53 protein-coding genes (1 of these 53 only partly in view) are annotated in these 55,776 nt (G+C 69.4%); 31 read left to right on the top strand and 22 right to left on the bottom strand.

Translation table 11 applies throughout. From position 1 onward, the window contains the following. Together QLQ83_RS10365 and QLQ83_RS10360 are read right to left on the bottom strand one after the other, a co-directional pair. Positions 1–2,267 carry the 5' portion of an nSTAND1 domain-containing NTPase gene (locus QLQ83_RS10365; RefSeq protein WP_282735453.1) on the bottom strand. Its footprint begins 1,996 nt before the window's first position, so the window shows 2,267 of its 4,263 coding nt (coding positions 1–2,267); its start codon is at positions 2,265–2,267; the stop codon falls past the left edge of the window. 60 nt (positions 2,268–2,327) lie between these two features. Further along, the gene (locus tag QLQ83_RS10360; RefSeq protein ID WP_282735452.1) at positions 2,328–2,549 is read right to left on the bottom strand and encodes a hypothetical protein; all 222 of its coding nucleotides are present in this window, start codon (positions 2,547–2,549) and stop codon (positions 2,328–2,330) included. 227 nt (positions 2,550–2,776) lie between these two features. Between QLQ83_RS10360 and acsA the strand changes: the two genes are divergently transcribed. Genes acsA through QLQ83_RS10335 form a run of 5 tightly spaced genes read left to right on the top strand, consistent with a single transcriptional unit; the run spans position 2,777 to position 8,042 of the window. Continuing rightward, complete coding sequence (acsA, locus tag QLQ83_RS10355; protein WP_282735451.1) at positions 2,777–4,531, top strand: acetate--CoA ligase; 1,755 nt, start codon at positions 2,777–2,779, stop codon at positions 4,529–4,531. Continuing rightward, positions 4,528–5,559 (top strand): pyruvate dehydrogenase (acetyl-transferring) E1 component subunit alpha, encoded by a 1,032-nt coding sequence (gene pdhA, locus QLQ83_RS10350; RefSeq protein ID WP_282735450.1) that lies wholly within the window; start codon positions 4,528–4,530, stop codon positions 5,557–5,559. Before acsA ends, pdhA begins: the two co-directional genes overlap by 4 nt. Further along, the gene (locus QLQ83_RS10345; protein WP_282735449.1) at positions 5,556–6,536 is read left to right on the top strand and encodes an alpha-ketoacid dehydrogenase subunit beta; all 981 of its coding nucleotides are present in this window, start codon (positions 5,556–5,558) and stop codon (positions 6,534–6,536) included. The genes pdhA and QLQ83_RS10345 overlap by 4 nt, the downstream gene beginning before the upstream one ends. Before the next feature lie 28 nt (positions 6,537–6,564). Then, positions 6,565–7,797, top strand: coding sequence for a dihydrolipoamide acetyltransferase family protein (locus QLQ83_RS10340; protein ID WP_282735448.1), 1,233 nt, complete (start codon positions 6,565–6,567; stop codon positions 7,795–7,797). After that, positions 7,785–8,042: an acyl carrier protein gene (locus QLQ83_RS10335; protein ID WP_282735447.1), complete on the top strand. Its 258-nt coding sequence runs from the start codon at positions 7,785–7,787 to the stop codon at positions 8,040–8,042. Before QLQ83_RS10340 ends, QLQ83_RS10335 begins: the two co-directional genes overlap by 13 nt. Before the next feature lie 70 nt (positions 8,043–8,112). On the opposite strand, the gene QLQ83_RS10330 is transcribed toward QLQ83_RS10335, so the two are convergent. Next, the gene (locus tag QLQ83_RS10330) at positions 8,113–9,303 is read right to left on the bottom strand and encodes a M24 family metallopeptidase (RefSeq protein ID WP_282735446.1); all 1,191 of its coding nucleotides are present in this window, start codon (positions 9,301–9,303) and stop codon (positions 8,113–8,115) included. Positions 9,304–9,453: 150 nt separating this feature from the next. Here QLQ83_RS10330 and QLQ83_RS10325 point away from each other — a divergent pair, with 150 nt between their 5' ends. Together QLQ83_RS10325 and QLQ83_RS10320 are read left to right on the top strand one after the other, a co-directional pair. Further along, complete coding sequence (locus tag QLQ83_RS10325; RefSeq protein WP_282735445.1) at positions 9,454–10,176, top strand: YebC/PmpR family DNA-binding transcriptional regulator; 723 nt, start codon at positions 9,454–9,456, stop codon at positions 10,174–10,176. 119 nt (positions 10,177–10,295) lie between these two features. Beyond that, positions 10,296–10,979, top strand: a complete 684-nt coding sequence (locus tag QLQ83_RS10320) for a hypothetical protein (protein WP_282735444.1) — start codon at positions 10,296–10,298, stop codon at positions 10,977–10,979. Positions 10,980–11,146: 167 nt separating this feature from the next. On the opposite strand, the gene QLQ83_RS19530 is transcribed toward QLQ83_RS10320, so the two are convergent. The 7 genes from QLQ83_RS19530 to dbpA form a co-directional block, all read right to left on the bottom strand. Continuing rightward, positions 11,147–11,395, bottom strand: coding sequence for a DUF2279 domain-containing protein (locus QLQ83_RS19530; protein WP_411971127.1), 249 nt, complete (start codon positions 11,393–11,395; stop codon positions 11,147–11,149). 434 nt (positions 11,396–11,829) lie between these two features. Next, complete coding sequence (locus QLQ83_RS10315) at positions 11,830–12,381, bottom strand: hypothetical protein (protein ID WP_282735443.1); 552 nt, start codon at positions 12,379–12,381, stop codon at positions 11,830–11,832. Between the two features lie 274 nt (positions 12,382–12,655). After that, on the bottom strand, positions 12,656–13,090 hold the full coding sequence (locus tag QLQ83_RS10310) for a DUF4399 domain-containing protein (protein WP_282735442.1): 435 nt from the start codon (positions 13,088–13,090) through the stop codon (positions 12,656–12,658). Between the two features lie 80 nt (positions 13,091–13,170). After that, positions 13,171–15,132 (bottom strand): ATP-dependent zinc metalloprotease FtsH, encoded by a 1,962-nt coding sequence (gene ftsH / locus QLQ83_RS10305; RefSeq protein WP_282735441.1) that lies wholly within the window; start codon positions 15,130–15,132, stop codon positions 13,171–13,173. Positions 15,133–15,281: 149 nt separating this feature from the next. Further along, the gene (locus QLQ83_RS10300; RefSeq protein ID WP_282735440.1) at positions 15,282–17,273 is read right to left on the bottom strand and encodes a putative bifunctional diguanylate cyclase/phosphodiesterase; all 1,992 of its coding nucleotides are present in this window, start codon (positions 17,271–17,273) and stop codon (positions 15,282–15,284) included. A gap of 162 nt (positions 17,274–17,435) precedes the next feature. Next, entirely contained in the window at positions 17,436–18,338 is a 903-nt protein-coding gene (locus QLQ83_RS10295; protein ID WP_282735439.1) for a PA4780 family RIO1-like protein kinase, read from the bottom strand. A 65-nt stretch (positions 18,339–18,403) separates the two neighbouring features. Continuing rightward, positions 18,404–19,798 (bottom strand): ATP-dependent RNA helicase DbpA, encoded by a 1,395-nt coding sequence (dbpA, locus tag QLQ83_RS10290; RefSeq protein ID WP_282735438.1) that lies wholly within the window; start codon positions 19,796–19,798, stop codon positions 18,404–18,406. Between the two features lie 293 nt (positions 19,799–20,091). Between dbpA and QLQ83_RS10285 the strand changes: the two genes are divergently transcribed. The 10 genes from QLQ83_RS10285 to QLQ83_RS10240 are packed head-to-tail and all read left to right on the top strand — an operon-like array spanning position 20,092 to position 30,724. After that, positions 20,092–20,343 carry a HypC/HybG/HupF family hydrogenase formation chaperone gene (locus tag QLQ83_RS10285; RefSeq protein ID WP_282735437.1) on the top strand — a complete coding sequence of 84 codons (252 nt, stop codon included), beginning with the start codon at positions 20,092–20,094 and terminating at the stop codon, positions 20,341–20,343. Beyond that, positions 20,336–20,701, top strand: a complete 366-nt coding sequence (locus tag QLQ83_RS10280) for a hydrogenase maturation nickel metallochaperone HypA/HybF (protein WP_282735436.1) — start codon at positions 20,336–20,338, stop codon at positions 20,699–20,701. The genes QLQ83_RS10285 and QLQ83_RS10280 overlap by 8 nt, the downstream gene beginning before the upstream one ends. A 10-nt stretch (positions 20,702–20,711) precedes the next feature. Continuing rightward, positions 20,712–21,500, top strand: a complete 789-nt coding sequence (gene hypB, locus QLQ83_RS10275; RefSeq protein ID WP_282735435.1) for a hydrogenase nickel incorporation protein HypB — start codon at positions 20,712–20,714, stop codon at positions 21,498–21,500. A gap of 3 nt (positions 21,501–21,503) precedes the next feature. Continuing rightward, positions 21,504–25,001 carry a carbamoyltransferase HypF gene (hypF, locus tag QLQ83_RS10270; RefSeq protein WP_282735434.1) on the top strand — a complete coding sequence of 1,166 codons (3,498 nt, stop codon included), beginning with the start codon at positions 21,504–21,506 and terminating at the stop codon, positions 24,999–25,001. After that, positions 25,002–26,030 carry a hydrogenase expression/formation protein HypE gene (gene hypE / locus QLQ83_RS10265; RefSeq protein WP_282735433.1) on the top strand — a complete coding sequence of 343 codons (1,029 nt, stop codon included), beginning with the start codon at positions 25,002–25,004 and terminating at the stop codon, positions 26,028–26,030. Between the two features lie 49 nt (positions 26,031–26,079). Beyond that, positions 26,080–27,246: a 4Fe-4S dicluster domain-containing protein gene (locus tag QLQ83_RS10260; protein ID WP_282735432.1), complete on the top strand. Its 1,167-nt coding sequence runs from the start codon at positions 26,080–26,082 to the stop codon at positions 27,244–27,246. Further along, positions 27,243–28,076: an FAD/NAD(P)-binding protein gene (locus QLQ83_RS10255; RefSeq protein WP_282735431.1), complete on the top strand. Its 834-nt coding sequence runs from the start codon at positions 27,243–27,245 to the stop codon at positions 28,074–28,076. Before QLQ83_RS10260 ends, QLQ83_RS10255 begins: the two co-directional genes overlap by 4 nt. A gap of 2 nt (positions 28,077–28,078) precedes the next feature. Beyond that, a complete protein-coding gene (locus QLQ83_RS10250) occupies positions 28,079–28,900 on the top strand; it encodes an NADH-quinone oxidoreductase subunit B family protein (protein ID WP_282735430.1) in 822 nt (273 codons plus the stop codon). Beyond that, a complete protein-coding gene (locus QLQ83_RS10245) occupies positions 28,897–30,198 on the top strand; it encodes a Ni/Fe hydrogenase subunit alpha (RefSeq protein WP_282735429.1) in 1,302 nt (433 codons plus the stop codon). The genes QLQ83_RS10250 and QLQ83_RS10245 overlap by 4 nt, the downstream gene beginning before the upstream one ends. A 22-nt stretch (positions 30,199–30,220) precedes the next feature. Then, positions 30,221–30,724, top strand: coding sequence for a hydrogenase maturation protease (locus QLQ83_RS10240; RefSeq protein ID WP_282735428.1), 504 nt, complete (start codon positions 30,221–30,223; stop codon positions 30,722–30,724). On the opposite strand, the gene QLQ83_RS10235 is transcribed toward QLQ83_RS10240, so the two are convergent. Then, a complete protein-coding gene (locus tag QLQ83_RS10235) occupies positions 30,721–31,236 on the bottom strand; it encodes an Lrp/AsnC family transcriptional regulator (RefSeq protein ID WP_282735427.1) in 516 nt (171 codons plus the stop codon). The genes QLQ83_RS10240 and QLQ83_RS10235 overlap by 4 nt on opposite strands. A gap of 145 nt (positions 31,237–31,381) precedes the next feature. Between QLQ83_RS10235 and QLQ83_RS10230 the strand changes: the two genes are divergently transcribed. From QLQ83_RS10230 to QLQ83_RS10210, 5 genes are all read left to right on the top strand, one after another. After that, positions 31,382–31,999, top strand: coding sequence for a LysE family translocator (locus QLQ83_RS10230; protein WP_282735426.1), 618 nt, complete (start codon positions 31,382–31,384; stop codon positions 31,997–31,999). Positions 32,000–32,116: 117 nt separating this feature from the next. After that, positions 32,117–33,583, top strand: coding sequence for a dihydrolipoyl dehydrogenase (locus QLQ83_RS10225; RefSeq protein ID WP_282735425.1), 1,467 nt, complete (start codon positions 32,117–32,119; stop codon positions 33,581–33,583). A gap of 2 nt (positions 33,584–33,585) precedes the next feature. After that, on the top strand, positions 33,586–34,527 hold the full coding sequence (locus QLQ83_RS10220) for a patatin-like phospholipase family protein (protein ID WP_282735424.1): 942 nt from the start codon (positions 33,586–33,588) through the stop codon (positions 34,525–34,527). 138 nt (positions 34,528–34,665) lie between these two features. Next, positions 34,666–35,601 (top strand): aldo/keto reductase, encoded by a 936-nt coding sequence (locus QLQ83_RS10215; protein ID WP_282735423.1) that lies wholly within the window; start codon positions 34,666–34,668, stop codon positions 35,599–35,601. Between the two features lie 3 nt (positions 35,602–35,604). Further along, complete coding sequence (locus QLQ83_RS10210) at positions 35,605–36,288, top strand: DUF6064 family protein (protein WP_282735422.1); 684 nt, start codon at positions 35,605–35,607, stop codon at positions 36,286–36,288. A gap of 20 nt (positions 36,289–36,308) precedes the next feature. Here QLQ83_RS10210 and QLQ83_RS10205 read toward each other — a convergent pair whose 3' ends face one another. Next, a complete protein-coding gene (locus QLQ83_RS10205; protein WP_282735421.1) occupies positions 36,309–37,886 on the bottom strand; it encodes an NAD(P)H-dependent oxidoreductase in 1,578 nt (525 codons plus the stop codon). Positions 37,887–37,930: 44 nt separating this feature from the next. On the opposite strand from QLQ83_RS10205, the gene QLQ83_RS10200 reads away from it, so the two are divergent. Next, on the top strand, positions 37,931–38,374 hold the full coding sequence (locus QLQ83_RS10200; protein WP_282735420.1) for an SRPBCC family protein: 444 nt from the start codon (positions 37,931–37,933) through the stop codon (positions 38,372–38,374). A 132-nt stretch (positions 38,375–38,506) separates the two neighbouring features. Continuing rightward, the gene (mltF, locus tag QLQ83_RS10195) at positions 38,507–39,883 is read left to right on the top strand and encodes a membrane-bound lytic murein transglycosylase MltF (protein ID WP_282735419.1); all 1,377 of its coding nucleotides are present in this window, start codon (positions 38,507–38,509) and stop codon (positions 39,881–39,883) included. Between the two features lie 60 nt (positions 39,884–39,943). On the opposite strand, the gene QLQ83_RS10190 is transcribed toward mltF, so the two are convergent. Then, positions 39,944–40,558, bottom strand: a complete 615-nt coding sequence (locus QLQ83_RS10190; RefSeq protein WP_282735418.1) for a LysE/ArgO family amino acid transporter — start codon at positions 40,556–40,558, stop codon at positions 39,944–39,946. A 136-nt stretch (positions 40,559–40,694) separates the two neighbouring features. Between QLQ83_RS10190 and QLQ83_RS10185 the strand changes: the two genes are divergently transcribed. Together QLQ83_RS10185 and QLQ83_RS10180 are read left to right on the top strand one after the other, a co-directional pair. Further along, positions 40,695–41,564 carry a LysR family transcriptional regulator ArgP gene (locus QLQ83_RS10185; RefSeq protein ID WP_282735417.1) on the top strand — a complete coding sequence of 290 codons (870 nt, stop codon included), beginning with the start codon at positions 40,695–40,697 and terminating at the stop codon, positions 41,562–41,564. A gap of 475 nt (positions 41,565–42,039) precedes the next feature. After that, entirely contained in the window at positions 42,040–42,351 is a 312-nt protein-coding gene (locus QLQ83_RS10180) for a hypothetical protein (RefSeq protein ID WP_282735416.1), read from the top strand. Between the two features lie 70 nt (positions 42,352–42,421). On the opposite strand, the gene QLQ83_RS10175 is transcribed toward QLQ83_RS10180, so the two are convergent. Together QLQ83_RS10175 and QLQ83_RS10170 are read right to left on the bottom strand one after the other, a co-directional pair. Then, complete coding sequence (locus tag QLQ83_RS10175; protein ID WP_282735415.1) at positions 42,422–43,111, bottom strand: transglycosylase SLT domain-containing protein; 690 nt, start codon at positions 43,109–43,111, stop codon at positions 42,422–42,424. Between the two features lie 80 nt (positions 43,112–43,191). Next, on the bottom strand, positions 43,192–44,055 hold the full coding sequence (locus tag QLQ83_RS10170; RefSeq protein WP_282735414.1) for an alpha/beta hydrolase: 864 nt from the start codon (positions 44,053–44,055) through the stop codon (positions 43,192–43,194). Positions 44,056–44,236: 181 nt separating this feature from the next. On the opposite strand from QLQ83_RS10170, the gene QLQ83_RS10165 reads away from it, so the two are divergent. Beyond that, complete coding sequence (locus tag QLQ83_RS10165) at positions 44,237–44,524, top strand: hypothetical protein (protein WP_282735413.1); 288 nt, start codon at positions 44,237–44,239, stop codon at positions 44,522–44,524. A 434-nt stretch (positions 44,525–44,958) separates the two neighbouring features. Here QLQ83_RS10165 and QLQ83_RS10160 read toward each other — a convergent pair whose 3' ends face one another. After that, positions 44,959–45,798 carry a CPBP family intramembrane glutamic endopeptidase gene (locus QLQ83_RS10160; RefSeq protein WP_282735412.1) on the bottom strand — a complete coding sequence of 280 codons (840 nt, stop codon included), beginning with the start codon at positions 45,796–45,798 and terminating at the stop codon, positions 44,959–44,961. A 139-nt stretch (positions 45,799–45,937) separates the two neighbouring features. On the opposite strand from QLQ83_RS10160, the gene QLQ83_RS10155 reads away from it, so the two are divergent. Further along, positions 45,938–46,936, top strand: coding sequence for an NADP-dependent oxidoreductase (locus QLQ83_RS10155; RefSeq protein ID WP_282735411.1), 999 nt, complete (start codon positions 45,938–45,940; stop codon positions 46,934–46,936). Between the two features lie 117 nt (positions 46,937–47,053). After that, positions 47,054–47,269: a TIGR02450 family Trp-rich protein gene (locus QLQ83_RS10150; RefSeq protein WP_282735410.1), complete on the top strand. Its 216-nt coding sequence runs from the start codon at positions 47,054–47,056 to the stop codon at positions 47,267–47,269. A 4-nt stretch (positions 47,270–47,273) separates the two neighbouring features. Here QLQ83_RS10150 and QLQ83_RS10145 read toward each other — a convergent pair whose 3' ends face one another. The 5 genes from QLQ83_RS10145 to QLQ83_RS10125 form a co-directional block, all read right to left on the bottom strand. Further along, positions 47,274–47,834, bottom strand: coding sequence for a hypothetical protein (locus QLQ83_RS10145; RefSeq protein ID WP_282735409.1), 561 nt, complete (start codon positions 47,832–47,834; stop codon positions 47,274–47,276). Between the two features lie 201 nt (positions 47,835–48,035). Then, on the bottom strand, positions 48,036–49,586 hold the full coding sequence (locus QLQ83_RS10140) for a glutamate synthase-related protein (protein WP_282735408.1): 1,551 nt from the start codon (positions 49,584–49,586) through the stop codon (positions 48,036–48,038). A 172-nt stretch (positions 49,587–49,758) separates the two neighbouring features. Next, positions 49,759–50,592: a PhzF family phenazine biosynthesis protein gene (locus QLQ83_RS10135; RefSeq protein WP_282735407.1), complete on the bottom strand. Its 834-nt coding sequence runs from the start codon at positions 50,590–50,592 to the stop codon at positions 49,759–49,761. Positions 50,593–50,726: 134 nt separating this feature from the next. Further along, positions 50,727–51,197 (bottom strand): phosphate-starvation-inducible PsiE family protein, encoded by a 471-nt coding sequence (locus QLQ83_RS10130; RefSeq protein WP_282735406.1) that lies wholly within the window; start codon positions 51,195–51,197, stop codon positions 50,727–50,729. A gap of 126 nt (positions 51,198–51,323) precedes the next feature. Next, entirely contained in the window at positions 51,324–52,079 is a 756-nt protein-coding gene (locus QLQ83_RS10125; protein ID WP_282735405.1) for a TIGR01458 family HAD-type hydrolase, read from the bottom strand. Positions 52,080–52,328: 249 nt separating this feature from the next. Here QLQ83_RS10125 and QLQ83_RS10120 point away from each other — a divergent pair, with 249 nt between their 5' ends. Beyond that, a complete protein-coding gene (locus QLQ83_RS10120; RefSeq protein WP_282735404.1) occupies positions 52,329–53,945 on the top strand; it encodes a sensor domain-containing diguanylate cyclase in 1,617 nt (538 codons plus the stop codon). A 64-nt stretch (positions 53,946–54,009) separates the two neighbouring features. Here QLQ83_RS10120 and QLQ83_RS10115 read toward each other — a convergent pair whose 3' ends face one another. Further along, a complete protein-coding gene (locus QLQ83_RS10115) occupies positions 54,010–54,456 on the bottom strand; it encodes a DUF6789 family protein (protein ID WP_282735403.1) in 447 nt (148 codons plus the stop codon). A gap of 127 nt (positions 54,457–54,583) precedes the next feature. On the opposite strand from QLQ83_RS10115, the gene QLQ83_RS10110 reads away from it, so the two are divergent. Beyond that, positions 54,584–55,746, top strand: a protein-coding gene (locus QLQ83_RS10110) for an IS3 family transposase (RefSeq protein ID WP_282734270.1) whose coding sequence is annotated in 2 segments (ribosomal slippage) — positions 54,584–54,842 and positions 54,842–55,746 — 1,164 coding nt in all. Because the reading frame shifts where the segments join, the coding sequence is not laid out codon by codon here. The last annotated feature ends 30 nt before the right edge of the window (positions 55,747–55,776 follow it).

Here is a 55,776-nt window from a genome sequence, read left to right as displayed (position 1 = left end):
AGGGCACCGCTGCGCCGGTCGCGAATCTCGGCCTGACCGTTGTCGCCATGGAGGACGAACCGGTGCGCCCAGCGCTGCCCTCCCGGGGAAAAGGTCTGTATCCAACGTCGCCCCGCAGACAGGGCGGGCGTCGCGGCAGCATCGTCCCAGGACCAGACCTGGCTGGCGCCGGCGCCACTCCACAGGCGCACGGCGTCCCCGGCGACGTCGCCGGCCTCGAAGTCGGCCATCAGCAGAACTGGCCCCAGATCCGCCGCGCCCGCCAGCCGAGGCCCGCTCCCCGGCCAGGTGCCGGCCCAGTAAGCGCTCGCGCCGCGCTGCGGGTCCAGCGCCAGCTCCGCGACCTGCATGAAGTGGTGGCTCGCCTTGAGAGGGCGCGCATCACGGTCGCGGGCGCTCACCCCATTGGCCCAGTGCAGGTCGGCCAGCCCCTGCCGGGTGAACCGCTCCTGCTGGTGCAACGACCAGGCCAGCCAGGACAGACCGACGACCGCCGACAGCAGGGAGAGCCAGGCCGCGGTGATCCAGGCACGCTTCAGCCGCTCCCGCCGGCGGCACGCCTGGAGGTAGCGGACCTCGATGTCATCGAGGGTGAAGGAGGCCGCCGTGGTGAGCGCCAGGGCGCCTTCCAGGCGACTGCCCCGGTGGACCAGCAGCTCGCCGGGGCGTCCGGCCGCCTCCCACTCGCGGGCGGCGCGACGCAGTGCATCCCGCGTCCGCAGCGCCCCTCGATTGGCCTCCAGCCAGCGGTTGAGCCGACGCCAGACCCGGAACAGCGCCTCATGGGCGACCTCCAGGGTACGCACCCCGTGATCGCTGCCGGCAATCAGTAGGCGAGCCTGGACGAAACGCTCGAGCAGAGGATGGCTCGAGGCGGGCAGCGTCGCCCAGGGCACCACCTGCCGCGTGAAGCGTCCCTCCTCGTCCAGCCGAACCAGATCGAACAGGGCCGCTCGCAGGGCCCGCCGCTGCTCACGGGAGGGCGCGGCGGCGGCGAGCACCGCCTCGGCGGCCTTGGCCACCGAGCCGTGCAAGCCGCCAAGACGGTCCCGGTACTCGGCCAGGGTGAGGCGTCCGTCGGCCCCTCCCGTTTCCCAGAGTTCGCGCAGGGTGAAGGCCAGCAGCGGCAAGGCATCCTGGGTGGCGGTATCCGCCACCATCGCCCGGACCAGACCGGGCTCGAGCTCGAGCCCGGCGAGCTCCGCCGGCCCCTCGATGACCGCCGAGAACCCCTCCACCGACAGCGGCTCCACGGTCACCGGAACCAGGGAGAGGTCACGCCAGGCGGGATGCTCCTGGAGGGCGCCGAGGAAGTCCGAGCGCAGGGTGGCGATACACAGCACGGGAGCACTGGTGTCCTGCAGCACGGGGCGTACGATGCGCATGAACTGCTCGGCCTGGGCCGAGCTCGACAACAGCTCCTCGAGCTGGTCGATGACCAGCACCAGGGTCGAGTGGGCCCTGCCGGGAAATCGTCGCAGCGCGTGCTGCAGCTCGCTCAAGGCGCGGGGATCCGCCTCGGTCAGGGTCGCCAGTGCCGGCAGTGTCCCGACCTCCACCCCGGCCGCGGTCAGTCCGTGCTCGAGCTGCACCGCCAGCTCGTCCAGGGGCCGGTCGCGGGGGCGAATCGGGCCGATCACCGTCCAGGCATCGGGAACGTTTCGCAACCGAGGCATGAGGCCAGCACGTACCAGCGACGACTTGCCGCTGCCCGACGCCCCCAGAAACAGCAGCAGACGCGGCCCGCCGAAGTCGCGCAGCTGATGGAGACGGTCCATCGACTGCTGGATCTCGGCGTCACGGCCGAAGAAGATGGCGGCATCCACCTCCTGGAAGGCCATCAGGCCGGGGTAGGGAGGGCGACTGCGATCCCAGTCGAACACGCTGGTCAGTTCACGGCCCAGCCGCTGGTAGCCCAGCTCGGGCTCCCTGGTCAGGTCGATCACCTGCAGCTCGGCCAGCTGAGGACGCAGGGTGCAGGGCGCGATGCGCACCGGGAAGATCCGCTTGCCGAGGGCGCGGGCATGGCTCAGCTCGGCGAGGCACCAGCAGGAGGTCATGGCCGACTCGCTGCACAGCACGATCAGTGCCTGGCAGGCGCGCAGGTGCCGGTAAAGCTCGGCCTCCCAGTCGCGCCCGGGAGGAATGCCGAGTTCGGGATCAAAGTCCAGAAAGAAGGAGTGGTGCCCCTGCTGCTGCAGCCAGGCCGCCATCTCCCTCGCCGACGAGGCATCGTGACTGCTGTGGCTGATGAAAAGGGTACTCATCGCCTAGCCTCTAACCTCAGCGCCGGGCAATGCTCCCCGGCGCCGGGGGGACTCGGCCGTCTAGGTGTCCTCGAAGGGCAGGGCCCTGACCTCGTCGGGTCCGTGGCGATTGAGGATCTCTTCCGCCTCCGGCTGCGACGTTTCGGGGACGATCACCTTGACCTCGTTGGTCTCCTTGTCGAGGTACAGCTTCTCCCGGGGAAAGCCCTCGGAAATCAGCTCGTCGAAGGCGTTGGCGGCCTTGTCGATGCTGCCATAGGCAGCCGTAACGGTCTGTGTCATGACACCCTCCACTGCAGGGTATGGACTGACCGGCACCGGACGGCACCGGGACGCGACGAGAGGGGCATGCCCCTCCCCTGCCTTCAGTGTAGTTATAGCTGTTCCCTCGCCACCGGCCATGCGATCCGTGCGGCGCTTGTCCCGGATCAAGCCGAGGCCAGGGAAGGCGGGCGGAGCCATGCCCGGGGACTATGCTGGGGAGACATGACGCCACGAGGTCGCCGCGCATGGAGATACTCCGCAAGAGCCGCCGCGAGGCCCGGGAGGCGGTACTGGCCGATTACCCGTCGGCCTGTGCCGGCTTCTCCTGGGACGAGGCGCGGACCTGGCTCGACGGCCTGCCCGGCGAAGGCGGGTTGAACATCGCCCATGAGGCGGTGGATCGCCACGCCACCGGCGAGACCGGCGAGCGCACCGCGATCCGCTGGCTCGGCAAGGCGGGGGCCCGACGCGAGATCCGCTACCGTGAGCTGGCCGAGCTCAGCGCCCGCTTCGCCAACGTGCTCGATGCGTTGGGTGTGGCCCACGGGGCTGGCGTCTTCCTGCTCGCCGGACGTATTCCCGAGCTCTACCTGGCGGTGCTCGGGGCACTGAAGCACGGTGCCGTGGTCACCCCGCTGTTCTCCGCCTTCGGCCCCGAGCCCATCGCGACGCGGATGACGCTCGGCGAGGGGCGGGTGCTGGTGACCACCACCAGCCTCTACCGTCGCAAGGTGGCCCCGATCCGCGACCGGCTAGTGAGCCTCGAGCACGTGCTGGTGGTCCGCGACGACGACCTGGCGTTGCCCGAGGGCACCCGGGAGCTCGGCCCGTTGCTCGAGGCGGCCTCGCCCGACTATGCGATCCCGGCCACGGATCCCGAGCAGCCGGCCCTGCTGCACTTCACCAGCGGCACCACCGGCACGCCCAAGGGGGCGCTCCACGTCCACCAGGCGGTGGTCGCCCACCACGCCACCGCCCGCTTCGCCCTCGACCTGCGCGCGGGCGATGTCTTCTGGTGCACGGCCGACCCCGGCTGGGTGACCGGCACCTCCTACGGCATCATCGCCCCGCTCTCCCTCGGTGCCACCCTGGTCGTCGACGAGGCGGAGTTCGACGCCGAGCGCTGGTACCGGATCCTCGACGAGGAGGCGATCAGCGTCTGGTACACCGCCCCCACCGCGGTGCGGATGATGATGAAGGGCGGCTCGGAGCGGGCCCGTACCCGCGCCTATCCCTCGCTGCGCTTCATCGCCAGCGTCGGCGAGCCGCTCAACCCCCAGGCCGTGCACTGGGGCGTGGAGGCCTTCGGGCTGCCGATCCACGACAACTGGTGGCAGACCGAGACGGGCGGCATCATGATCGCCAACTTCGCCTGCATGGACATCCGCCCCGGCGCCATGGGCAAGCCGCTGCCCGGCATCGAGGCCGCCGTGCTGCGCCACCTGCCCGACGGCGGCGTCGAGCGGGTGACCCACCACGACGAGGAGGGCGAGCTCGCCCTGCGCGTCGGCTGGCCCTCGATGTTCCGCACCTACCTGCACGAGGAGGCGCGCTACCGGCGCTGTTTCGTCGGCGACTGGTACCTCACCGGCGATCTGGCCCGCCGCGACCCCGAGGGCTACTTCTGGTTCGTGGGCCGCGTCGACGACATGATCAAGTCCGCCGGCCACCTGATCGGCCCCTTCGAGGTGGAATCGGCGCTGATGGAGCACCCGGCGGTGGCCGAGGTCGGGGTGATCGGCAAGCCCGACCCGGTGATCGGCGAGATCGTCAAGGCCTTCGTGGCCCTGAAGCCGGGCCATGCGCCCGACGAGGCGCTGCGCCGCGAACTGCTCGGCTTCGCCCGCAAGCGCCTTGGCCCGGCGGTGGCACCCAAGGAGATCGAGATCCAGGCCTCGCTGCCCAGGACCCGCAGCGGCAAGATCATGCGTCGCCTGCTCAAGGCCCGGGAACTGGGCCTGCCGGAGGGTGACACCTCGACCCTGGAGACCTCCCGATGACCGCTTCGCCTCCCCAGGAAGGCCCCGACGCCTCACCCGCCATCGGCGCGGCCGGCCTGGATGACCCCGACCGGGCTCGGGCGCTGATGTGGCAGATGATCCGCATCCGTCGCTTCGAGGAGAAGTGCGCGGAGCTCTACAGCGCCGGCAAGATCCGCGGCTTCCTGCACCTCTACATCGGCGAGGAGGCGATCGCCGCCGGCGCCATGCCGGCGCTGGCCGAGCGGGACACGGTGCTGGCCACCTACCGAGAGCACGGCCATGCCCTGGCCCGCGGCATCCCTGCCGGGGCGATCATGGCCGAGATGTTCGGCAAGCAGGAGGGCTGCAGCCGCGGCCGCGGCGGCTCCATGCACCTGTTCGACGTCGAGTGGCGCTTCATCGGCGGCAGCGCCATCGTGGGGGGCGCCCTGCCGCTGGCGGTGGGCTATGCCCTGGCCGACCGGCTGGCCGGTCGCGACAGCGTCACCGCCTGCTTCTTTGGCGACGGCGCCGTGGCCGAGGGGGAGTTCCACGAGTCGCTCAACCTCGCCACCCTATGGCAGCTGCCGGTGCTCTTCCTGTGCGAGAACAACCGCTACGCCATGGGCACCGCGCTCGAGCGCCACCAGTCCCAGGTCGACCTCGCCGCCAAGGCCGCCGCCTACCGCCTGCCCAGCGAGTCGGTGGACGGCATGGACGTGGTGGCGGTAGCCCGGGCCACCGAGGCGGCGGTCGACCGGGTGCGCGCGGGACAGGGACCGATGTTCCTCGAGTACCGCACCTACCGCTTCCGCGCCCACTCGATGTTCGACCCCGAGCACTACCGCGACAAGGCGGAGGTTGAGCGATGGAGGCAGCGCTGCCCCGTCGAGACCTTCGCCCGGGACGCGGTGGCCTGCGGGCTGCTCGCCGCCACGGTGCGCGACGAGGTCGAGCGCGAGGTGGCCGAGGAGGTCGACGCTGCCGTGGCCTTCGCCGAGGCGGGTACCTGGGAGCCGGTGGAGCATCTCTGCCGCGACGTCTATGCCCGGGAGGTGCGGCCATGACCACGCAGACGATCGCCTACCGCGAGGCCCTGCGCCAGGGGCTGCGTGCGGCGCTGGCCGACGACGAGCGGGTCTTCCTGATGGGCGAGGACGTGGGCCGCTACGGCGGCACCTATGCGGTCAGCCACGGCCTGCTGGAGGAATTCGGCGAGGCGCGCATCCGCGACACCCCGCTCTCCGAGTCGACCTTCACCGGGGCCGGCATCGGCGCGGCGCTCAACGGCATGCGCCCCATCGTCGAGATCATGACGGTAAACTTCAGCCTGCTGGCCCTCGACCAGATTATCAACAATGCCGCCACCCTGAGGCACATGTCCGGTGGACAGCTCAACGTGCCGCTGGTGATCCGCATGACCACCGGCGGCGGCCGCCAGCTCGCCGCCCAGCACTCCCACAGCCTGGAGGGCTGGTATGCCCATATCCCGGGACTGCGCATCGTCGCCCCGGCGACCCACGAGGACGCCCGCGGCATGCTGCTCGCCGCCCTGGAGGACCCCGACCCGGTGTTGATCTTCGAGCACGCCCTGCTGCTGAACGTCGAGGGGACGGTCGAGGGCGAGCCACGCCCCATGGAACTCGACCATGCCGCGATCCGCCGCGAGGGCGGCCAGGTCAGCCTGATCACCTACGGCGGCATGCTGCACAAGACGCTGGCGGCCGCCGACCAACTGGCCGCAGAGGGCATCGACACCGAGGTGCTCGACCTGCGCACCCTGCGTCCACTGGACGACGCGGCGATCATGGCCAGCGTGGCGAAGACCCACCGGGTGGTGGTGATCGACGAGGGCTGGCGCAGCGGCAGCCTGTCGGCCGAGATCATCACCCGCATCAACGAGCAGGCCTTCTTCGAGCTGGATGCCCCGCCGGTGCGGGTCTGCACCCAGGAGGTGCCGATCCCCTACGCCAGGCACCTCGAGGATGCGGCGATCCCCCAGGTCGAGGACATCGTCGCCGCCGTCCACCGGCTGCTCGGATGATGGCAAGGCCCGCAGGAGAGACGCACCCATGAGCGAGTTCCGCATGCCCTCGCTGGGCGCCGACATGGAGAGTGGCACCCTGGTCGAGTGGAACATCCGGCCCGGCGAACGGGTCGAGCGCGGGCAGATCGTCTGCGTGGTCGAGACCCAGAAGGGGGCTATCGACGTGGAGATCTGGGAGGCCGGCACCGTGGAGCGGCTGGTGGCGGAGGAAGGCCAGAAGGTCCCGGTGGGCGAGGTGCTGGCGGTGATCCTTGGCGATGGCGAAAAAGACGAAGGCGGAAAAGCCGAGGACGACGGCCGGGAGACACCGGCCGAGCGCCCCACCCCCGAAGCGTCCCAGGCGCCTTCGCCCCGGGCACCCGACCTCTCGCCGCCGCCCACGACGGCGACGCCGGACGTGGCATCTTCCGGCGTGCGGCTGCGCATCTCCCCGGCCGCTCGCAGGCGGGCCGCCGAGCTGGGCCTCGACCCGGCAGGCGTGAACAGCAGCGGTATCGACGGCAGCATCACCCTGGAGGATATCGAACGCGCGGCACAGGCAGCCCAAGGTGGCCAGTCCACCCGGGCAGTCGCCACGACCGACGCCCACGCCGCCATGCGCCAGGCCATCGCCACCGCCATGGCACGCTCCAAGCGCGAGATCCCCCACTACTACCTGGGCAACACCCTCTGCGTGGAGCCGGCCCTGGCCTGGCTCGAGACCCATAACGCCGAGCGCCCGGTGACCGAGCGGCTAATCTTCCCGGTGCTGCAGCTGCGCGCCGTGGCGCTGGCACTCGAGGCGGTGCCGGAACTCAACGGCTGGTTCGTCGACGATGCCTTCCAGCCGGCCGAGGGGGTGCACCTGGGAGTGGCCATCGCCCTGCGCGGCGGCGGGCTGGTGGCCCCGGCACTGCACGACGCCGACCGGCTCGCGCCGGACGTCATGATGGCCGCGCTGCGCGACCTGCTGACCCGCGCCCGAAAGGACCGGCTGCGAAGCTCCGAGCTCACCGCGGCCGGCCTCACGGTCACCAACCTGGGCGACCTGGGCGTGGAGAGCGTCCAGGGCGTCATCTACCCGCCCCAGGTGGCGCTGGTCGGCTTCGGGCGCATCGCCGAACGGCCCTGGGTCCGCGACGGCCAGGTGGTGGCCGCCCGCTGCCTTCACGCCTCGCTGGCCGCCGACCACCGGGTCACCGACGGCGCCCTCGGCGCGCGCTTCCTGACCCGACTCACCGACCTGCTGACGGAGCCCGAGCGCCTATGGCCAACCTGAGCCGCGACACCCTCCGCGAGACCGTCATCGACGCCATCCTGGCGGTGGCTCCCGAGGCCGATATCGACGCCCTGCCCCCCGACCGCCCCTGGCGGGAGGCGCTGGAGATCGACTCCTTCGACTTCCTCAACATCCTGGTCGACCTCGAGAAGCGCCTCGGCGTCAGCGTGCCGGAAAGCGACTACCACGAGCTCGCCACCCTGGAGGGGCTGATCGACTACCTGGAGAGGCGGCTCGCCGGCTGAGCCAGTGCCACTCCAGTACCCCTGGCGACGAGGCCCGCGGCGGATATCCGCCGCGGGCCTCATCCCCTACTCAACCGGGACGCTCGGCCAGCTGCCAGTCGTTGTCGGTGAGCGGCTGACCACCCTCGGGCGTGACCCGCACGGTGTCGCTCAGGCCGATGCCCCACTGCCCCGGCAGGCGCAGGCAGAGCGGCAGGTGGAAGACCATGTCCTCGGCGAACTCGCGATGCTGGCCGCGGGCGATGTAGCCGGTGCCCTCGACCCAGCTGGGCGGGAACTGGGCGCCCACCGCATAGCCGAACACCCCCGAGAAGAACACGCGGTCGACGTGGGGGGCGAGCACTGCCTCCGCGGCCCGGGCGGCATCGTCGAAGCTGTTGCCGGGGCGCATCGCCGCGGTCAGTGCCTCGAACATCTCGCGGCAGACATCGCGCAGCGCCTGCATCTCGGCGCTCGCCCGGCCGGCCACGGCCGTGCGCATCATCGGCGCGGTATAGCGGTGGAAGGCCGAGCCGAACTCCAGGAACACCGGCTCGTCCGCGGCGATCACGTGGCGCTTGTGGTTGACGTGGATGACGCTGATGCGCCGGCCGGTGGTGACGATGGGCTGCAGGCTCATGAACTCGCTGCCGGCCGCCAGCAGCGCCCGGCTGCCCTCCGCCGCGACGTCGTTGTCGGTGATCCCGGGCGCGATGACCTCGATGGCCGCCCGCAGGCCGGCGGCGGTGATCCGCGCGCTCTCGCGCAGGCACTCGAGCTCCGCCGGCGTCTTGACGATGCGGATGCGGTCGAGCAGCTCGCCGCCGTCGTCGCGGAAGCGCCCGCTGCCAAGGCGTGCCTGCAGTTCGCGGATCACGCCGAAGCGCAGGCCGGCCCCGAAGAGGTCCAGGCCGATGGCATGGTAGGGGACGAGGATCTCGGCCAGCGGCGCGATCACCTCCTCGATGCCCTCCCAGCGATAGCCCAGGATCTCGTCCACCGTGGCGGTGACCACGGCCGGGCCGGTCTCGATGGAGGGCACCTGCAGAACCAGGCGGTCGGCCGTGACCACCAGGCAGGTGTACACCGAGACCTCGAAGGTGTGATAGCCGGTCAGGTAGAAGATGTCGGCGGGGTCGGTCAGCAGCAGCGCCTCGAGCCCGGCTCCCTGCATGGCCTGTCTCACGCGGCGACGACGCGCCGTGAACTCCTCGGGGGCAAAGGGCAGCTCGCTCTCGGCGAGGCAGTCGGCCAGCGCATGGCGGTAGGCGTGATGATCCATCGGGTGACGCTCCTGGGTGAACGAGACTCCCTGCCAGTGTAGCCATGACGGGCGTCGGGTCCCCCCGGAATCGCGGCAAAATATCCCTGTTCGCCTCCGCCCCGGTTTCGTAGAATCCAGCCTCGTGTTTCGACGCCACAGGACAATGCAATGGGCAGGGCCTTCCAGAACCGCAAGGAATCCATGGCCAAGACGGCCGCCGCCAAGACCAAGGTGTACAGCAAGTACGGCCGCGAGATCTACGTCTGCGCCAAGCAGGGTGGCACCGACCCCGCCGGCAACCTGGCCCTGCGCGGCCTGATCGAGCGCGCCAAGAAGGACCAGGTCCCCAGCCACGTGATCGACAAGGCCCTGGACAAGGCGTCCGGCGTGGGCGGCGAGGACTTCTCGCCGGCCCGCTACGAGGGCTTCGGGCCGGGCAACTGCATGGTCATCGTCGAGTGCCTGACCGACAACCCGAACCGCACCTTCGGCGACGTGCGCGCCTGCTTCAACAAGGCCAAGAGCAAGCTCGGCACCCCTGGCAGCGTCAGCCACATGTTCGACCACTGCGCCATCCTCGTCTTCCCCGGCGATGACGAGGAGGCCACGCTCGAGGCACTGATGGAAGCCGATGTCGACGTCACCGACATCGAGAGCGAGGGGGGCCATGTCACCGTCTTCGCCCCTCATACCGAGTACGCCAAGGCCAAGCAGGCGCTGCTCGACGCCTTCGGCGAGCTCGACTTCGAGGTCGACGAGATCCAGTTCGTGCCCCAGACCGTGACCCCGGTCGAGGGCGACGACGTGGCGATGTTCGAGAAGCTGATCGACACCCTCAACGACCTGGACGACGTGCAGAACGTCTTCCACAACGCTGAATTCCCCGAGTAGGCATAACACGCCGCCGGCGGACAGAGCCGGCACCATGCTCGCAGTCTATACTCAGGAGAATCGCCAGTACCCTCGGCGTTGCGCTCAGCTGTCATGTGCCTGAGCATGAGGAAACCCATATGCTGGTAACCCAGAGGAAGGCGAAGGCCCTGCTGGGAGATAGCTTGGTGCTGCGCATCGATCCGCGCCGGCTGACCCGTAAGGTCAACTGCCAGAAGCCCATCGCGAAGCGTATCGAGGACTGGCTCACACCGGCTCCACGTGCGATGTGCAAGTCCCTCACCCTGCCGATCCGCATTTTCCATCCCTTCGCCGTGGGCGAGCGCTGGTTCCCCGTCTCCAGTCCACTAGAGTCAATCGACAAGTACGCAAAGGTACAGGACCTGCTCGAGCATCGCGACGACTACCGGCAAAGCCGCTGGTACGGGCACCTCCGTGACGAGTTGCGGAGCTGTGGCGTCACCCGTCACAAGGGAATCGTCATGCAAAGCGAAACGGAGATCGCGGACTTCTTCGAGGAGTACCTGGGCGAACTGATTCGTAGCATGGCGAGCACCGGATATCGGGATGACCGGGGTGCGGACATCGGCACGGCGTTGATCGGTTGTGACGGAGCCCTCTATAAGGGCACCTCAGGCACCCACCGCTTCTACGCGGCGCGTCTGCTAGGTGTTTCGCCCGTGCCCCTGCGGATCATCTGTGTGCACCGTGGCTGGCTGTCGTCACTCGGCCTGCCGGCCAGTGCCGCAGGGATCGCCCGGCTAGGCGAGGCGCTGCGCCAGGTGGAACGGTGCCATCGGTGACACGACCGACCCGCCCGCCTGCCGGCTACTCAGGGCGGTAGCGGCCAGACAGTGCCCGGCACCTGCACATATTGAAAGACACGCCGCACTCCCGCCGGGGCACCCATCCGGCCCAGCAACAGCGGCACATGCAGCCCCACGCCGCCGAAGGGATGGCGCAGGCGCAGCTACTCGAGCCTCACCCCAGCCATGTTGACCACCTGATCCTCCCAGCTGAAGCCGTGGTCCGGGGATAAGCCATCGCCCAGTTCCACCGTGGTGGTCAACAGCAGGCCGCTGAACGCCCCCAGGCGGGCCCTCGTTCTCGTCGGAGCCCCAGCGCCAGTAGAGGCTCGCGGCGATCGCCGTGAAAACCGCCCGGTATAGGCATGCCCCAGCTTGTCGGCGCCCCCGAAGCGGTGTCGCGGCCGAACCACACCTCGCTTTCAGTGCGAAAGCTCTACCCGCCCCATTTCAGAGGCCGACGCCGTAGACGGTGACGCCACCGACGATGGCCCTTTGGGCCACCTCGCCTTGCGTTCTCGGCTCCCGCCATCCGCCTCGCCGTCGGTCCAGCCCACTGCCAGCAACGCCGACGCCGGCCAAGGGCTGACCCTCCGCCCACCTGCGCGCCATGCCACAATTGCCCATCTCCTCATCCCGCCGACCCTTCCAGGCCGAACTCGCCCGCTTCATCAAGATGATGACCGCACACTACGAGATGCTCAATGCCGTTCCCACCTTCATCTGGTAGGGAGATCGCTGGTGGAAATCGGCGTCGCCTTGGCCAGCGCGCCCGGGTGGTGATGGCCGTCAGCGACCGACGCGGCGGCCACTGACGGTTGGAGATAGCGCGACCGCGGCAGCTGCCTCAGTCACGCGCCCCCACGGGGATCATCAGGTGCTGGTAGTCCGTGCCTTTCCACATCACGTAGGGCCCGCCGCTGTGGGGGTCGGTCGGGTAGGCCTCCAGCAGCTCCGCCGGGGCGATAAGCATCAGGTGCGGCCCCTCCTCGACCCACTCGTTGTCATCCGTGGGCCCCTCGGCGTAGGGGTCGACGTTGCTCGCCCCCTCGTCGCCGGCCAGCATGTAGGCGATGCCCATCGACTCGGCCTCGAACGGCTCCTTGTTCTGCCAGGCCTGTCCCCACTCCTGCCAGGCCTCGTCGAGGCACAACGGCGCCGTCCCGGTCATGCTCGGCGGCGTCGGCATGCAGGTATAGCCGTTCGCGCCCTCCTTGAGCACGTTGCCTTCCCAGTCGACCACCTGGGCACCTTCCGCCATGCCCGGCCAGGCGGCCGCCAGGGCATCGTCGATCTTCGCCTGGTCGGCCACGGCCACGCCGTACCCCGCCAGACTCGCCAGCAGGACGGCAAGGCCAGACCCGGCCATCCGCTGCATACCGTCATTCAGGTTCATCATTGTCGTTGTCCTCCCAGTGCGGGAGGGAGCATCGCGGCGGTGGCCACGCGTTCAATCAGGTCACCGCCAGCAGGGCATACGCCCTCCCGGAACTCCGGAGTCCTCCCTGAGCCGCTTCACCTTCCAGTGCACCCCCAGTACAGTTCCGCGGGGCTGCGACTGCCAGCCGGAAGCGGGAAAATCAGTCGAGGGGGTCAGGCGACGTCATCACACAGGGCAGATGTCTGATGGCTGAGGGGAGACGGGCGCCGCGGGAGCGCCCGGCTCGGGTGGATCACTCCACCGTGATGGTGATGGGGTCGGAGGTGACCGGCGGGTCGAAGCTGACATGGTTGGCATCCATGAACAGCAGCTGCAGGGTATGCTCGCCGGATTCGAGTTCCAGGGTGGTCTCGGTCTGGCCGCCGCCGAAGTGGCGCATCGCGTCATTGGCCGGCAGGGGCTGGTCGAGATCCACCTCGTCCAGCGGCGTGTCGACCAGCAGGTGGTGGTGGCCGGTGCCCTCGGCCTGGGTGCCGGCAGGCGCCACGCCCATGCCCTTGAGCCCCATGCGCACGGTCAGCGGGCTCTCGACGGTGGCCCCCGCCTCCGGCGAGATGAAGTAGACTTCGGTCCCTTCCGGGGCCGAGGCGCGTTCCATCTGGGCCAGGGCCGAACCGGCCAGCAGCACGCCGCCCGCCAGGGCCAGGCCCGCTATCCACTTGTTCATTGGCGTCTCCTCGTCGATGAGCGGGGTCGCCCGCCTCGGGCGACGCTCGCCTACAGCGTAGTCGAGCCAGGCATGGAGCGTCACGGCTGGCCGGATGCGCTGCCGAGCAGGTCACGGATCGCCTCGGCCTCCAGGGTTTCCTGCTTCTCCAGGGCCGAGGCCAGGGTCTCCAGGTCGCTTCGATGGGCTTCGAGGAGCTCACGACCGCGCGCCTCGAGGTCGGTCAATAGCCGCTGTATCTCCTCATCGACCAGCCCCGCCATGGCTTCGCTGTGTTCGCGGGACTGGGCAATCTCCTTGCCCAAGAAGACATGCTCCTGACTCTGGGCGAACATGACCGGCCCGATGCGCTCGCTCATCCCCCAGCGTGCCACCATGCGACGTGCCAGCTGCGTGGCCTGCTCCAGGTCATTCTCGGCGCCGCTCGACACCTCTCCGAAGACGATGGACTCCGCCAGGCGGCCGCCGAACATCACGGTGATGCGGTCCCGGAGATAGGCTTCGCCATGGTTGTAGCGCTCCTCGTCGGGCACTTGAGCGGTCACGCCCAGGGCGCGTCCCCGTGGCAGCACCGTGACCTTTTCGAGAGGGTCGGCCTTGGGCAGCAGGTAGGCGAGCAGCGCATGGCCCGACTCGTGGTACGCCACGATGTGGCGCTCGCGCTCGGAGAGGCCGGCATCCTTGGCCTCGCCCAGCAGCAGGCGGTCGCGGGCCGCCGAGAAACAGGCCCAGTCCACCGCCTGCTGGTCATTGCGGCCCGCCTGAAGGGCGGCCTCATTGGCCAGGTTGGCCAGGTCCGCCCCCGAGAAGCCGATGGTGATCTCGGCCAGCCGCTCGAGATCGACGTCATCGGCCAACGGCATGTCGCGCGTATGAACGCGCAGGATATCCCGGCGCGCCTCGCGATGCGGATTCTCCAGGGTGACCTTGCGATCGAAGCGGCCCGGCCGCAGCAGGGCCGAATCCAGCACGTCCGGGCGGTTGGTGGCGGCCAGGACGACGACGGACTCATCGGCCTGGAAACCGTCCATCTCGGAGAGAATCTGGTTGAGGGTCTGCTCGCGTTCATCGTGACCGCCCCCCATGCCGGCGCCTCGGGAGCGACCGATGGAATCCAGCTCATCGATGAAGATGACCGCCGGCGCCTGCTCCTTGGCCTGCTTGAAGAGATCACGGACGCGCGACGACCCGACGCCCACGAACATCTCGATGAACTCCGAGCCGCTGATGCTGAAGAACGGCACGTCGGCCTCGCCGGCTACCGCCTTGGCCATAAGTGTCTTGCCCGTGCCCGGCGGGCCCATCATCAGGATGCCACGGGGGATCTTGGCCCCCAGCGCCTGGAAGCGTGCCGGCGCCTTGAGAAACTCGACCACCTCGAGCACTTCGCGTTTCGCATTCTCCGAGCCAGCCACATCGCTCAGGCGCACCTGGCTCTCTTCACTGCTCACCCGCCGGGCGCTGGACTTGCCCATATTGAAGAGCCCGCCGCCCGACATGGCACGCTGCTGCATCCGGTTCCAGAACCAGAACAGCAGGCCCAGGATCAGGATCCAGGGCAGAGCGCCGACGAGAATGCGCTGCCACCAGGGCGGATCGATGGGTTCGGCGTCGATGCGCACGCCATTCGCCTCGAGACGCTCGAGCAGGCGCTCGCCCTCGACATCCGGACGCGTGGACTCGAAGCCCTCGGCCTCGCCGAGGTCCCGTGCTTCGAGACCTGCATCGTTGAAGGAGCCTTCCACCGACTGGCCACGCAGCGTGACCGAGTCGACGTGACCCTGGTCCACGGCCGTCAGGAATTCGGAGTAGGTGAGCTCGGCCTGCGGGTGACGCTGGGCCGAATCGAGATAGTGGAACAGCAGCACGATGGCCAGTGCGATCCAGATGAAGAGCCACCACTGCCGACGGGAGGGCTGGACCTCTTCGGGGTACCAGAGGGGCGAACGCTTGGGTCTGTTGCGGTGCTGGTCGGAGGAGGAGGAGTCGTTATCGCGTCGGGTCATGGTGGGCTCGGCGATGTGGCGTGTCTTCCAGAACATGCCGATACCCAAAGGGGATTACAAGGATATTAGGCCGTCACGGTGATCGCCTCGGAGACCGCTGGCGATGGAAGCTCATGTCGCGGTAGTCCATAAAAAAGCAAAGGCTCGTGATGATGACGTGTCACCACAGCACCAAGAGATCACAGCTAGCCCCCAAGCCCGATGCCTCCGGCTGCGGTATCGTGGTAGTCCATCCGCGACCAGAGACTGCCCTCCAGAAGGTCACAGCCTTGATGACGCAGATAATCGGCCTGGGCACGGTTCGTCACACCACTGGCTACAACCGCCATGCCGAGTTCCTGGGCCAAGAGGATGGCGGAACGGATGATCGCCTGATACGAGGGATTGTCGAGGCACCTCGAGATGAACCGCTCAGGTATCTTGAGGCTGTCGAAGGGACAGCCGTTGTCGAACTGTCCGAGGACCGACTGACCGTTGCCGAACTGGTCGATGGCCAACCTGATGCCCAGGGCTTTCAACCGCTGGAGGATGTCTTCGCTGCGCAGCGGGGCGCTCATCAGGCCACTCTCGGTCAGCTCGAGCTCCAGCATCTGGCCAGGAAGACCGCTGCATGAAAGGGCCTGCGCGACCCGCTCGACGAGTCCCTCCCCCTGCAGTTCGGCATTCGATACCTGCACCACCACGTACAGCTCGACGCCCGCATCGAACCAGGCGCGAGCATGTCGACATGCGCTCGAGAGCAGCCAGCGACCGATGGCCGCGACCTCACCGGTTGCTTCGGCGGCCGCCATCCAGCGCGCCTGCCCGATATCACCGAAGCGACTCGAGTGCCAGCGGGGATGAACCGACACGGCCACGACCTGGCCGCCATACGCACTGATCAAGGGACGATAGTGCAGCTCGAGCTCCCCGCGGGGCAGGGCCTCACGCAGGGCGGAGGAGAGCAGCGCAAGGGGGGCCGGATCCGTGTCATCGAGCAGCGCCGTCGAGAAGAGCTGGTACCGGCGAAGCCCGAGGCGCTGGGCACGACGCCTGGCCAGGTTGGCGTGTCGCATCAACGCCTGGACGCTGTCCCCATGATCGGGAAACAGACTGACGCCAATGCAGCAGCTCGTGAAGACCTGCTGGCCATCGAGCTCGACGGGGGAACTGGTCCAATCGAGCAGGCGCTCGAGGATCGGCCACAACGCTTCTGTGCTCACAAAGCCGGGTAGCACCGCTACCATCTCATCACTGCTGAGCCGGCTGACAATGGCATGACCGCCCAGGCAGCGCTTAATGCGCTGCGCGGTCTCATGCAGGAAGTAATCGCCCATTTCCAGTCCCAGCGAATCATTGATCGCCTTGAGCTGGTCGATGTCGATATGCAGCACCGCGACCTTGCCCCTCAGGGCGGTGGGGGCGGCGATGAAGGCCGCCAGCCGCCGTTGGGCATACTGACGGGTCGTCAGTCCGGTCACCCCGTCGTGGAGGGCATGGTCGGCCAGGTCCATCAGCATAGCGTTGCTTGATGCCTGAACCGCCTCCAGCGCGGCCTCTGCCTGCAGGCGAGAAGCATGTTCGCGGCGCAGTGCCGACGCTTGCTGTTGTAGACGAGAAATCTCGCGCAACTGTTGACGCGGCGCCAGACAGCTGTAGCGCTCGGCCGGCACCACATGGGAGTGGTGATCGCAGATCGACTCGAAGGCACCTTGGGCATCGTCGAAATGCTCTAGCGCATAGCTGCACAGCAGGGTCAGTGGCATGCGGTGGCAAGCCGCGTGCCAAAAGGCCTCGAGACGCACCGCCGCTTCGTGATTGCCCTCCGCGCACAGCAGGTTGACCAGTTCGCCGAAGGCACGGGTGGGCAGGGGCGCCCAGGCGGCGATATCGGCGAGGAGATGCGCTTCGAACAGGGTCTCGTCCGGCATGCCATCCAGCATGATGGTCTGCAGCATCGTCTGGGCATCGTGTGTCACCAGTTGCCCGCTGGCAAGGGCCGCGCCGGTGTCCAGGCCCGACGCCTCCAGCCGCTGCAGCACCGCCGCCAGGTGAGGGGCCGTCAACAACACCACCAGGCGTTCTCCGGCCTCGGCACCGACCTTGAGATAATCGGCCACGACCTCGGCGAGAAAGGCGTCGTCCTCATAGAACTGGACGACATGATCATGGGACTGGCACTGAGCGGCGACGGACACAGGCGACCCTTCCACGACTGGGACATGTCACTCGATCAATTCGCCCACATCAGCTTTATTAACACGACAAGACGTGAATCGATCGAAGTATTGTTTGATAGTTCGACCATCCCTAGGTATCACGCCCTGGGCCAGCAGTCAAAGTCGCATCCGTAATGCATGTTACCGCTCGCCGTGGGACTCCCGCCAGGCCTCGGCGGCCTCCTCGACGCCTGGCTCCTCGTCCCGGGACAGCGCGGCACGCCGCTCGGCCTCCTCCTCGCGGACGTCGTCGATCACGGTCATCAGCTCGTCCACGTCCACGGTACTGGTGTCGTGCTCGAAGCAGCCGGTCAGCTGGCTGTCAGGGTGCAGGTCACCAGCCTCATAGAGCGCCCAGATCTCCTTGCCGTAATCGGTGGCCAGTAGCTCCGGGGCGAAGCGGCCGAAGTAGCGGCGCATGTTGTCGACGTCACGCTCGAACATCATCTCGGCACTGTTATTGCCGGCGGCATCCACCGCCTGGGGGAGGTCGATGATCACCGGGCCATCGGCGGAGAGCAGCACGTTGAACTCGGAGAGGTCGCCATGGATCAGGCCGGCACACAGCATGCGCACCACGTCCCCGATCACCTTGGCGTAATGGGCCCGGGCCTCGTCGGCGGTCAGGGTCACGTCGTCCAGCCGCGGCGCGGTCAGGCCCTCGGCATCGGTGATCATCTCCATCAGCAGCACGCCGTCGACGAAGCCATACGTTTTGGGCACGCGCACGTCCGCCGCCGCCAGCCGGTAGAGGGCATCGACCTCGGCGTTGAGCCAGGCCTGCTCCTGCTCCTTCTGGCCGTAGCGGGTCTTCTTGGCCATCGCCCGGGACCGGCGGCTGTTGCGCTCCTTGCGTCCCTCCTGGTACTGCACGGCCTGCTTGAAGCTGCGCTGCTTGGCCTCCTTGAAGACCTTGGCACAGCGCCGCTCGCCATGGGAGCGCACCACGTACACCTGGGCTTCCTTGCCGCTCATCAGCTGGCTCTCGACCGCGTCGATCAGGCCGTCATCGACCAGCGGTTGCAATCTCTTGGGTATCTTCATGTCACCACGTTGGCATAGAACCCGTCGGCTGGGTATCCCGCGGGCGTATCACGTTTTCCTTCCGGTCAGCGGCTGATGCGGCGGGCACGAAAGGTGCGCCCCTTGAGCTTGCCGTTGCCCAGCTGGTCGAGGGCCGCCGCGGCGACGTCGCGCCGCACGGCCACGTAGGCGCTGTTGGCGAGCACCTTGATCTTGCCGACCTGATCCCCGGCAATCCCCCCCTCGCCGGTCAGGGCACCGAGGATGTCGCCGGGTCGCAGCTTCTGCTTCTTGCCACCACCGAGCTGGAGGGTCGCCATGGCGGGGTGGAAGGGCTGGCGCTCCAGCACCGGGCGTGAGGGCAGCGGCTCGGTCACGAGCGGCTCGCCGAGCAGCTCGGCGAGCCGCGCCAGCCGGTAGTCCTCCTGCTCGGTGAGCAGGGTACAGGCGGTCCCCGAGCCGCCGGCCCGGCCGGTGCGGCCGACACGGTGGACATGCACCTCGAGCTCACGGGCGATGCGGTAGTTGAACACTGCGTCCAGGGCGTCGATGTCCAGTCCGCGCGCGGCCACGTCGGTGGCCACCAGGATCGAGGCGCTGCCGTTGGCGAACAGCACCAGCAGGCGGTCGCGGTCGCGCTGCTCCAGGTCGCCGTGCAGCGCCAGTGCACTGAAGCCCGCGTCGTTCAGGGCCTCGGCGACCTCGTCGGTCTCGCGCTTGGTGTTGCAGAACACCACGCTCGACGCGGGACGAAAGTGCAGCAGCAGGCGGCGCAGCGCCTCGAAGCGGGCCGACTCGTCCGCCACCCGGTAGAAGTGCTGGCGGATCGTGGTCGCGTCGTGGGGCTCGGCCACCTCCACGCTGACCGGCTCGCGCATCAGCCGCTCGGCGATGGGCCGGATGCCCTCGGCATAGGTGGCGCTGAACAGCAGCATCTGGCGGCTCGCCGGGGTCTCGTCGATAATCGCCTCCATGGCCGCCTGGAAGCCCATGTCGAGCATGCGATCGGCCTCGTCCAGTACCAGGGTCTCGAGCGCCCCCAGGGCCAGCGAGCCCTTGCGGAGGTGCTCCTCCACCCGCCCCGGCGTGCCGACGACGATGTGTGCGCCATGCTCCAGCGATGCCAGTTGCGGCCCCAGCGGGGCGCCGCCGCACAGGGTCAGCACCTTGACGTTGGGCAGGCTGCGCGCCAGGCGGCGGATCTCGCCGGCCACCTGGTCCGCCAACTCGCGGGTCGGGCAGAGCACCAGCCCCTGCACCCGGGAGTCCGCCACCGACAGCCGCGACAGCAGCGCCAGGCCGAAGGCGGCAGTCTTGCCCGAGCCGGTCTTCGCCCGGGCGATGACGTCGCGGCCCGCCAGCATGGGCGGCAGGCTCTCGGCCTGGATCGGCGTCATGGCGTGATAGCCCAGCGAGGCGAGGTTGGCCAGCAGTTCCGGCGCCAGCGACAGCGTGGCGAAATCGGGAGAGGAATCAGACACGTGAATAGACCTGCATGAGAAGGTGGGCACCGGGACGGGGCGCGAGGAGGGCGGGAGCCGTCGGGCCGGGACCGTGGGAGCGAAAATGGAGACGGGCAGGATAGCAGAAAGCGGCGCACATCACCCGATTCGCTGGTGCCGTCACGACCTTTCGGGCACGCCTCACCGCTGGCTTGCCCCGCTTACGGACAGGGCCATGTCTCAACGGCGCCCATCTTCTATAGTCAGTGGCAGGGCGGGCGCATGCCACCCGCGACCATCACGCCACATTACGAGGGGGCTCACCGCGGATCATGTGCCTGGCGATTCCCATGCAGATCACCCGTATCGACGGCGACACGGCGCGCGCGGCCTCCCGAGGGATCGAGCGCGACATCGACCTGATGCTGGTCCAGGACCAGGCCCTCGCCGTGGGCGACTTCGTCATCGTGCATGTCGGCTACGCCCTCCAGCGACTGGACCCCGAGGATGCCCTGGCGACCTGGCGGCTTCTCGACGAGATGGACGATGCCACCCTCGCAGAGGCGGACGACGGACGTGCATGAGCTGAGCCTGTGCCGCTCGCTGGTCCGCCAGGCCAGCCGGGTAGCCGCCGAGCATGGCGCGCTGCGCATCCGGCGCGTCAGCCTCCGCATCGGGCCGCTCTCCGGGGTCGAGGCCGCGCTGATGCGCGAGGCCTTTCCGCTGGCCAGCCGCCATACCGCCGCCGAGGGTGCGCGACTGGAGATGGCCAGCTGTCCGGTCCGGGTGCACTGCCCCCGCTGCCGGCAGGAGGCCGAGGCCAGCGTCAACGACCTGAGCTGCCCGCGCTGCGGTCACTGGCAGACCCGGTTGACCGGTGGCGACGAGCTCCTGCTGGTCAGCGTCGACCTCGCCGACACTTCCCTTCCTCCGACCGCATAGGAGCCTCATCGTGTGCCAGACCTGCGGCTGCGCCCTTCCCGATCACTTGCAGCACGCCTCGAACGAGCACGACGTCCACACCGTGGAGGTCCTGGAGGGCCTGAGAGCCCAAAACGACGAGGTCGCGCACCATAACCGCGAGCACTTCGACCGCAACGGGTTGCTGGTCATCAACCTGATGTCCTCGCCCGGCGCCGGCAAGACCAGCCTGCTGGAGGCCACTATCGAGGCGCTGGGCACTCGCTACCGACTGGCGGTGATCGAGGGCGACCTGGAGACCGAGAACGACGCCCGGCGCATCCGTGCCAAGGGCGTTCCCGCCGTCCAGATCACCACCGGCAGCGCCTGCCACCTGGATGCCGCCATGGTGCACCGCGCGGCTCATGCGCTGCCGCTGGAGGCCCTGGACCTCCTGTTCATCGAGAACGTCGGCAACCTGGTCTGCCCCGCGAGCTTCGACCTGGGCCAGCATGCCAACGTCACCCTGCTCTCGACCCCGGAGGGCGACGACAAGCCGCTCAAGTACCCGGTCATGTTCCGCGCCAGCGACTTGGTCCTGATCACCAAGACGGACCTGCTGCCGGTCCTCGACGACTTCGACGTCGACGCCGTGGCGGAGCACATGCACCGGCTCGCCTCTGCCGCCCCGGTGATGGCGCTGAGCAGCCGCTCGGGACCGCTCGACGCCTGGCTGGAGTGGCTCGAGGCGGGCCTCGCCGAGCGGCGCCGACCGGCCTTCCGCCCGGCGCCTCACGCCGAAGGCGCGCGCCTCCTGTCTCCCCCCCGGGGCCTCGCCTGAGCCATGGCGCTCCCCACCCCCGGCGAGTGGCTGGACCGGATCCGCGCCCTGCCCCGGCCGGCATCGGGCCGCCTGCGGATCATGAACGTCTGCGGCGGCCACGAGCGCACCATCACCCATGCCGGCCTGCGCAAGGTGCTGCCCGACTACCTGGAGCTGATTCCCGGGCCCGGTTGCCCCGTCTGCGTCTGCCCCGAGGAGGACATCCATGCCGCGGTGGCCCTGAGCCTCGCGGACGACGTCATCGTCGCCACCTTCGGCGACATGGTGCGCGTGCCCTGCAATGCCCCCCGGCGGGAGCCGCGCTCCCTGCAGGCCGCCCGCGCCCTCGGCGGCCGGGTGGTCCCGGTCGCCTCCCCCGGCGAGGTGCTGACCCTGGCCCGCCAGCATCCCGGAAAGCGGGTGGTCTTCTTCGCCGCCGGCTTCGAGACGACCACGGCACCGATCGCCGCCCTCTTCTCCCGGACGGACCTGCCGGACAACCTGCTGCTGCTGCTCAGCGCCCGCCAGACCTGGCCGGCCATCGCCCACCTGCTCGCGGACGGCGCGCCGGGCTTCGATGCGCTGATCGCCCCCGGGCATGTGGCGACCATCATGGGCGCCGAGCAGTGGCGCTTCGTGGCCGAGGCGCACGGCCTGCCCACCGCCGTGGCCGGCTTCACCCCCGGCCTGATCCTAGCGGGCCTGCATGCGGTACTCCAGCAGGCGCTCGACCGCACCCCGCGGCTCGACAACGCCTACCCGCAGTGCGTCACCGCCGCCGGCAACCGCCGGGCACAGGCGCTGATGGGCTCGCTGTTCGAGGTCACCGACGCCGAGTGGCGCGGCATCGGCACCCTGCCCGATTCCGGCTACGGCTGCACCGCGACCCTGGCCGAACGCGATGCCCGCCGACACTTTCCCGAGGTGTTCGAGGCCGCCTACGCGCGACGCGGCGAGATGCCGCCCGGCTGCGACTGCGCCGAGGTGGTGCTGGGGCGCATCCGCCCCCCCCAGTGCCGACTCTACGGCAGCGCCTGCCGGCCCGAGAGCCCGGTGGGCCCCTGCATGGTCTCCGAGGAGGGCGCCTGCCGGATCTGGTGGAGCCATGGCGTCCGGCCGTCGCAGGAAGCGCCCGCGGGGCGGAACGCCGCCACCCCGGTCGACGCTGCCCCTGGTGAGACTGACCCTGGTGAGACAGCCCCGGTCGAGAAAGCCCCCGGTCAGGAGGCGCGACGCTGGGTACTGGCCGGCGTGGTCCAGGGCGTGGGGTTCCGGCCCTTCGTCCAGCGGCTGGCCAGCCGGCTGGACCTCGCGGGCCAGGTGCGCAACAGCGGCGGCAAGGTGGTGATCGAGGCCCAGGGACGCGCCGACCGCCTGGACGCCTTCGAGCGGGCACTGCTCGCCGAGGCGCCGCGGCTGGCGCGCCCGCGCCTCGCTCGCCGCGAGACGATCCCGGCGACGCTGAGCCCGCCGGACGCGGCCCCACCGTTCGTGATCCAGCCTAGCGACGGAGAGCCGGGCGGCGCGATCCACCTGCCATTGGACACCCCGGTGTGCCCGGCCTGCCTGGCGGAGGTGCACGACCCGCAGGACCGCCACCACGGCTACCCCTTCACCCACTGCGACCAGTGCGGCCCGCGCTACAGCGTGATCGAACGGCTGCCCTACGACCGGACGCGCACCAGCCTCAAGGCCTTTCCGCTCTGCCCCGAGTGCCGGCGGGAATACGACGACCCGCACAGCCGACGCTTCCATGCCCAGTCGATCGGCTGCCCACAGTGCGGGCCGCGGCTGACCTTTGTAGAGGGGTTCGTGGAGGGCAACCGGACGCTCACGGATCCCGAGGAGGCGCTGGCGGCCGCCATCGCGGCGCTGGCCGATGGCCGAATCGTGGCCGTGAAAGGGGTCGGTGGCTATCACCTGATGGCCGATGCCGGCAACCCGGCGGCCCTGGCGACCCTGCGCGAGCGCAAGCATCGGCCGCACAAGCCGTTCGCCGTGATGCTCCCGTGGCAGGGCGAGGACGGCCTGGACGCCGTGCGCCGGCATGCCCGGCTGGAGCCAGCCGCCGCCGAGGCCCTGCTTGCCGACGAACGGCCGGTGGTGCTACTCCCGCTGCGCGCCGACCACGGCCTCGAGGCGGGCCTCGCCCCCGGGCTCGACGAGGTCGGCGTGCTGCTGCCCTATGCGCCCCTGCACCACCTGCTGCTGGAGGCCCTGGCGCGCCCGCTGGTCGCCACCTCGGCCAATGTCGCCGGCGAGCCGATCATCGCCGACCGGGCCATGGCGGAGCAGCGCCTGGGCCGGGTGCCCGATGCCTTCCTGCACCATGACCGCCCCATCCTGCACCCCGTGGACGACGGCGTCCGCCGGCCCATCGCCGGCAGGGCGCGCCCGCTGCGCCCGGGGCGGGGCAGCACCCCCCTCGAGCTCGAACTGCCCTGGCGCCTGCCCCGGGCCCTGCTCGCCGTGGGCGCCCAGCAGAAGAGCACGGTCTGCCTGGCCTGGGATTCGCGGCTGGTGCTGTCGCCGCACATCGGCGAGCTGTCGGCGCTGCGCACCCAGCAGGCCTTCGCGCGGCAGATCGAGACCCTGACCAGGCTGTATGGCGTGCGCCCCGAGCTCGTCCTGCATGATGCCCACCGCGGCTACCACAGCACCCGCTGGGCCCGCGACAGCGGCCTGGCGTGCCGGGAGGTCGCCCACCACCACGCCCATGCCGCCGCGCTTTGCGGGGAACACGGCCGCTTCCGGGAGCCGACCCTGGTGTTCACCTGGGACGGTACCGGGCTGGGCCCGGACGGCACCCTGTGGGGCGGCGAGGCCCTGCTCGGCCGACCGGGGCGCTGGCGGCGCCATGCCTCGTTCGCGCCCTTTGCCCTGCCCGGCGGGGAGGCGGCCATCCGGGAGCCCTGGCGCCTGGCCGCCACCCTGGGCTGGCAGAGCGGCCTCGAGGGGCCGGTCGCCGAGGGCACCGATGAGGAGCTGGCCCTTCTGCGAGCGGCCTGGGAGCGGCGCCTCAACGCCCCCGCCTGTTCCGCCGTGGGCCGGCTCTTCGATGCCGCCGCGGCCCTGCTGGTCCCGATGCCCCGGGTCAGCCACGAGGCCCAGGCCGCCATGTGGCTCGAGACGCTGGCCGAGGGCGACGGCCAACCGCTCGAGCTCCCCCACCGACGCGACCCAGCCGGGGTGCTACGCTGTGACTGGCGCCCGCTGATCCGTCACCTCCATGACGCGCGCCTCGCCCCGTCCCGGCGCGCCGCGGACTTCCATGCCACCCTGGTCCGGGTGCTGCGCCGACAGGCCGGGGCGGCCCGGGACACCAGCGGGGTGGAGACCCTCGGCCTGACCGGCGGCGTGTTCCAGAACCGCCGGCTGACCGAGGCGGCCGTGGCAGCCCTGGAGGAGGACGGCTTCACGGTGCTGCTGCACGAGCGACTGCCCTGCAACGACGCCGCCATCAGCGTCGGCCAGGTCATGGAGTGCCTGGCCCGACGGTCACGGCACGAGGAGGAGTGAGTGACCCAGCCCGGCCCCGACACGGCCACCGTCACCCTGGCCCACGGCAACGGCGGGCGCCTCATGCGCCAGCTGATCGATGCGGTGTTCGTCCGCCAGCTGGGCAACCCCTGGCTGTCACCGCTGGCCGATGCCGCCGTCCTGCCCCCCTTCCCGGACGGCGACCATGAGCTGGTCTTCACCAGCGACGGAGTCACCGTGCAGCCGCTGTTCTTCGCCGGGGGCGACATCGGCAGCCTGGCGGTGCACGGCACCGTCAACGACCTCGCCGTCTGCGGGGCGACCCCGCGCTACCTGAGCCTCAACGCCTTCCTGGAGGAGGGGCTGCCGCTCGAGGAACTCGAGCGGATCGTCGCCAGCCTGGCCGAGGCCGCCCGGGCCTGCGACGTCCAGGTGGTGGCCGGCGACACCAAGGTACTGCCGCGCGGGCTCTGCGGCGGGCTCTACTTCGGCGTGTCCGGGATCGGCACGCGGCCCGCCGGGCTGGCCCTCGGCACCCGCGGCATTCGTGCGGGGGATGCGGTGCTGGTCAGCGGGCCGCTGGGCGACCACGGCATTGCCGTGATGCTGGCCCGCGAGGAATTCGGCCTGAGCGGCGACCTGGCCTCCGACAGCGCCAGCGTGCTGCCCCTCACCCGCACGCTGCTAACGATGCCCGGCCTGCGTTTCATGCGCGACCCGACCCGCGGCGGCCTGGCGACGGTGCTGCACGAGGTGATCCAGGCCACGGGGCTCGGCGTGACGCTCGAGGAGCCCCGGCTGCCGATCCGCGGCAGCGTGCGCAGCGTCTGCGACATGCTGGGCTACGACCCCCTCTATCTGGCCTGCGAGGGGCGGGTGGTGGCCATCGTGGCCGAGGACGAGGCCGACGAGGCCCTGCGCCGCTGGCAGGCGCTGCCGCAGGGACGAGGCGCGCGGCGGGTCGGCGCGCTCGACCCGCACCACGACCGGCTGCTGCTGGTCAACGAGTGGGGCGGCGAGCGCCTCCTGCAGGAGCTCGAGGACGACCCGCTGCCGCGCATCTGCTGAGCCCCGGCGGCACCGGCCACCTGAGAACCTTTGAACGGGACACGCCACCATGAAGGTACGGCACTTTCTCGCCCGCGAGCGCCTCCAGTCACTCCTCGACCGGCTGGTGGAGGCGGGCTATGAGGTCATCGGGCCCCGGGTGCGCGATCATGCCATCCTCTTCGAGCCCCTCACGACGGTGGCGCAGCTGCCTGTCGGGATCATCGACGACCAGGCCCCCGGCCACTACCGGCTCGAGCGCACCGATTCCGGACGCGTCTTCGACTGGGCCACGGGGCCCCAGGCGATCAAGCCGCTGACCTTCGCCCCTCGCGAGACCCTGTGGCGAAGCGAGCGCCAGCCCGACGGGCGCCTGGTGTTCCGCGAGCAGCCCCCCGAGGCCCAGCCGACGGCGGTCATCGGCGTGCGGGCCTGCGACCTCGCGGCGCTGGCGGTCCATGACCGCCACTTCCTGCATGACGCCCACCCGGACCCGCTCTACCGCGAGCGACGCCAGAACCTCTTCCTGGTCGCCGTCAACTGCATGCGCTCCGCGGCCACCTGCTTCTGTACCGCCACCGGGGACGGTCCGCGGGCACAGCACGGCTTCGACCTGGCGCTCTCGGAACTCGACGACGGCTTCGTGGTGGAGGCCCACACCCAGGAGGGCCAGGCCATCCTCGACACCCTGGAGACGACCCTGGCAAGCCATGACCAGCTCGAGCAGGTGGAGGCCGGGGTCGAGCGTGCCACCCGCCAGCAGAAGCGCGGGCTGCCCGACGCCTCGCTCCCGGAGATGCTGCAGGCGGCCGTCGACCATCCGCACTGGCAGAGCCTCAACGACCGCTGCCTGACCTGCGGCAACTGCACCGCGGTCTGCCCCACCTGCTTCTGCCAGACCCACGTCGACGAGCTCTCCCTGGACGGCCAGACGGCCAGCCACGGCCGGCAGTGGGGCAGCTGCTTCGACCCCGACCACAGCTACATCCACGGCACCGTCATCCGGGCCGAACGGCCCCAGCGCTATCGCCAGTGGCTGACCCACAAGTTCGGCACCTGGGTGGAACAGTACGGCCGCAGCGGCTGCGTGGGCTGCGGCCGCTGCATCGCCTGGTGCCCGGTGGGCATCGACGTGACGGAGGAGCTGGCCGCGCTGGCTGTGGCGCCCGACGACGCGCTGTCCAAGGCGCCCGGGGACGCGCCTCCCAAGGCACCCGACGGGGAGGACCCGCCATGACCAGCCCGCTGGTACCCCACGAGGCCGAGGTCGTCGGCCGCAGGGACGAGACCCCGGACATGTTCAGCCTGCAGCTGCGCTTCACCGACCCCGAGGTGCAGGCCGCCTACCGCTTCACCATGGGCCAGTTCAACATGCTCTGCCTGCCGGGCATGGGCGAGGTGCCGATCTCCATCGTCTCCGACCCAGACGAGCGGGCGATGATCGACCACACCATCCGCAAGGTCGGCTCGGTCACCCGCAACCTGGGGCGGCTCGAGGTCGGCGACCGGCTCGGCCTGCGCGGCCCCTATGGTCGCGGCTGGCCCACGGAGGAGGCCGAGGGTACCGACCTGGTGATCGTCACCGGCGGCCTGGGCTGCGCCCCGTCGGTCTCGCTGATCGAGTACGTCCTGCACCGGCGCGGACGCTACGGCCGGATGCATATCATCCAGGGAGTGAAGCACTCCAACGACCTGATCTGGCGCGATCGCTACGCCGCCTGGCGCCGTCACCCGGACGTCGAGGTCTACCTGACCGCCGACACCGGCGATACCTTCTGGCCCTGGCATACCGGCCCGGTGACCCAGTTCTTCGAGCGCATCGACTTCGACTCGGCGCGCTGCTCGGTCTTCATCTGCGGCCCCGAGGGCATGATGCGGGCGGTGATCAAGGCGATGCGCGAGCGCGAGGTGCCGGAAGAGCGGATCTGGCTCAGCATGGAGCGCAACATGCACTGCGCCATCGGCTCCTGCGGCCGCTGCCAGCTGGGGCCCAAGTTCGTGTGCCGTGACGGCCCGGTCTTCACCTGCCGGGAACTGGCGCCCTACCTGTCGCACAGGGGAGTCTGACCATGACCACCGGGACCCGCCGTCCACGCATCGCCGTGCACAAGTTCAGCTCCTGCGACGGCTGCCAGCTGGCCTTCCTCAACCTGGGCGAGCCCCTGCTGGCCCTGGCCGAGGCCGTCGATATCCTGCACTTCGCCGAGGCCGGGCCGGTCGACGAGGAGGCCGAGGTCGACATCGCCTTCGTCGAGGGCAGCGTGGCCACCTCACAGGACGCCGCGCGCCTGCACGGCATCCGCCAGCGCAGTCGCTACCTGGTCACCATCGGCGCCTGCGCCACCGCCGGCGGCATCCAGGCGCTGCGCAACCTCCACGACGCCGACGAATGGGTGTCCGGGGTCTATGCCCAGCCCGAGCATATCGACCTGCTCGCCGACTCGACCCCGATTGCCGAGAGCGTCAAGGTCGACCTGGAGCTCTGGGGCTGCCCGGTCAGCGGCGAACAGGTGCTCGGCGCCACCAAGTCGCTGCTGGCCGGCCACCTGCCCCGTGTCGACCACAGTGCGGTGTGCATGGAGTGCAAGCGCCAGCAGGCGGTGTGCGTGATGGTCGCCAAGGGCCAGCCCTGCATGGGGCCGGTCACCAGCACCGGCTGCGGCGCGATCTGCCCCCGCTGGCAGCGCGACTGCTACGCCTGCTACGGGCCCGCCGTGCAGGCCAACGTCTCGGCACTGGCCAGCCACCTGGCCGATACCGGCATGCCGGCGGACGAGGTTGCCCGGCGCCTGCTGTTCATCAACGGCCATGCCGAGCCCTTCCAGAGCGAGGGCCTGGACTGGCAGGCACGGGTCATCACGCGTCAGGGCCGCGAGGAGGAGCAGGGATGAGTCACGACACGCGAACCGGCGAGATCCATGTGCCCATCCTGGCGAGGGTCGAGGGCGAGGGCGCCCTGGACATCCGCATCGAGGCCGGCCGGATCGAGGCGCTGACGCTGCGGATCTTCGAGCCACCCCGGCTGTTCGAGAAGCTGCTCGAGGGGCGCAGCACCCAGGACGTGATCGACAGCGTGGCCCGGATCTGCGGCATCTGCCCCGTGGCCTACCAGATGAGTGCGGTGGCGGCGATCGAGTCGATCCTCGGCGTCACGCCCAGCCCCTGGGTGGAGGCGATGCGCCGGGTGATGTACTGCGGCGAGTGGCTGCAGAGCCACAGCCTGCACATCCACCTGCTGGCCGCCCCCGACTTCCTCGGGTACGACAGCGCCCCGGCGATGGCCCGGGACTACCCGGACGAGGTGCGCCGCGGCCTGCGGCTCCAGGGGCTCGGCAACGAGATCATCCGCACCTTCGGCGGCCGCTCGGTGCACCCGGTCGGCATCTGTCCGGGCGGCTTCTTCCATGCCCCCGACACGGCGGCCATGCAGACCCTTCGACAGCGCCTGGCGGAGGGCCTCGAGGAGGCCCGCGCGCTGATCGCCTGGGTCGCCGGCCTGCCGCTGCCCGAGGACGACCAGGACTTCGTCTCGGTCTCGCTGCGCCATGACCACGACTACCCCATCACCGCCGGCCGCATCGTCTCCGACCAGGGGCTCGACATCGCCCCGGCCGACTTCGAGCAGCACTTCCGCGAGTTCCAGGTCCCCCACTCCACCGCCCTGCACGCCCAACTCGACGGCCACCCCTACCTGGTCGGGCCGCTGGCCCGGCTCAACAACAACCTCGACCGGCTGCCCGAGGAGCTGCGACAGCGGCTCGACGACCTCGGCATCCCATTCCCCAGCCGCAACATGTTCCACAGCATTGTCGCCCGGGCGGTGGAGATGCATGTCGCCCTGGGCGAGGCACTGCGCCTCACCGAGGACTACGCCCCCGCCGCCGAGCCCCATGCTGAGACGCCCGCCCGGGCCGGGGTCGGCGTCGGCTGCACCGAGGCCCCCCGCGGCATCCTCTGGCACCGCTATGCGCTTGACGAGAGCGCCCGGGTCGTCGAGGCCCGGATCGTCCCCCCGACCAGCCAGAACCAGGCGCGGATGGAGGAGGACCTCGCGGCGAGCCTGACGCGCTTCGGCCTGGAGCGCGACGACGACGCCCTGCGGCTGCATGGCGAGATGGTCATCCGCAACTACGACCCCTGTATCTCCTGCGCCACCCATTTCCTGGACTTCAATGTCTTGCGAAAATAAGCCACGCGGGAATGAGCCGGGTGTGACCGGGCCGGGCATTGCCCGGCAGGACGGGACCGCTGGCCGGCCCGGCGGCCATGCCTACCTCTTCGGGCTCGGCTCGCCCCACGGCGGGGACCGGCTGGGCTGGCTCGCCGCCGAGTGGCTGGGCGATGCGCTGTGCGAGCGCGATGACCTCACGGTCGTGCGACTCGACCAGCCCGTCGACCTCTTCCTCCACGCAGTGACGCCACGCGACCGCCTGCTGCTGGTCGACGCCATGCGGGGCCAGGGGCCGCCCGGCACCCTCAAGGTCTTTGCGCCGGCGGAGCTCCCCACGCCCAGCGCGCGGCTGTCATCCCACGGCCTCGACCTGGCGGGCACCCTGGCGCTGGTCGAGGCCCTGGGGCTCTTCCGGGCGGGCATCCGGATCATCGGCATCGAGATGCCGGCAGACGCAGGCCCCGAGATGACGGCACCAGGGCTCGACAAGGCGCAGGCCCGGCGACTGCACGCGGCGGTCCTGGGCTGGCTCGATGCCCGCTAGGGTCCCCGGCCAGGGGAGGCCTCAGGGGCGTCGTCCTCGCGCCGCGCCAGGGGCAGCGGCCCGTGTTCCTTGACGGTCTGGATGGCGAAGTTGCTGCGGATGTCACTGACGCCGGGCAGGCGCAGCAGGGTCCCGGTCAGGAAGCGCTCGTAGGCCGCCAGGTCCGCCACCACCACCTGCAGCAGGAAGTCCGACTCCCCCGACACCAGATGGGCGGAGACCACCTCCGGCAGCGCCGCGACCGCCTCGCGGAAGGCGTTGGCCTGGGCCTCGTGGTGGCGCTCCACCTTGATGCCGACGAAGACGGTGAGGCCGAGGCCCACCCCGCCGCGGTCCAGCTCGGCGTGGTAGCCGCGGATCAGCCCCGCCGCCTCCAGCTGGCGCACCCGTCGCAAGCAGGGCGAGGGCGAGAGGTTCACCTCCTCGGCCAGCTGAACGTTGGTCAGCCGGGCGTCGCGCTGCAGCGCCGCCAGGATGCGGCGGTCGATGGCATCCAGCCGAGTGGTTGGCACGAACTTTCACCTCACTCTTCTTCATTGGCATCTTCTGCCAACTATAGCCATTTTCGTGGCCGATTTCGCAAGGACCTGCCGGCGCCCCCGGGGCTAGACTGGCAGCGTTCCAGCAGGAAGTTTCACGACGGCAGGAGGCGAGCCTATGGAACTGTGGCTGTTCATCGGTGCCCTGGCGGCGGTCTACCTGCTGCCCGGCCCCGACATGATCCTGGTGCTGCAGACCGGCAGCCAGCAGGGGCACACCCGAGCGCTGGCCACCGCGGCGGGACTGGCCGTGGCGCGCGGCCTGCACGTGGCCCTGGCGGCCCTGGGGCTGGCCACGCTGTTCGCCACCGCGCCCTGGACCTTCGATGCGGTGCGCTATGCGGGGGGCGCCTACCTGGCCTGGATCGGCCTGCAGCTGTTCCGTTCGCCCGGCGCCACGACGAACACCGACACGGTCAGCGTGGGGATGCTCGCCGACGGTCACCGCCGCGCCTGGCGCCGTGGCCTGCTGACCAACCTGCTCAACCCCAAGTCGCTGCTGTTCTGCTCGGTGCTGCTGCCCCAGTTCGTGTCTCCCGGCGAGGGGCCCGTGCTGCTGCAGTTCGCCCTGCTGGGCGGACTGCTGGTGGGCATCGGCCTGCTGTTCGATGCCGGCTACGCCACCCTGGGGGGCTCGCTGCAGCGCTGGTTCGCCGGCAGCCCCCTGAGGGCGCGCCTCCAGCGCTGGACCTTCGGCTCGCTGATGATCGGCTTCGCCCTGCGCCTGGCCGCCTGAGGGGCACCGCCTTGTCCTGCGTCAAGACGCCACCATTGTGGCTCGGCGGCCCATCCCCACCCTGTGCCATAGTGGAGCCATGCACATCGACGCGCCCACCAATGAGAGGAGAGCCCGATGCAGGAACGTGAGGTCGATATCGCCATCATCGGCGCCGGCAGCGCCGGCCTGAGCGCCTGGCACGCCGCCAGCAAGCACAGCGACAGCGTGCTGCTGATCGAGGGCGGGGCCTATGGCACCACCTGTGCCCGGGTCGGCTGCATGCCCTCGAAGCTGCTGGTCGCCGCCGCCGACTCCGCCCACCACGCCCGCGATGCCGGCGGCTTCGGCGTGCGAGTCGGCAAGGTCGAGGTGGATGGACGCGCCGTCATGGAACGCGTCCAGCGCGAACGGGATCGCTTCGTGGGAAGCGTGATGAAGACGGTGGAGCGCATGGGCGAGGCCAACCGCCTCGAGGGCCATGCGCGCTTCGACGATCCGCACACCCTGATCGTCGGTGACCATACCCGCGTGACGGCGCGCACCATCGTCATCGCCACCGGCTCGCGCGGCACCTGGCCAGGCTTCTTCGAGGCGGCCGGCGACCGGCTGGTGGTCAACGACGCTGTCTTCGAGTGGGACGACCTGCCCGAGTCGGTCGCCGTGTTCGGCCCCGGCGTGATCGGCCTGGAGCTCGGCCAGGCGCTGCACCGGCTGGGCGTGCGCCTGCGGGTCTTCGGCGTGGGCGGCGCCCTGGGCCCCTTCCAGGACGAGGCCGTGAGGGACTACGCCGACCGCACCTTCAACGAGGAGTTCTACGTCGACCCTGACGCCAAGGTGGAGAGCATCGAGCGCGACGGCGACGCCGTGGTGATCACCTTCCTCGAGCGCGATACCGGCAAGCGTCTCACCGAGCGTTTCGACTACCTGCTCGCGGCCACCGGCCGGCAGCCCAACGTCGACCGGCTCGACCTCGAGAAGGCCGGCCTGGCCGTCGACGACAAGGGCGTGCCGCACTACAACCGCTTCACCCTGCAGTGCCGCAATGCCGATGACAGCCCCAGCCACATCTTCATCGCCGGCGATGCCAACCAGGAGTTGCCGCTGCTGCACGTGGCCAATACCGAGGGGCGGATCGCCGGCGACAATGCCGGGCGCTACCCGGAACTGCGTACCGGCATCCGCAACGTGCCCCTCGCCGTGGTCTTCACCGACCCGCAGATCGCCACCATCGGCGCCAGCCGCGCCGAGTTGGAAACCCAATACGGCGGCTGCGACTGCATCGCCACCGGCGAGGCCTCCTTCGAGGACCAGGGGCGCGCCGTGGTGATACGCCAGAACCGCGGCCTGATGCGCCTCTACGCCGAGCACGGCTCGGGCCAGTTCCTGGGTGCCGAGCTGTTCGGTCCGCGGGTGGAGCACATGGCGCACCTGCTGGCCTGGATGCTGGAGCAGAAGCCCAACGTGAGCCGCCTCCTCGAGATGCCCTTCTACCATCCGGTACTCGAGGAGGGGCTGCGCAGCGCCCTGCGCGACCTCAATGCCAACCTGCAGCAGGGCCCGGCCATCACCGAGCGCTGCATGGAGTGCGGGCCCGGAGACTGAGCATGAGGCCAATCCGCATCGCTGCCCTCCTCGCTTCGGCCCTGCTCATCCCTGCCCTGCTGGCGGCTGCGGTCGCGGCGGAACCCACCGACACCCCGGCGCCCCGTCCGACCATCGGCCTGGTGCTGGGCTCGGGCGGGGCCAACGGCCTGGCGCACATCGCCATCCTGCAGGTCTTCGACGACCTCGAGATCGTGCCCGACCGCATCGTCGGGAGCAGCATCGGCGCGGTGATCGGCGGGCTCTATGCCGCCGGACTCCCGGCCGAGGCGATCCGCGAAATCTTCGACGACGTGGCCGGCTCGCCGCTGGATGCCCTCTCGGGCCTGGCCGAATCGGAGGTGGATCTGTCGGCGCTCATGCCGTTCGGGAGCGACGATGCCGGGCTGCTCGACTCGGCCGGCTTTCTCCACTTCCTGGCCGGCCATACCGAGGTTCGTACCTTCGACGCGCTGCGCATCCCGCTCGAGGTGGTGGCCACCGACTACTGGACGGGGGAGAGCGTGACCCTCGACGAGGGCCCGCTGTTCCCGGCCATCGAGGCCAGCATGGCGGTGCCGGGGCTCTTCCTGCCCATCCACCATGGCAAGCAGCTGCTGATCGATGGCGGCATCTCCAAGCCCCTGCCCTTCGACCTGCTCCACGGCGAGGTCGACCTGGTCATCGCGGTGGACGTCTCGGGCAGCCGACAGCTGGAGGATGGCGAGGAACTCGGCCTGAGCGACATGCTGTTCAACAGCTTCAAGATCATGCAGCAGGCGATCATCCGACAGGCCCTCCACCACCAGCCACCCGACATCTACCTGCGCCCGGAGACCCGGGGCGTGCGCCTGCTGCACTTCAACCGCATCGACGAGATCCTGCGCCAGACCGAGCCCACCGCCGCGGAGTTCCGTGACCTGCTCGAGGGCTGGCTGGCCCTGCAGGCCGAAGAGCGGAGATGAAGCCCAGGCTCAAGGGCGTAAGCGACCACACCTCCGGGCCGACCGGACGATCCTTCCAGACCGATGGCCACTGAAGGTCCCCGGCCAGCCCTCCTCACCCGGCAGCTACACTGTGCTCAGCACTACCAGGAGCGCATCATGGCCCAGCCTCTTCCTCCCCTTTCCCGCCGCCGGCTGCTGCGCGGCCTGCTCGCCGCGGCGGCCGTCACGGCGCTGCCCTCCCCCGGTGGCCTGGCGCGGGCGGCCGAGCCGCTGACCCGCGAGCTGCCCGGCACCGGCGAGGCGCTGCCACGGGTCGGCCTGGGCAGCTGGATCACCTTCAACGTCGGCGATGATCCGGTACTGCGCGAGGAGTGCACCGCGGTCATGGCGGCCTTCTTCGCCGCAGGCGGACGCCTGATCGACTCCTCGCCGATGTATGGATCGTCGCAAGCGACGATCGGTCATGCCCTGGAGCGCCTCGAGGCCGTCGATCGCGTCTATGCCGCCGACAAGGTCTGGACCTCCAGCCCCGCCGAGGGCCCGGCGCAGATCGAGGCGTCCCGCCAGGCCTGGGGCGTGCCGCGCTTCGACCTGCTGCAGGTCCACAACCTGCTGGGTTGGGAAGGCCATCTCGAGACCCTGCAGGCGATGAAGGCGGCCGGCGAGGTGCGCCACCTGGGCATCACCACCTCCCACGGACGACGCCATGAGGAGGTCGAGAGAATCATGCGCCGCGTGCCGCTGGACTGCGTCCAGCTCACCTACAACATCGTCGACCGCGAGGCAGAGAGTCGCCTGTTGCCCCTCGCCCGGGAGCGCGGCATCGGCGTGATCGCCAACCGTCCCTTCCAGCGCAAGCGCCTGATCCGGCGCCTGGCGGGCAAGCCGCTGCCGCCCTGGGCCGCCGAGATCAACACCACCACCTGGGCGCAGTTCATCCTCAAGTTCATCATTTCCCACCCGGCGATCACCTGTGCCATCCCTGCCACCACCCGCGTGGACCATGTCCGCGAGAACCTCGCCGCCGCCCGCGAGCCACTGCCCGACGACGCCATGCGCCGCCGCATGGCCGACCACGTGCGGGGGCTGTAGGGCATGGGTGGCGGCGCCTGGTGGAGCTATCGCCCCGAGGACCTGCTGATGTTCTCGCCACGGGTCTATGCGCGACTGTTCGAGTTGCATAACCAGGCGCTGTGGCCCGCCCAGTTGCTCGCCCTGGCGCTGGGTGGCATGGCACTGGTCGTCCTGCTGCGCCCCGGCCCGCGGGGCACTCGCCTGGTCGCCATGCTGCTGGCCGTGGCCTGGGCCTTCGTGGCCTGGGCCTTCCTGTGGCAGCGCTACGCCCCCATCCACTGGGGCATCGCCTATGTCATCCCGCTGTTCGGCCTCCAGGCGCTGCTGCTGGTGGCCCTGGGCAGCCTGGGCGGCGGGCTGCGCCTGCCGGGTCACTGGAGCGTGCGGCGCGGCCTCGCCCTCGGGCTGTTCGCCTATGCCCTGGCCCTGCACCCGCTTACCGCCCTGGCGACAGGACGGGGCCTGTCGGGCGCCGAGGTCATCGGACTCACGCCCGACCCGCTCGCCATGGCGACCCTGGGCCTGGCGGCCGCGGCCGAACCGGCCCGCCGCGCCTGGCTGCTGCTGCTCATTCCCGTGCTCTGGTGCCTGCTGAGCTGGCTCACCCTCGACACCCTCGGCGACCGTAGGGCCTGGCTGCCCCTGCTGGCCGTCATCGTAGCCCTGGCGGCGAGGCTGTGGCCACGAGCACCCTCCCCGGGATAGGGCCGGTGGGCCGGGCGCGTTCATGCCAAGCGGAACAGCGGCCACAGCCCGAACCACAGTACATAGCCCAGCGAGGCCCCCATCAGGCCGTCGATGCGCCCGGCCGGGCGGTCGTCCCGGAGGTGCCGGGCCAGCCGCCAGGTCAGCCAGGCGCCATGGGGAACGACCACCCAGGCGATCCCGGCGAAGGCCCCCGCCGCCAGCCCCAGCGCCTGCCAGGCCAGGGCACAGGCGGCGGCGAGCAGCGTGCCGGCGAGGGCCACCCATAGCGCGCCCCGGCGTCCCAGGCGGACCGCCAGGGTGCGCTTGCCGGCACCGGCATCGGCCTCGAGGTCCGGAATGCCCGACAGCGTGATGGAGGGCAATATGCCCAGCAGCAACGGCAGGCTGAGCAGCCAGGGCAGCGGATCGGCCCAGTCCCCGCCGAGAAACACGACACCGCAGAGCATCACCCCGATGCTGTGGGTGACCGCGACATCCAGCTCGCCCAGGCCACGATAGCTGAGCATCAGGGGCGGCTCCGTATAGCCGATGGCCAGGAGCCCCAGCACCCCAAGCGCGACGATCACCGCGGCCGGAGCCGCCGGCGTCACCGCCAGCAACCACGCCGTGCCGCCCGCCAGGCCCAGCAGCGCGACGAGGACCCCGCTCTTGACCTCGCCCAGGCTCAACGAGCCGTCGACCAGGACGCGAGAGCCCCCCGTGAAGGTGCTGTAGAAGCGGTTGGCGCGGTCGGTGCCCAGGTCAACCACCTCGTTGATCAGCACGGTGGCCACCTCCAGCAGGAACAGGCAGAGGTAGCCGAGCCAGAACACCGGGTTGCCGAACACGCCCCCGGCCGGTGCGGCGGCCAGCGCCCCGACCGCATAGGCCACCCAGGTCATGGGATAGAACTGCAGACGCAGCCCGCGCAACCAGGCGCCGGCCTTGTGCCTCACTCGCTCCGCGGGGGTGATCCGGCCCTGCGCCAGCTGCCGGCCCTGGTGGTGCGCGCGAGCCAGCCAGGCCTGGCGCCGTGCCGGGGAGGCAGCCTTGACCGAGCCGAACACCAGCGAGCGCACCGGGCGAATGCCGCAGAAGCCCAGGGTCGCCCGCGCCAGGGCATTCCTGCCCGGCTCGCGGTAAAGCAGCCGATGGATCAGCGGCGGGGTGTCCATGGTAGTGATGAGCTGTGCCGAACGACCGGTCAGCAGCCCCTGATAGCCGATGCCACCCTCGCAGGTCCGGAACGCGAACCCTGGGGCCATGAGTCGGTCGAGAAACCCCTTGAGCAGAGCGGGCGCCCCGCCCCACCAGGTGGGATAGACGAACACCAGATGATCTGCCCAGGCGACGAATTCCCGCGCCTGGCTCAGGTCGTCCTCGAGGGGCTGGTCGTTGGGCGACGGGGTACGCACATGGGGGTCGAATTCCAGCGTCGCAAGGTCCAGGCGGCGCAGCTGCGTACCCGCCACGCGGGCCCCTTGGCAGAAGGCATCCGCCAATGCACCGCACAAGCTGTCGCTGCGCGGATGCCCGAGGATGACCAGCACCTTGATCGGCGACCGAAGCTGGGCTCGGCCATCGACCGGCGTGTCGTTCGTCCTGAACGTTGTCATACCTTACTGTGTCATCGCATTGTCTGGCGGAGGTGGAGAAGGCCATGCCCATCATCGAGCACGATGCCGAGATCGCGGCCAGTCCACGGGAGGTGTTCGCCCTCGTCGGCCGAGTGGAAACCTTTGCCGACTACAGCGACGCCATTGACACCATAGTTCGCCTGGGGGAGCGTCGCTACCGCTGGCGGGTGCGTATCGCCGGCATACCGCTGGAGTTCGATGTGGAGATCACCGAGTTCGCGCCCCCCGAGCGATTCGCCTGGCGCTCGGTGTCCGGCGTGCCCAACCATGGCGAGTACCGCCTGACGCCCAGCGAGGGAGGCACCCGCATCCACCTGACGCTGGCCTACAGCGTGCCGCCCCCGCTCGAGAAGGTCGTCAATGCCGCGGCCAGGCCCCTGCTCCACAAGCTCGGCCGCGACATCATCGACCGGGTGGAGGCGCAGCTGAACGCCCGGCAGCGCCCCCGGGATGGTGCCCCACCGTGAACGTGACGAGAGACCCTCGCCGCCACCCGCGACCCCCGCCCTGCGTTGACTCGCCCCGCGGAGGGCACGGCGAGAGCCTGGTAGGCTGGTCCCATCAGCGCTCGTCCCCCCTCCGGTCAGGATACCCGTTCCATGTCCCGATCCCGCCTGTTCACCGCCACCCTGCTGCTGTCGCTGGCCCTGCTCCAGGGTTGCGAGCCCGGTGAGCCCCCGGTCGTGCTGCTCGACCCGCCCGAGCCGGGCGAGACGCTGAGGGTCGCCAGCCGCAACGCCGCCACTACCTACTACCTGGACCGCCACGAGACCCCGGCGGGGCCGGAACATGACCTTGTCCAGCGCTTCGCCGAGGCCCATGGCTGGGAGGTCGAGTGGATGCTGCAGGACTCCACCGCCGAAGTACTGCAGGCCCTGGAGGACGGCGAGGTCCACCTGGCCGCCGCGGGGCTGACCCACCTGCCTTCCCGCGACGCGCGCTTCCGGCGCGGTCCCGGCCATACCGACATCGTCGAGCAGCTGGTCTGCCACCGCGACATGCGGCCCCTGCCGCGCCGGGTGGAGGCGCTGGCCGGCGTCGAACTGCGCGTCACGGCGGACTCCAGCTATGCGGAAAAGCTCGAGAGCCTGGTCAACCGCCACACCGGCATCACCTTCGAGGAGGACCCGCGCACCACCGAGGTACTGCTGGCCGAGGTGGCCGAGCGACGCATCGACTGCACCCTGGCCGACTCCAACATCGTGCGCGTGGTGCGCCGCCACTTTCCGCACCTGGAGGTCGCCATGAACCTGACCAGCGGCGACCGGCTGGGCTGGTACCTGCCCGAAGGCCACCAGGCGCTCGCGGAGATGGCCGGGCAGTGGATGGGGAGCGCCGAGGGACAGCAGAGCGTCGCGGCGATGGAGGAGCGCTACTACGCCTATATCGGCGAGTTCGACTTCGTCGACCTGCGCACGCTGAACCGGCGCATCGACGAGCGCCTGCCCTCCTTCCTCGAGCTCTTCGTGGCGGCCGAGGAGGCCACCGGGATGCCGGCCGACCTGCTCGCGGCCCTGGCCTACCAGGAGTCGCACTGGGACCCACAGGCCGTCTCGCCCACCGGGGTGCGCGGTATCATGATGCTCACCCAGAACACCGCCCAGTCCCTCGGCGTCGACAACCGCCTGGACCCGGCCGCGGCGATCGACGGCGGCGCGCGCTATCTCGCCGACCGCCACCAGCGCCTCCCCGAGTCCATTCCCGAGCCGGACCGCACCTACCTGGCCCTGGCGAGCTACAACATCGGCCGTGGCCACCTGCTGGACGCCCGGGAACTGGCGCGCGAGCTCGGCAGGAACCCGGACTCCTGGGAGGACATGAGGGAGGTGCTGCCGCTCAAGGCCGACAAGCGCTACTACCCGCAGACCCGCTACGGCTACGCGCGGGGCTACGAGCCGGTGCACTACGTCCAGCGCATCCGCAACTACCAGGACGTGATCGGCGCCGCGGTGGCAACGTCGATTGACGAAGAGTGATCACCCTGGCCTCGCTTCCAGACCAGGAAGCGCTGCGCCTCACAGAGCCAGCAGGCGGCATCATGCCGCGAGGCCGGTCCCCCCGGCCAGGTGCACGGCGATGGCCGCCATCATCACGCCGATGGCGCCATCGATCGCCCGCCAGGCCAGGGGCCGGGAGAGCCAGGGCGAGAGCGCCGAGCCGCCCCAGGCCAGCAGGCTGAACCAGAGGATCGAGGCGGTGACGGCACCCGCCACGAAGGTGGCGGTGCTCTGCTGCTGGACACCGATGGCCGGGATCAGCAGCAGGGTGTCGAGGTACACCTGGGGATTGAGCAGCGTGACCGCGAGGGTGGCGAGCAGCACGCCCCGGCGGCTGCGCCCGCCCGAGGCGCCACCGGCCAGCCCCTGCCGGCCGGTGGCGGCGCGAAGGAAGGCCTGGGCCGCCAGCCAGGCGAGGAACACCACCCCCAGCCAGCGCAGCGTTTCCATGGCGCTCGGCATGCTCAGCAGCACCGCACTGACCCCGAACATACCAGCGGCCAGCAGCAGCACATCGGTACTCATGCACAGCCCGGCCGACCACCAGTGGTGCTCCCGCCGCACGGCCACCCCCAGCACATAGGCGTTCTGCGCGCCGATGGCGACGATGATTCCGCCGCACACCACAAGCCCGGTCAGATAGCTCTCCAGCATGGCGTTTCCCCTGTCCTGGTACCCGTCGAGAGCGGCCAGCATAGCCACACCCGGACATGCCGAAAAATCATCCTGCTAATATCGCATCAGTTCTGCTTATATTTGGATGCCTATCCCCTTCCGGTACGGAGGTCCCATGCTGGATTACAAGCTGCTCCAGGCGCTGGCCACGGTGGTCGAGTGCGGCGGCTTCGAGCGCGCCGGCGAGGAGCTGGGCCTCTCGCAGTCGGCGGTCTCCCAGCGTATCAAGGCGCTGGAGGTCCGCCTGGGTCAGCCGGTGCTGATCCGCCACCCGGCGCTGCGGCCCACGCCCGCGGGCCAGCGGCTGCTCAACCATGTCCAGCAGGTTCAGTTGCTCGAGCGCGACCTGCGCACGGCCCTGCCCACCCTGGAGGAGGCCTCCCCCCGGCTGCGCATCGCCCTCAATGCCGACAGCCTGGCCACCTGGTGGGCCGCGGCCGTCGGCGACTTCTGCCGGGCGGAGGGCCTGCTGCTGGACATGGTGGTCGAGGACCAGGACGTGGGCCTCAAGCGGCTGCGCGACGGTGAGGTGGCGGCCTGCATGTGCGCCAGCGACCAGCCCATCGCCGGGGCCCGCTGCGTGCCGCTGGGCACGATGGTCTACCACCCCTACGCCACCCCGGCCTACAGCGCCCGCCACTTCCCGGACGGGCCGACGCCCGAGGCCTTCCGCCGCGCCCCGGCCATCGTCTACGGCCCTCATGACCAGCTGCAGCACCGCTTCCTCGCCAGCTGCGGCTACCACGGCCGCTTTCCCTACCACCTCTGCCCCTCGTCGGAAGGCTTCGTGCGCCTGGCCATCGCCGGCATGGGCTACGGCATGCTGCCGCGGATGCAGGTGGCGTCGCTGGTGGCCGAGGGTCGGCTGGCCAGCATCGCCCCCGAGCGTTCGCTTGCCGTACCGCTCTACTGGCACTTCTGGCGGCACAGCGGCGAGGTGCTGGAGCGGCTGACCGGCGTGCTGGGCGAGGTCAGGCTGAAGTAGCCAGACGATCGGCGGTGATCAGCACCGGCCGGGAAAGGTGGCCCGGGCATGCCACGAACAAGATTATGCTGCACTGCAACAAAAAAGCGCCTATGGTGGTATTGCAATCCCCTGAGGAGGGCAACCGCAATGACTACCCCACACGCGCAATTCCGTCCGTTCGATTCCTACGTGCTCAAGCGCTGGGCACACCAGGCCCAGTTGCAGCGGACCGCCTTCGAGGCCTTCGCCGACTACCTTGGCTGACGACCCTCACCGACGCGCCCCGACCCGGCACCATCGACCGGGTCAGGGTCACCCCCATCCGTGTGACGACTCGATGGTCACGTCATCCAGGAGGGTCCCGGCGTTGCCGGCCCCGGTCCGTGGATACTGGCCCGACGGCGGAAAGCCTGTATGATGATTGGGCAACATCTTCAGATACGGAGCAGAAAACACGATCGATCATTCTTTCAAGCCAGCACGGGAGGTTCTCATGAAGGTCTACAAACCGGAGTGGCAGTGCACGTTTAGCGTAAACGAAGGCGTGGAAGAATCAGCCAGCTGGAAGCAGCGAGTCGCCTGGCGCTTTCGGGAATTCGCCGACAGGCTGGACGGTGGTGGAAGAACGATCAAGATTGACTGCAACGTCACCCCCGAAGTGAGCCGTGAGGAAGTCGACACCTGCCTGGAGAAGGGCTTCGCCCTGAGCCAGAGCCTGCTCACCCAGCTCGCCCATCAGGCCGCCTGCGAAGACGTCATGCGAGATGCCAAGGCGGAGCTGTTCGAGGAAGAGCCTCAACGTTGAGGCCGTGACCGTACCTGCCAGTGCAGTCACCGCACCCCATCCGGCCCCGGGCCGGATGGGGTGTTTTCGTTCAGGCGCGACAGAACGGCCAGACCTGATAGAAGCGCCGACAGCGAAACTCGGCCTCGCAGGCGCCGAGCTGTGCCTGATAGCGGCTGGCCCGGGCAGCCACCTGGCTTGCGGCCCGCCTCACCCGGGGCTTGGCCCGATAGGTGCCCCGCCGATAGCCACTGGGGCCCTCGTGGTAGGCCAGGTAGAGCCGTTCGGGGTCGTGCAGGGAGAGACCCAGCTGGCGGCGCGACCGCGCGTTGTACCAGCCGATGAAGTCGGTGGCGTGTTTCATGTGGGTACGGCGCGCGAAGAGGCTGCCGGCATCGTCCCGATACTCGCCCCACACCGGATCCTGGGCCTGGGCGTAGCCCTTGGCCGAGGACGGCCGCCGCCAGGGAATCACCCCCAGCAGGCGGGTGCGTGGCGGCCGCACATGACTGCGAAAGCTCGACTCCTGCTGGATGAACGCCAGTTGCGTGGCAATGGGCGTCCCCCATTGCGCTTCGGCATCCCGGGCGTGGTCATACCAGGAGGGCTGCTCACGGAAGATCTCGCAGATGTTGCGCTGATCCTCCGGCGGCGAGGGCGCCAGCATGGCGCAGCCGCTGGCCACCAGGAGATATCCGCCGACCAGCAGGCCCCCCGCTGTCCGCCGCAGGCAGGAATGCCCTCCCTCCCTGGTCCCGTGCCAACCGATCGCCGATGCCATATCGCCCTCCTGTGGTCCTGACGCTGATGCCCTGCCTGATACTACACCGGCCACCACCCCCTGAGGGCGCGCCTCTGTCTTCAGGGGGCGGGAAACCCCGCCACCTCGACCAGGAATGCCTCGATGCCCGCCAGGTAGACCCTCTCGCTCTCCAGGAAACCGGTATTGTGGCTGCCGCCGATCACCAGCATCCGCTTGGGCTCGGGCGCCGCCGCATGGACCGCCTCGCCCTCGGCGAACGGGATGATGTCGTCCTCCCGGCTGTGGATGACCAGCACCGGCGCCTCGCTCTGTGCCACGTAGGCCGCGGTATCGTAGTTGAAGCGTGACAGCCAGCGGGCCGGCAGGATGGGGATGGGGTAGAGCCGCTGGGCCAGCTCGGGAACCGAGCGGAACGGCGACTCCAGGATCAACGCAGCCGGGCGCGCCTCGCCCTTGAGCTCTCGCGCCAGGTTCGCCGCCACGGCGGCTCCCAGCGAACGGCCGAACAGCACGATCTCACCGGGCGGCAAGCCAGCCGTCTCGCGCAACCAGCGCCAGCCGGCTCGGGCATCGTGTGCCGTGCCCGCCTCCGAGGGGCCGCCCTCGCTCCGGCCGTAGCCTCGGTAATCGAGGATCAGCACCGAGAGCCCCAGGCGGTGGAACTGTTCGATCGAGTCCAGGCGGTGGGAAATGTTGCCGGCATTGCCATGCAGGAACAGCAGGCCACCCCGTGACGCCCGCGCCGGCACCCACCAGGCATCGAGCCCCAGGCCGTCGCCGGTACGCAGGGTGACCGGCTCATATTCCAGACCGAGATCCTGCGGGGTGGCCAGGTACTCGCGCCCACCCACGTGCGGCAGGTAGAGCAGCCGGCCCTGGAAGGCACAGGCGACCATCACCAGCATGGCGTAGGCCAGCAGCAGCCAGAGGAACAGACGAAACAGGGGATGAAAATCACTCATCGGTATCCTCGAGACCCGAGGCTCACCCACCAGCCTAGTCCAGCCACGCCAGCGCCAGATTCTCCCCTTGACTTACAAAAAAACACACTATAGTCATAGAGAGGGGCCTGTCCCGCTGCAGGTGGACCCCGAACTGCCTGACGTCACATCCTGGCCATCCCTAGGCCGAGTAGGTCGCACAATGAACATCCCGACACTAGCGTGCGAGCTGCCTGATGCAGCCCCCGAGGAACTGGTGGAGCAGCCGTTCCCGATACCGAACCTGCCCCTGGCCTGCATCGGCCTGGAGGCGTCACTGGCCCGGCGACTGGCCGAGGCCAAGGCGCGCCTCGACCGCCTGGAGCATGAGGTCGACTCCCGCGACCTGAGCGCTCTGGCCATGGCACGGGTGGAGTTCGCCCTGGCCGCCCGGGCGATGGCCGACGAGCTGATTGCCAGGGGGCTGCACGCCCGGGAGAAGGGTGACTGATCGCGGCCCGGTGTCTTGCGGTCCCTTCCCGGCGTCCGGAGAGCCACATGGCCCGATTCCCGCGGCGCGATCCTCGGGCCCACGATTGTCTCTGATAAGCGACAGCCTCCGGCCCAGCAGGAGCCCGGCTGCCCGCCTTTCGCGCCGCTCCCTGTCTGCAACTGGCGACAGCCTCGTCGCTCTGGACGTATCGGGGAACGTCGAGCAGAGCATCGACAAGATCCAACCACCTGATGTAGATGCGATATCTTTGATCCTGGCATGCCTTTGGCTTCAACAGGGCAGGAGGAAGACTCGTCGCGATGAGCGGTTCAAGGAAGAACCACCCCTCAGGCGCAAGACTCGTCGCGACGAGGGCTCAGGGAAGAGCCACCCCTGACACCCACCAGCCCGATCCGTCGGGGTGGTACGCCAAGCAGGGCCACTCGGCCACCTCAGGCGCCAGCCAGCATGGGATAGCTGAACAGCAGCAGGTGACTGAGATTGAGCCCCCAGTGCACCAGCACCGCCCACACCAACCGGCCCGTCCACAGGTAGACCAGGCCATAGAGCAGCCCGGCCGCGGTGGCGACCAGCACGAAGGCGCCGCCCCCGGTTAGGTGCGCCACACCGAAGAGCCCGCTGCTCACCGCCACGGCGACGAGCGCCCCTGTCCGCCTCATCAGCCAACGCTGCAGCATGCCCCGGAACAGCAACTCCTCCGCGACACAGGTATTGAGCAGGTTGGCCACGGCGAACACCCAGAACACCTCGGGCAGGCCCGGCTGCCACGCCACCAGCCCCAGTGCCACCGCAAGCCCCATGAGCGCCACGATCCCCCCGGCCCCCACCCATGGCACTGCCCGGGCCGGCACCCCGCCGACCGGCGGCATGCTGTGCCCGAACAGCGGCAGCCAGCCGAGCAGCGACCAGGCCACCAGCACCTTGTCGTGGCTGACGTAGAGGCTCACCGGCAGGCTCCCCTCCTTCAGCACCCGCTGCTCGACCACCACCAGCCCCTCGTACCCCGGCCAACCATGGAGCACGAGCCCCGCACTGGCGACGACCCACGCCGCGATACGCGCCCAAGCCAGCCAGGGCGGCACCCGCCGGATCTGCATCCAGCCGCTCAGCGCCACATAGCCGAGCGCCAGCACGACGAAGAGCCAGGTCGCGTAGCCGACCAGCCCCGCCAGCAGCAGTATCGCCACGGCCCCGCCGAGGCGACGTCGCGCATCGGCACAGAGGCCGAACACGATCAGCGAGAGGGAGTAGAGCATGCCGAAGGCGAGCATGGGCGTCCTTGCCGTGGGGCCGAAGCGCCCATCATGACGGCTGACCGGCGAATCCGCATCCTCCGACCGACCAGGTTGGCCAGTCGGCCACCCCTGCATTAGACTGGTCGTCTACCTACCGAAGCGAAGGAGCTGCACGATGCAATCCCGCTACTTCACCATCAATGACCATCCGCAGGGCACCCCGGCACGCGAGCTGTTCGAGCTGCATGAGCAGGAACTGCCCTCGCTCGCCGAGGGCGACGTGCGCATCCGCAACACCTGGCTGTCGGTGGACCCCTACATGCGCGGCCGCATGAGCGGCGTGACGACCTACATCGCCCCCTTCGAGCTGAACGCGCCCCTGGAAGGGGCGGCCATCGGCGAGGTGATCGAGTCCCGCGATGAGGCCTTCCCGGTGGGCACCAGGGTGCGGCACATGGGCGGCTGGCGGGATATCGCACAGCTGCCGGGCGAGCAGGTGGAGTCCCTGCCCTCCTTCGAGGTGCCGGAACAGGCCTACCTGGGCGTACTCGGCATGCCGGGCATGACCGCCTGGACCGGCCTGAACCGCATCGCCGAGATGAAGGAAGGCGACAACGTGCTGGTCAGCGGCGCCGCCGGCGCAGTGGGTTCGCTGGCCGTGCAGCTGGCCAAGGCCAGGGGCGGCACCGTGGTCGGCATCGCCGGGGCGCCCGACAAGCTCGAGTGGCTGGAGTCCCACGGCATCAAGGCGGTGAGCTACCGGGACAAGGACGCCGCCCAGCTCACCGAAGCGTTGCGCGACGCCTGTCCCGAGGGCTTCGACGTCTACTACGAGAACGTCGGCGGGACCTGCCTGGAGGCGGCGCTGAACACCCTCAAGGTCGGCGCGCGCATCGCCGTCTGCGGCATGATCGCCCGCTACAACGAGGACACGCCGAGCGCCGGCCCGGGCAACCTGGCGATGATCCTGATCCGCCGCGCCCGCATGGAGGGCTTCATCGTCTTCGACCACTGGGCGCACTATCCGCAGTTCCTCGAGGAGGTCGGCCCGCAGGTCGAGAGCGGTAAGCTCGACTACGAGGAAACCATCGAGGAGGGCCTCGAGCGCACCCCGGATGCCTTCCTCAAGCTGTTCGAGGGCGCCAACCGCGGCAAGATGCTGGTCAGGCTCTGATCCGGGCCGGTGGATGTCGCGTCACGCAGGGTGCGCCGGCCCGCCGGCGCACCCTGTTCCACGCCTGACGGCGCTGCCAGGCGCTGGAGCGCTATCCCGCCAGCCGAGGAAACGGCCATGAACACCATCAACCCCGAGAAGCTGTACCACAGCAAGTGGACCGCGGTGCGGCCCCGGCACAAGGAGAAGCACTTCCTGGTGACGGCGCTGGAACGCGACGCGGAGGGGACGGTGGTCGCGGTGGTCCTCGAGGCCGTCTACACCCGCCGCGAGACCACCCTGCCCTGGCGGGCCCTCAAGGATGAGGCCACCTGGCAGATGGGCTGGCGCTGAGCGCTCAGCGCTCCTGCGTGTCATCCCGCTCGTCGCGCTGATCTCGCTCGGCGGCCTCGGACACCGATGAGGTAACCGAACTGATCAGCTGCGGCACGAAGCGCTCCGAGAAGCCCGCCACGAACGACCAGAAAAGCAGCTTGGCCAGGTCCGGCCCGGAGCTCGGGTAGGTCTCCTGAAAGATGTGTAGCATGAAGTCCTCGCCCTCCTCGATCTCGTCCCGGGACGGGAACGAGAAGGCGGGGAAGAGATCGCCCGAGACGATGCCGGAGAGGAACACCAGGTAGAGCACCAGGGCGAACACCCCGCCGAAGATGGGCACCAGCAGGATCTGGAACCAGGAGGCGTTCAGCAGCGCGAGCTCCTCGTCCGTGACCTTGTTCAGGCGTTGCTGGATGCTGACGAACCCCCCGATGATGCCGCACAGGGGCACCGCCCAGGTCACCAGGAAGCGCTGGTTGTAGAAGAAGGTCAGCGCGAAGATCGCGCCCAGCACGGCGACCGCCACCGTGGTCATGACGATCAGGCGCCTGGTGATGGCATGGATATGCCGGATGCGCTGCATGGTGCGGCCTCCGAACCCCGGGGCCTCCCTGCCCCTGGAGCGTCCTCCCCCTGCCTTGACGATAGTCGACCTGCCCGGGCCCCACCACGCGAGGGCCGACAGAGGGCCGCCGGCCGGCTACCCGCTGCCCCAACGGGTGGCGTCGGCCCGCGGCCCCCGGACCAGCCGATGCCGTCAGGAAGACAGCAAAGCGCTGGGCCCTCAGCCGCGCGGGTCCAGCACGCCGGCGTAGCGCACCCCGCTCAGCAGGGCCATCTCGCGGTGCCAGGTGGCCAGGTCCTCGCGGTTGAACTGGTCCAGGCGGTCGTGGCCGCAGGCCCGGGCCATGACCTGCATCAGCGAGACGGAGGCCTCGAGGAAGTTCTGCAGCTGGCGGGCGGACTTGTCGACATCCAGCCGCTGGCGAAGGTCCTTGCGCTGGGTGGCAACGCCGGCCGGGCAGTTGTTGGTGTTGCAGATCCGGGCGGCCACGCAGCCGATCGACTGGATGGCGCTGTTGGCGATGGCGATGCCGTCCGCCCCGAGGGCCAGGGCCTTCACGAAATCGCTCGGCACCCGCAGCCCGCCGGTGACGATCAGGGTGACCCGTCCGCTGGCGCCCTGGTCGTCCAGGTGGCGCCGGGCGCGGGCCAGGGCCGGGATGGTGGGCACGCTGATGTGGTCGCGGAAGAGCTCCGGAGCCGCCCCGGTGGCCCCGCCGCGGCCGTCGAGGATGAGGTAATCGGCACCGGCATCGAGCGCGAACTGGATATCCCGCTCGATGTGATTGGCACTGAGCTTGAAGCCGACCGGAATGCCGCCGGTCACCTCCCGCACCCGGTCGGCGAAGCGCCGGAAGTCCTGCACCGAGTGCAGGTCCTGGAAGGTGGGCGGCGAGACCGCGGGTTCGCCCTCCGGGATGCCGCGCACCTGGGAGATCTTGCCGGTGTTCTTGTTGCCTGGCAGGTGACCGCCGGTGCCGGTCTTGGCGCCCTGCCCGCCCTTGAAGTGGAAGGCCTGGACCTTCTCTAGCAGTTCCTCCCGGTAGCCGAAGCGGGCGCTGGCCAGCTCGTAGAAGTAGCGGGAATTCTCCTGCTGCTCCTCCGGCAGCATGCCCCCTTCCCCGGAGCAGATCCCGGTCCCGGCCCGCTCGGCGCCGCGCGCCAGGGCGATCTTGGCCTCCTCGGAGAGGGCGCCGAAGCTCATGTCCGAGACGAACAGCGGCATGCTCAGGGTCAGCGGCTTCTCGGCCTCGGGGCCGATCACCAGCTCGGTGGCGACCTCGGCCTCCTCCATCAGGGGCTGGGTCGCCAGCTGGGCGGCCATGATCTGCAGGTCGTCCCAGTGCGGCAGGGTGTGGCGCGGCACCCCCATGGCGGTGGTCGGGCCGTGAGCGCCCATCTGCTCGAGCCCCTCCCGGGCCAGCCGGTGGATGAACGCCACCGTGGGCTCTTCGCGGGTGGCCTTGGCCTCGGGGGCCTTGTCGGCGGCGTCTTGCGCCTCGCCGGGGCCGGGCTTGCCCACCTGGTCATCGGAAAACTGCTGGTGGGTACCGTCGCAGAAGGGCGCATCGTCGGTGTGCTTGCACTGGCAGAGCACGGCCTCGCCATCCTGCTCGGCCACGAAGCTCTTGGGCGTGAAGCCGGTGCCGGCGTGGGAGCCATCGCAGAACGGCTGGCTGGCGGAGCGCCCGCAGCGGCAGAAGGCGTACTCCTTGCCCTTCGTCAGGGTCACCTTGGCGGGCTTGTTGTCGGCGATGACGGGCTTGCTCATGGTGAGGGGCTCCTGATCGGGTTGATGGCCGGGAGGGGGGCGGATGAGGTGGCTGCACATGGGACGTCGTTGAAGCGTGGTGCACCCGGGCGGCGGGCGCCACCTGCCACGATACCCGGCCCACCCTGGCCGACAACCGCGGGCCGTCAACGCGGGGAGGCGGGGGAACGGCTCACAGTACCACCGCGGTGCCGGCCACCCGGATGCCGCCGGAGGCGGGGATCTCCACGTCCAGCTGGCTGGGCCGCCCCATGGCCTCGCCCTGGCGGATCGTCAAGCGCGCGGGGGCCTGGAGCAGCCCGGCATCCCGCAGGTAACCGCCCAGGGCGGCGGCCGCTGCCCCGGTGGCGGGGTCCTCCACCACCCCGCCCACCGGGAAGGGGTCGCGGGCATGAAAGAGCGTCGCGGACTCGCGCCAGACGAGCTGCAGGGTGGTAAGGCCCTCACGCGCCATCAGCGCCCTCAGGGCCTCGAAATCGTAGTCCAGCCGCGCGAGTCGCTCGCGGTCCGCCACCGCCAGCACCAGGTGCCAGGCCCCGGCATAGGCCAGCGCCGGGGGCAGGTCGGCCGCCAGCTCTTCGGCCCGCCAGCCCAGCAGGGCGAGGGCCTCGTTCACCAGCCCGGGCTCGGGCGGCCGATGGGCAGGCGTCACGGACTCCAGGGAGGCTCGCCACTCTTCGCCCGCCTGGCTGACCGTCACCGGCACCTCGCCGATGGCCGTCTCCAGCCGATAGGTGCCGCCCCCTTCCTGGCGTCCCAGCAGCACACCGGCGGCCACGGTGGCATGGCCGCAGAAGCTCACCTCGGCCTCGGGGCTGTAGTAGCGCACCCGGCGATGGTCGCCCTGCGCCGGGGCGAGGAAGGCCGTCTCGGAATAGCCGACCTCGGCCGCGATGCGCTGCATGGTGGCAACATCTGGGAGCGCCTCCCCCAGCCACACCCCGGCGGGGTTGCCGCCGGCGGGGTCACGGGTGAAGGCCGAGAGTCGATAGAGGGTGCCGGACATGGGGAAGCACCTCCTGTGGTGGGGTCATCATTCACTATGGCGCACCCGGCCGGGGTGACAAGCCGGTCCCCGGAGCAATCGGCGCCCGTGCATGCCGCTGCCGGGCTCGCCCTCCAGGCTCGTGGCCACGGCGACTACTTGCCGACCAGCCAGTGCGTCACGCCCAGCGCCAGCACCACCGCCGCGATGGCCAGCATCTCCTCCGCGGTGACGAGTTCGGTGTCGAGGATGATCACCTTTCGCGCAATCGCCATCAGCGCCGTGGCGATCACCAGCCGGATGGGCAGGATATTGGTGCCGAGGTAGAGCCGGATGTTGATGAAGATCTCCACGGCGATCAGCACCACCATGAAGGCGCCGAAGATGACGAAGATATCGCTGACCTCGAACAGCATCACCGGCGGGGCCATGAAGCGCGAGTAGAGCACGTAGATCACGTCCAGCACGCCCCAGATGATCACCAGCACCATCAGCACCGCCAGCACCTTGATGGCGAAGCGGATGACCAGATGCAGCCGGCGGATCAGCGGGTCGTCATGCTCCTTGGGGAGTTCGTCGTGCATCAGCCGCGGCGAACGGCGCTCCGTGCTCTCCTCATGCTCCATGGCGTGCCTCCTGACAGGCTGACCGGCAGGCCAATGCCGGCCTGATCGCGATGCAGGGTTCCAGCATATGGCGCCGCGCAGGAGGACACCAGACGGCATGGAGGGAACCGTTTATCGCGCCCGCGACTATCGAGTTGCCAGCAGTGCCTCGACCAGGTCGGCCAGGCTGGCCTCGCAGCGAGCCTCGGGTGCCTGGGCCTCGTCGCCCGGGCGATACTTGCCGGAGCGCACCAGGCACGCCTGCAGGCCGACCGCCATGGCGGCGGCCACGTCGCACTCCACGTCATCGCCCACCATCAGCGCCTCGCCGGGCGCCACCCCGGCCTCCTCGAGCACGGCACGGAAGAAGTCGCCCGCGGGCTTGCCCAGCACCCGCGCCTCGACGCCGGCGGCGTACTCCAGGGCACGCACGAAGGGCCCCGCATCCAGGTGCAGGGTCCCCGCCTGACGGAAGTAGCGATTGGTCCCCACGGCGAGCAGCGGCGCCCCCTCCAGCAGCAGCCGGAATGCCTCGTCGAGGTGGGCATAGTCCAGACGCTGCTCGGCATCGCCGAGCACCACGGCGTTGGGTTCCCCCCGGGGCAGGTCGGCAAATTCCGGCTCGAGTTTCTCGTGGATCAGCAGGTAGGGGAAGAGACGATGGCGCTCCAGATAGCGCCGGATCGCCCCCGGGGCGGTGAACACCTGCGCCGGTTCCACGGGAAAGCCCAACCGCTGCAGTTCCTCGCCGACCGCCGCCGAGGTCCTGCGCGAGGTGTTGGTGAGAAAGCGCAGCGCCATCCCGCTCGCCTGCAGCCGCGCCACCGCCTCCACGGCGCCGGGCAGGGCCTCGCCATCCTCTGCCAGCACGCCACTGATATCGAGCAATACCGCCTTGAACATGGTCGCGTCCTACATGACTCATTCCTCTCGCAAGCCTAGACGCTGGAGGCTAGATCAGCCCGGCATCGCGCGGTTAGCCGCACGGGGCGGCGCCCATCGCACCAGTGGCGGGTCATCGCCGTCAGCGACAGGGGATGGCTGATATCCGCCATTCGGTGATAGGGTCACCGTCAGTTAACGACGAGGATCCGCGATGATCGACCGGAATTGGCGGATACCCGCGGCAACGTCCAGGGCGCTTGTGCTCTCATGACCTCCTTCCATCACGCCCCCCAGTCGGCCATCCACGACCAGGCCGCCCTTCTCGATCGGCTCCAGACCCCGCTCTGGGTCTTCGATATCGAACAGGAACGGATGCACTATGCCAATGCCGCGGCCGTGCGACTCTGGGGAGCCGAAACGCCGCAGGCGCTCTATGCCCGCGACTTCTCCGCGACGATGAGCGAGGCGACGCGGCGACGCCTGGCGGACTACCTCCCGCGCCTGGCGAGGGGGGAAGTCATCGATGAACACTGGAGCTTCTACCCCGGCGGCCAGGCCATCTCGCTGCACTGCCGCTGCAGCCGTTACGTCACGGAAGAGGGACGAACCGGCATGCTGGTGGAGGGGCTGGAAAGCGACATCTCCCTGGATGCCTCCAGCCTGCGTGCCCTGGAGGCGGTGAGGCACACGCCCATGATGGTCTCGGTGTTCGACGGCCAGGGGCGCCTGCTGGTGCGCAATCCGGCCGCCCTCGCGGCCCGCCAGGGGCTTTCCTCCTTCGCGGCCTGCTTCTCGGATCACGACGTTGCCGGGCGGCTCCTCCAGCAACTGGAAGGCGAGCCGAGGACCTCCCTGGAGGCGATGATGCGGGTCGACGACAGCGACCGCTGGCATCATGTCGACCTGTGCCGCGCCACCGACCCCAAGACGGGCCTGCCGATGATCGTGATGGGCGAGTTCGACATCACGCCACGCAAGGCGCTGGAGACCGCGCAGCTCGTTTCCAATCGCCAGCTGGAAGTGGTCATCGAGGGCCTGGACGTGGGCCTGCTGCTCGAGGACGAGAGTCGCCGGGTCATCGTGGCCAACCAGGCCTTCTGCGACCTCTTCGACATCGATGCGCCTCCCGAGCACCTCGTGGGCATGGACTGCCGAGAGGCCGCCGAGTCCACCAAGGGGTACTTCACGGAGCCGGAAGGCTTCGTGGCGCGCATCGAGGAACTCCTCGTGACAAGGCGCAAGCAGGCCCGCGATCTGCTGGCGATGGCGGATGGCCGCTTCCTCGAGCGCACCTATACGCCCCTGTTCGTCGCCGACCAGTACCACGGTCACCTCTGGGTGTATCGGGACATCACCCGGCAGAGGCACCAGGAGGCCGACTGGGCCCGCAAGGCCAGTACCGACCCCTTGACCGGGCTGGCCAACCGCCGCTCCTTCGACGATGCCGCCAGGAGAGTCGCCAGAACGGTCAAGGGCGGCGAGATCCAGGCGGCCCTGTTGATGATCGACATCGACCGCTTCAAGGCCATCAACGATACCTTGGGCCACGCCGAGGGCGACAAGGGCCTGCGGTTGCTGGCAGACACCCTGCGACACCACCTGCGCCAGAGCGATCTGCCCTGCCGCACCGGTGGGGAGGAGTTCATGGTGATCCTGCCCGGCATGTCCCCCGAGGAAGCCCGAGCCGTCGCCTGGCGCCTGCTGCGGCAGATCGCCGAGGCCACGATCGAGGCAGAGGCGCTGCCTTTCCACTTCACGGTGAGCATCGGGGTCACCTGCTTCACGCCCACCGATGCCAGCATCGAGGCCGTCACGCAGCGCGCCGACGCCGCCATGTACCAGGCCAAGCGCGAGGGCAGAAACCGCGTGGCGGTTCGCTGGTGACCGTGCCAAGACCAGACAGCGATCTCGGCGTTGCCACCCCCTTGTCGTGCCGGCTTTCCCGGGGCTAGAGCACGCCTTTCCCCCAGCCGTAGACGGCCCCCATCACCGCACCGAAGATGAGATGGGCGATTAGCATGGAGAGCGGTGCCACCAGCCCGAAGCCCAGGCCGAACAGGCTGGAGCCCGCCAGGGGAAAGACCGTGACCATTACCACCAGCCAGCTGGCCACGCCGAACTCCAGGCCCCGCCGGGTAGGGGTACGGCCCGGGAGATAGGGGACCAGCAGCGCGAACAGCAGCCCCCAGATCAGCGTGCCCACGACGAAATGGATGCCCCAGGCCAGCATCCGGCTGTCCGGCGCGCCGAGCAGGTCCTGAGCGGCCAGGTTCATGACCTCGATGGGGTTGTACCAGGGGATGATGCCCGCCGCCAGGCGCAGAATCAGGATCAACGAGATGACCAGGGTGGCCGCGAACCCGGCCATCAACCCTCGTAACAGGCGAGTGCTCATGGCGTCCTCCCTGCGGTGGCTGTGACTATCAGTGTAGCCAGTCCACTGGAGCCGGTGCGCCGTGGCCTGATCTTGCCCAGCAACAGTGGACACCCCGTTAAGGCAGTACACTGAACGAGGTGACCCCATGGCAAGGCAAGCAGCGGCGATGAAGAAGACCCGTACCCGTTACTCCCAGGCCTACAAGGACGAGGCCCTGGCACTCGCTGATCGTGTTGGCACCAGTGCCGCCGCTCGCGAGCTGGGGCTTCAGTCCAGCCAGCTCTATCAATGGCGAGCCAAGGCCCAGCAGCAGCAAACCGTCTCGGCTCGCGAGCAGGCCTTGGCTGACGAGAATGCGCGGCTCAAGCGTCAGCTGGCTGAGAAGTCGGAAGAGCTTGAAATCGCAAAAAAAGCCGCGGTGTACTTCGCGAAGAGCCTGAAGTGAAGTACGCCTTCATCGAGCAGCACCGTCAGGCCTTCAGCGTTCATCGGATGTGCGCGTTTCTCGGTGTCGCCCGCAGCGGCTACTACGCCTGGCGACAGCGTGGTGGTGAACCGTCTTCCCGCCGCCGCCGACAAACGATCACGGATCAGCGCGTGGCTCAGGCCTTCGAACAGGGCAAGGGGCGCTCAGGCGCCCCCAGGCTGACCCGCGACCTGAACGATGCTGGCGTACCCATCTGCCGTAATACTGTGGCCGCCAGCCTCCGTCGGCAAAACCTGCGGGCGAAAGCCGCTCGCAAGTTCAAGGCCACCACGAATTCACGGCATGGCCTGCCAGTCGCACCGAACCTGATGGAGCAGGACTTCACCGCTACGGCACCGAATCAGAAATGGGTCGGCGACATCACCTACCTGGCAACGGGTGAAGGCTGGCTCTATCTGGCGGTGCTGATTGATCTGTACTCACGCAAGGTGATCGGCTGGGCGATGAGCGAACGCATGACGGCTGACCTGGTCAGCGATGCCCTGAAAATGGCCCTGTGGAGCCGGAAGATGCCCAAAGGCGTAATTGTCCATTCAGACCGCGGGAGCCAGTACTGCTCGACGCTGTACCAGTCGCTGCTGATGCGTCACGGTCTCAAGTGCAGCATGAGCGCCAAGGGCAACTGTTACGACAATGCCTGCGCTGAGAGCTTCTTTCACAGCCTCAAGGTCGAAGCCATCCACGGCGAGCGGTTCGTGACCCGTGAGGCGATGCGTCGGCAGGTATTCGAATACATTGAGTTGGACTACAACCGGCAACGCCGACACAGTGCAATCGGGATGATCAGTCCAGAGGCCTTTGAGGCCCAAATGATCGCTTAGACCGGTGTCCACCAATGCTGGGTAAGATCA

Source organism: Halomonas rhizosphaerae (assembly GCF_030010555.1).
GTDB classification, from domain to species: Bacteria; Pseudomonadota; Gammaproteobacteria; order Pseudomonadales; family Halomonadaceae; genus Halomonas; species Halomonas rhizosphaerae.
Note: the sequence above shows the minus strand (reverse complement) of the source record. Positions and strands in the feature narration are given on the sequence as shown.

What these genes read in the sequence shown, in the direction of transcription:
- QLQ83_RS10360 (WP_282735452.1), bottom strand. Translation starts at nt 2,549, where the DNA reads ATGACACAGACCGTTACGGCTGCCTATGGCAGCATCGACAAGGCCGCC.
- acsA (WP_282735451.1), top strand. Translation starts at nt 2,777, where the DNA reads ATGGAGATACTCCGCAAGAGCCGCCGCGAGGCCCGGGAGGCGGTACTG.
- pdhA (WP_282735450.1), top strand. Translation starts at nt 4,528, where the DNA reads ATGACCGCTTCGCCTCCCCAGGAAGGCCCCGACGCCTCACCCGCCATC.
- QLQ83_RS10345 (WP_282735449.1), top strand. Translation starts at nt 5,556, where the DNA reads ATGACCACGCAGACGATCGCCTACCGCGAGGCCCTGCGCCAGGGGCTG.
- QLQ83_RS10340 (WP_282735448.1), top strand. Translation starts at nt 6,565, where the DNA reads ATGAGCGAGTTCCGCATGCCCTCGCTGGGCGCCGACATGGAGAGTGGC.
- QLQ83_RS10335 (WP_282735447.1), top strand. Translation starts at nt 7,785, where the DNA reads ATGGCCAACCTGAGCCGCGACACCCTCCGCGAGACCGTCATCGACGCC.
- QLQ83_RS10330 (WP_282735446.1), bottom strand. Translation starts at nt 9,303, where the DNA reads ATGGATCATCACGCCTACCGCCATGCGCTGGCCGACTGCCTCGCCGAG.
- QLQ83_RS10325 (WP_282735445.1), top strand. Translation starts at nt 9,454, where the DNA reads ATGGGCAGGGCCTTCCAGAACCGCAAGGAATCCATGGCCAAGACGGCC.
- QLQ83_RS10320 (WP_282735444.1), top strand. Translation starts at nt 10,296, where the DNA reads ATGCTGGTAACCCAGAGGAAGGCGAAGGCCCTGCTGGGAGATAGCTTG.
- QLQ83_RS10315 (WP_282735443.1), bottom strand. Translation starts at nt 12,381, where the DNA reads ATGATGAACCTGAATGACGGTATGCAGCGGATGGCCGGGTCTGGCCTT.
- QLQ83_RS10310 (WP_282735442.1), bottom strand. Translation starts at nt 13,090, where the DNA reads ATGAACAAGTGGATAGCGGGCCTGGCCCTGGCGGGCGGCGTGCTGCTG.
- ftsH (WP_282735441.1), bottom strand. Translation starts at nt 15,132, where the DNA reads ATGTTCTGGAAGACACGCCACATCGCCGAGCCCACCATGACCCGACGC.
- QLQ83_RS10295 (WP_282735439.1), bottom strand. Translation starts at nt 18,338, where the DNA reads ATGAAGATACCCAAGAGATTGCAACCGCTGGTCGATGACGGCCTGATC.
- QLQ83_RS10285 (WP_282735437.1), top strand. Translation starts at nt 20,092, where the DNA reads ATGTGCCTGGCGATTCCCATGCAGATCACCCGTATCGACGGCGACACG.
- hypF (WP_282735434.1), top strand. Translation starts at nt 21,504, where the DNA reads ATGGCGCTCCCCACCCCCGGCGAGTGGCTGGACCGGATCCGCGCCCTG.
- QLQ83_RS10260 (WP_282735432.1), top strand. Translation starts at nt 26,080, where the DNA reads ATGAAGGTACGGCACTTTCTCGCCCGCGAGCGCCTCCAGTCACTCCTC.
- QLQ83_RS10255 (WP_282735431.1), top strand. Translation starts at nt 27,243, where the DNA reads ATGACCAGCCCGCTGGTACCCCACGAGGCCGAGGTCGTCGGCCGCAGG.
- QLQ83_RS10250 (WP_282735430.1), top strand. Translation starts at nt 28,079, where the DNA reads ATGACCACCGGGACCCGCCGTCCACGCATCGCCGTGCACAAGTTCAGC.
- QLQ83_RS10245 (WP_282735429.1), top strand. Translation starts at nt 28,897, where the DNA reads ATGAGTCACGACACGCGAACCGGCGAGATCCATGTGCCCATCCTGGCG.
- QLQ83_RS10230 (WP_282735426.1), top strand. Translation starts at nt 31,382, where the DNA reads ATGGAACTGTGGCTGTTCATCGGTGCCCTGGCGGCGGTCTACCTGCTG.
- QLQ83_RS10225 (WP_282735425.1), top strand. Translation starts at nt 32,117, where the DNA reads ATGCAGGAACGTGAGGTCGATATCGCCATCATCGGCGCCGGCAGCGCC.
- QLQ83_RS10220 (WP_282735424.1), top strand. Translation starts at nt 33,586, where the DNA reads ATGAGGCCAATCCGCATCGCTGCCCTCCTCGCTTCGGCCCTGCTCATC.
- QLQ83_RS10215 (WP_282735423.1), top strand. Translation starts at nt 34,666, where the DNA reads ATGGCCCAGCCTCTTCCTCCCCTTTCCCGCCGCCGGCTGCTGCGCGGC.
- QLQ83_RS10210 (WP_282735422.1), top strand. Translation starts at nt 35,605, where the DNA reads ATGGGTGGCGGCGCCTGGTGGAGCTATCGCCCCGAGGACCTGCTGATG.
- QLQ83_RS10205 (WP_282735421.1), bottom strand. Translation starts at nt 37,886, where the DNA reads ATGACAACGTTCAGGACGAACGACACGCCGGTCGATGGCCGAGCCCAG.
- QLQ83_RS10200 (WP_282735420.1), top strand. Translation starts at nt 37,931, where the DNA reads ATGCCCATCATCGAGCACGATGCCGAGATCGCGGCCAGTCCACGGGAG.
- mltF (WP_282735419.1), top strand. Translation starts at nt 38,507, where the DNA reads ATGTCCCGATCCCGCCTGTTCACCGCCACCCTGCTGCTGTCGCTGGCC.
- QLQ83_RS10190 (WP_282735418.1), bottom strand. Translation starts at nt 40,558, where the DNA reads ATGCTGGAGAGCTATCTGACCGGGCTTGTGGTGTGCGGCGGAATCATC.
- QLQ83_RS10185 (WP_282735417.1), top strand. Translation starts at nt 40,695, where the DNA reads ATGCTGGATTACAAGCTGCTCCAGGCGCTGGCCACGGTGGTCGAGTGC.
- QLQ83_RS10180 (WP_282735416.1), top strand. Translation starts at nt 42,040, where the DNA reads ATGAAGGTCTACAAACCGGAGTGGCAGTGCACGTTTAGCGTAAACGAA.
- QLQ83_RS10175 (WP_282735415.1), bottom strand. Translation starts at nt 43,111, where the DNA reads ATGGCATCGGCGATCGGTTGGCACGGGACCAGGGAGGGAGGGCATTCC.
- QLQ83_RS10170 (WP_282735414.1), bottom strand. Translation starts at nt 44,055, where the DNA reads ATGAGTGATTTTCATCCCCTGTTTCGTCTGTTCCTCTGGCTGCTGCTG.
- QLQ83_RS10165 (WP_282735413.1), top strand. Translation starts at nt 44,237, where the DNA reads ATGAACATCCCGACACTAGCGTGCGAGCTGCCTGATGCAGCCCCCGAG.
- QLQ83_RS10160 (WP_282735412.1), bottom strand. Translation starts at nt 45,798, where the DNA reads ATGCTCGCCTTCGGCATGCTCTACTCCCTCTCGCTGATCGTGTTCGGC.
- QLQ83_RS10155 (WP_282735411.1), top strand. Translation starts at nt 45,938, where the DNA reads ATGCAATCCCGCTACTTCACCATCAATGACCATCCGCAGGGCACCCCG.
- QLQ83_RS10150 (WP_282735410.1), top strand. Translation starts at nt 47,054, where the DNA reads ATGAACACCATCAACCCCGAGAAGCTGTACCACAGCAAGTGGACCGCG.
- QLQ83_RS10145 (WP_282735409.1), bottom strand. Translation starts at nt 47,834, where the DNA reads ATGCAGCGCATCCGGCATATCCATGCCATCACCAGGCGCCTGATCGTC.
- QLQ83_RS10140 (WP_282735408.1), bottom strand. Translation starts at nt 49,586, where the DNA reads ATGAGCAAGCCCGTCATCGCCGACAACAAGCCCGCCAAGGTGACCCTG.
- QLQ83_RS10135 (WP_282735407.1), bottom strand. Translation starts at nt 50,592, where the DNA reads ATGTCCGGCACCCTCTATCGACTCTCGGCCTTCACCCGTGACCCCGCC.
- QLQ83_RS10130 (WP_282735406.1), bottom strand. Translation starts at nt 51,197, where the DNA reads ATGGAGCATGAGGAGAGCACGGAGCGCCGTTCGCCGCGGCTGATGCAC.
- QLQ83_RS10125 (WP_282735405.1), bottom strand. Translation starts at nt 52,079, where the DNA reads ATGTTCAAGGCGGTATTGCTCGATATCAGTGGCGTGCTGGCAGAGGAT.
- QLQ83_RS10120 (WP_282735404.1), top strand. Translation starts at nt 52,329, where the DNA reads ATGACCTCCTTCCATCACGCCCCCCAGTCGGCCATCCACGACCAGGCC.
- QLQ83_RS10115 (WP_282735403.1), bottom strand. Translation starts at nt 54,456, where the DNA reads ATGAGCACTCGCCTGTTACGAGGGTTGATGGCCGGGTTCGCGGCCACC.